The sequence below is a fragment of the Chryseobacterium glaciei genome, from assembly GCF_001648155.1.
In the GTDB taxonomy this organism is placed as follows: domain Bacteria; phylum Bacteroidota; class Bacteroidia; order Flavobacteriales; family Weeksellaceae; genus Chryseobacterium; species Chryseobacterium glaciei.
Genome location: NZ_CP015199.1, coordinates 2581273 through 2638943 on the forward strand (window position 1 = coordinate 2581273; position 57671 = coordinate 2638943).

Here is a 57671-nt window from a genome sequence, read left to right on the forward strand (position 1 = left end):
CTCGACTGTGTCCCTTGTCTTCTAGTTCTTTACAGGTATATTCGTAAACCTCTTGAAACATGACGTCAAGATTTTTTTTAGTGAATAAACTGAATTTGGTCATTTTCGGAGGATCGAGAAAAATATCGCATGATGGCGCTTTTGAGTAAACAGATTTTGCGATGGCTAAATGTAAAATTCGGTCAAATTCTTTCATTAAACTCATTTTATCGAGACTGTCATAACTAATTGAATTCACGTGAGATGCAATTAAAAAATCACATTTATCGATGATTGGTTCAATGGGAAGATTGTCCAGAACACCGCCATCAATATATATTTTCTCACCCACTCTTACCGGTGGAAGAACAAAAGGAACGCTTGATGAAGCTAAAAGAGGAGTAAAAAGTTCACCTTCCGAAAAGAAATCGACAATTCCGTGGGTCATTTCTGTAGCCGCAACATAGACCGGGATTTTCAGGATTTTAAAATCGTCTTCAGGGAAATAATCTTTTAATAATTTTAAAATAAAGTTTGAACTAAAAATACCGTTTTTGGAAAGTCTTAAATACGATCTTGAAAAAAATGTGGTATGTTTTACGATTTCCATCATTTCATCCGGAGATTTCCCGAAAGAATAGAACGCTGCAATGATAGATCCCGCACTTGTTCCGGAGATAATCTGTGGTTTCAAATTGTATTCTTCCAAAGCTTTCAGAACCGCGATATGAGCGATTCCGCGCATTCCTCCACCCGAAAGTGTCAGGCCGATGATTGGTTTCTTTTTTTTGGAAGAGAATAGACTCATTGAAAAATTTAATCTTTACTAATATACGTGAATTTTTGTTAGAAGAATATTAAGGTTCGTCGCAATCAGAATCGATTTTTATGAAAAGTGAATTAAATTCTTTATACATTTTCTCATCATGCAATGGACCGGAAACTTCATCGTTTGCGCAATTTCCCCAGCCAAAAACGACAAGGTCTAAAATAGCGTAATCTTTTTTATCAACAGAATTCAGGCGACTTTCAAACTCGTTCATAATTCTTTGTGGATCGCTGTTTCTCTTGCTCATTTCTTCACGGAGTTTTCGCCATTCTTCAAACATTTCGGTTTCGTTGGAGTTTAAAGCTTTTACAAAACGGTCACAATTTTTAGAATATTTTTTATTTAACAAAATAGATGGATCCGAAAATGCAATGATTTCCGTCTTTCTCATTTCATATTCCTGAAGCAAAGATTGATAGGTTTGTTTCTTTATATTCTGCCAATAAGATGTATTGACGATCTTTAAATTTTCAATTAAATTCTTCTTTTCAGCGAAATCTTTATCTAGTTTTTTAAGAATCTGATCCTTATCATTTCTTACTTGTTGCAGTGCTTCAAGCCTGAAAACCTGTGGAGTACTCAACATGACTGAGCCTAGCTGAAAGTAGAGTTTGTAAGTTCCTTCAAGTTCTTCTTTGGTATATTTATTTTCGTCAAAATATCCTTTATTTTCACATAATTCGGTTTGGAAATTAAAAATTCCCGGCTTGCTTTGTTCAGTTTTTAAAGTATCTTTCGATGTGTTTTCCGTAACAGCAACCGAATCTTTTAGATTGTTCTTATCTAAAGATTGCATCTCTTTTTTACAACTGAAAAATGAAAGAAAGACGATTGAAAGGATGAAAATTCTCATAAATAATTTTTAGAAAACTAAATTTTTAGGCATGTTGCGAAGAAGTTCTGTATTGATGATTTCAGCACAGATCGCAGGTTTTTCCCAATGACCGTTGTGCCCGCAATCAAGAACATAAGATTTTATATTGGTTCTGTCAGGAAGATTTTTAATTGTTTTATCTGTTTTTACGGCATTGTCGTGTTTTCCTGCTATTACTAAAATTTTAGCTTCAAGATTTTCTAACACATGTTTTTTATCGGTTCTTTCAACCATACCTTTTACACAGGCTAAAGCTCCTAAATTGTTTGTTGAAAGGGCAACTCTTAAAGCTGTTTCAATTTTTCCTTCCAGAATATCTCTTTCGTTTGGATTAAATAAATTAGGAATTCCGGCTCTTGCATAATGCGGAAAAGCGTCTTTGATGATTCTGTAGCTTTTTATGCGCTGTTGTTTCTTCTCTTCGTCATCCGGAAAATAGGTAGAGAAAAATAAGGTTAAACTTTTCAGTGTTTCAGGATATTTTTCAGCAAAAGCCAACGAAATGTAGCCACCCATTGAATGTCCCAATAAGTGAACTTTTTCTAATTTCCGATTATCTAAAACTTTTTTCACTTCATCAGCCATTAAATCAATGGTATGGATTTCTCCATAAATTTCAGATTTTCCGTGGCCGGGAAGGTCTATTTTCAATAATGAAAAATTTTCGGACAAATGAGGTTCCATATCGCTCCAAATAGAGCTGTTTTCCATGAAACCATGAAGTAATACCAATGTCTCTTTTCCGTTTCCTTTTTTCTCGAAGTGCAGCATGATTTCAAATATTAAAAGTGAATATCAATATAATCTACAAATCCCGAACCGTTTACCATATCCTGAAGTCTCCAGGTCTTTCCGCCGTCTTTGGACATGAATGTTTTTGTCCCTTTTCTGGTGTAAGGCTTTCCGTTGTTATCTGAGGAAATACTTTGAGTGATTTCTCCTGTAAAATTCAGATGTTTAGGAGAAACTACAACAGCTGATCCTTTAATGGTTACAGAAATTTCGCCAGATTTTATACTTCCGGAAACATCATAATCATCCCGACCCATTTTTTTAAAGTTTACAGAGCCTGTTTTTGTTGAAGAATTCTGACTTTGATAGGTGAATTTATGATCTCCGCTAAAATCTTTGAAATTATTTTCGCTGTTTTTGGCTTTAATGCTGTCATTTATTTTTGTTCGGGCAGCATTAATAGAATCAACGATTTTTGTGCTATCTGACTGATTTGCAGTAGATTGTGCGTCTTTTTTTGAACATGAAACAACTAAAGTTGTAATAGCAATTGCGGTTATTAGGTTTTTCATCAATATTTAAAATTATAGTCTCAAAATTAAATAAAAAAGAGCATTTTAAAAATGCCCTTTCGTATTATTTTGTTAATTCCTCGTAAACTTTCTTTTCCCAAGGTTTTATGTCTGTGATTCCGTATCGTTCTTTTTTAGAAATTGCAATATTATCTAAAACATCTACGAAATTCTTATAATTAGCATCGTCAGTAGGTTCAATAATAATTGTGAAATTTTCTTTAACTGGAGCATTTTGATAAGCTTCAGAAATAATCTTTGAAATTTTCACTCCGCTAAAATCTGTTTCTTTTAGGTTTTTTGCATTTAAATCTTCCTTATCTTGTTGATGGTAAAATACTCTGTCATCTTTTCCAAGAATAAACGTTACTTGATTTCTAACATCAATTACGTTTGTTGGTGGTAACGGACTTTTCGCAGGTAATCCCAGATCCATCACATTAGGTTTTGTAAAGTTGGTGGTAAACATAAAAAAGGTAATTAATAAAAACCCTAAATCTACCATTGGAGTCATGTCAACTCTGATCAATTTCTTCTTTTGCTTGCCTCCTTGTTTTTCTTGTGCAATTACTTCAGCCATAATTAATATTTTTTAATGTTAAACAGTTTGTGATAAAGAGTGAATAATTGTTCTTTATTTGAAAGATTCAATACAAAGTTTATACCTAAAATTAGAAAATGTTATAAATTTTCTAAAATCAATTGTTATTTAACATTAAAAAACCTCATGAGTTTTTAATTTCATAAGGTTTTAGGATATTTTAAGTGATTGTGCTTGATTGTTTAAAACAAAAAAACTCACACTTTTCAGTATGAGTTTTAAATAATATTTTGAATTGTTTATTTATTCTTTTTATAATAATTAACACCGCATTCCAAGAATTTTTTGAAATCTTCTTTCGGCATATATCCTGAAACAGGAGAATTAATAACTTTTCCGTCCGGAGTAATCAACACATAATGTGGTTGAGAATTATTATTAAAATTCACTTGTTGGAACAGGCTCCATCTGTCACCAATCGTTTTTACTTTCTTAACTTGTCCTTCACCAAGATCAATTTTAGTTTTTTGATCTTCAGGAAGTTCTTCTTTATCATCAACATATAATGAAGCCAGAACGATGTCGTTTTGAAGAATTGGTAAAATATCCGGTTCGCTCCAAACGAATTCTTCCATTTTTCTACAGTTTTCGCAACCGTAACCTGTGAAGTCAATTAGAACAGGTTTGTCTTCTTTTTTGGCTAATTCAATAGCTTTGAAGAAATCATGCTCAGGATGCATTCCCAGAATTCCATCTTTTTCGTCGTGGAAATAACTAACATTCAACGGAGGTAAAATTCCGCTTAATAATTGGAGTTTCGGACGCTCTGATGGCATCAATCCTTGAATCATATAAACAACAAAACCAATTCCCAATACTCCTAAAACTTTTCGTGCAATAGAAATTTTTGGTTTTTTATCATCATGTGGAAATCTTATTAATCCGAATAGATACAACGTTAATCCAATTCCGATAACGATCCAGATCACGATGAAAAGTTCTCTTTTTAATAAGAAAGTTTTAGAAACTAAATCTGCTTTTGATAAGAATTTCAATGCTAAAGCCAATTCTATAAATCCTAAAACGACTTTTACAGTATTCATCCATCCTCCCGATTTTGGAAGACTTTGTAATGCTTGCGGGAATAAAGCCAGCAATCCGAAAATAATTGCCCAAGCCAAACCAAAACCTGTTAAAGCCAAAGTTAAAAGCGTTGGAATATGTGATGAACCCGATAAAGATCCTCCCAATAAACTTCCTAAAATAGGACCTGTACAAGAGAAAGATACAATCACCAAAGTTAAAGCCATAAAGAAAATACCGATGATTCCACCAGCTTCTTCTGCTTTTGAAGATTTGTTTGCGATTGAACTTGGTAACGAGATGTCATAGTATCCGAAGAAACTTCCTGCGAAGAAAATAAATACGATAAAGAATACGATATTCAGCCAAATGCTTGTTGAGATTTCGTTGAAAACATTTCCTGCAATTCCGTCAATTAAATGAAAAGGAACACTTAATAAAACAAAAATAAGAAGAATGAAAAATCCGTAGATCAATGCATCTCTTTTCCCTTTTGCTTTATTTTTATTCCCTTTTGTAAAGAACGAAACCGTTAACGGAATCATTGGGAAAACACACGGTGTCAACAATGCAATCAGCCCTCCAATAAATCCTAGAAATAAATAAGTCCAATAATTTTCGCTGTCTTTAACGGCTGCTGTTCCACAATCTGTTAAAGGTTTTTGAAAATCAATAGATTCTATTTTTAATTGTTTTGGATCTAATTTTGAAACTCCTGCAACTACCGCTGTTTCTGTTTTTACAGGATTTTCCACTGCTGTTTCTACTGTTTTAACAGAATCTTTTGGAGTTTCTGCTTTTTCAGTGATAGCTTCTGCCGTTGCCCCTTTTGGAGTGATTTTTTGAGTGAATTCCAACGTATTCGGAGCCAAACAAACTCGGTCGTCACAAGTCTGATAGGTAATTTCTGCAACTACATCACCAGGTTTTGTTCCGTCTTTTAATTTAAATTTTTGCTTGAAACCTGCAGAATTGGAGTAGAAAATAATTTTCCCGCCAAAAGCTTCAGAAAATTCTTCATGTTTTTTACCTGTTTCGGTAAATTTTCCAATTAGTTCAATATTTTTTCCGGAAACTTTATATTCTGTCGGAATTCCTGTGTCTTCAGGAATGTCTTTAGAATAGATATGCCAACCGCTTTCCATTGTTGCATTCAACACGGCTTCATATTGGTTGTCTCCCAGTTCGTTAACCGTAAGTTTAAATTTTACAGGATTTTTGATTTGTGCATTAATTCCTGTCGCTAAAAACAGCAGTATTAATAAAAACCAGTTTTTAAATTTCATTTTTCTTTTATTAAAAGTTTTGAGAATGTTTTTTGTTTTCTCATCCCATGCATGTTGTCTGTTTTTAACCAAAAAAGGATTATTTTTTCTCCAAGTAAGGTTAAATTTTTTACTTCGCTAAAATAGCTAATTTTTACTCCTTAAAAAAACTCAGGAACTTTGTTTTTTCTACGAATCAATTTTACAAAAGATGCTCGTTGATATATTTTACCTTAGCAGTAATAGAGATACGTATTCTTTTGAATCAAAAATTTGCATAAAATACTTCTATTGATTTTCTCAATACGTTCAATTATACGATTTGAAAAATATCTTTATAATTGCTTCAAAATATCTTCTGCAGAGGCTCTTTCTTTATAATCAGGATTAAAATATCTCCAAGAGATCACTTTATTTTCATCAAGAATATACGTTGCAGAAACAGGTAGCCTTCCAGAATTATCAGATCTGCTTGTCGCAAAACCTTCTACTTTTGAAGTATAAGCGGCCAAAGTTTTACTATCGGGAGTATATAAAACGTCAAAAGCTTCAGCAATTTTATACCCTTCATCATATAAAACAGTGTATCCGGTTTTTGTTTTGGAAAGGGTTTTCTCTATAAATTCAGGTTTTTCAGGAGAGATAATAACCAGTCTTGCATTTTTAGCTTTTAATTCCGGGGCTAAATTTTGAAGAGACTCAATATATTTATTACAGTAAGGGCACCATTGTCCACGGATGAAAACTAAAATCAATTTTTCCTTTTCTTTCGCCGAGGAAAATGTCTTTCCTAAATGATCTTTTGCCGAAAAATCTGCAATTTTATCTCCAACCATTTTTCCTTTCACCATATCGAGTGTTTTAGGAGCCATGTTTGATGAAACTTTACTTAAAACTGAAGATCCAACTGTCGAAAACTGCTCTGCATCATAATATCCAAAATCATATTGAACTAATTTTCCCGTCGCGTCTAAAAATAAAAATGATGGAAAATTCACAATTTTAAATTCTTTTGCCAATGCTACACCTTCTTTTTCTGCGTCTATAGCAAGGTTTACAAAGTTTTTGTTGAATAATTCTCCAACTTTAGGATCTGTAAAAGTGTTTTTCTGCATCAATTTACATGGTCCGCACCAAGTTGTGTAGATGTCTATGAAAATAAGCTTGTTTTCTTTTTTTGCAATTTGTTTTGCAGCCTCAAGATCAATGCTTTGAAAATTGATCCCTTTCTTACTTTGTGCATTAGCGGAAATTCCGATCAATAAGCACAGACTTAATACAATTGTTTTAAACATAATATTGATATTTATTATTAAGTTCCAAAAACAAAAAAAAATCACCCGACTTTTGGGTGATTTTTTTATAATTGACTGTATTTCAGTGCTAAAAATTATCGTTATTTTTTATTTTTCGAATTTGTTCAACACATTTATGCTTCTGATTTTGTGCATTATGCTTGCTGGAATATTGGTATTTGGTCTGAATTTCTTCAATACTTTTATTTTTCATAAAAATATCCTGAATTAAGTTTTTGCAATGGGTAGAAATAGAATTAATGTAACCATTTAATTTATCCCAATAATCTCGTTCGTTCTCAATAGCTAAATTGATCTCTTCTTGGTGTGTAGCGTAATAATTTTCCGGAATCTCTATGAGAAACTCTTTATTTCTAAGCTTTTTCAGCCATAAATTTTTAGAAATCCCTGAAATGTAATAACCAAGACAAGTGTGTGCTTTGAAGTCGTCAGTAAATAGTTTTTCGTATAAAATAACCAACGCATCCTGAAAAATGTCTTCAGCATCTTCAAGATTTCCTCTATTATTAAGAACGAATTTTTTAGTATAAACAAAGTATTTTTGATATAAAATGGCGAAAGCTACATTGCTATTCTTTTTAAAATCTTCTATTGCTAGAGTATTTGTTGTTTTTCTGTCCATTTTATTTTCAATGTTTTTTTGGTGTGCTTACCTGTAGAAAATCTTCCGTCTTGTCGATAAGGTAATATTCCTAAAATCTGATCTTTAGAATCACATAATAACCAAATGTTTTCCTTTTCGAAAATAGATAGTTTTTCGTCTCGCAGGAATTTAGAAACTTTCTTTTTCCCTTTCATTCCGATCGGGAAAAATAAATCACCTTCTTTCTTTTTTCTTAGCTTTAAAGGAAGATGTATTTTTTCCATATCTAAAAGCCATTCTAATGATTCTGTAGTTGAAATCTTGAATTCCAGACTTTCGGGTAAAATTATTTCCAGATTTTCATTGATATTTAAAATAATTTCTTCTGGCTTTTCATTCAGAATATCAGAATTTAGGTTTGAAAAAATCAATTCATTGCGGTCGATTTTTAATTGATAATCTTTTGATAAAAAAGAGCTTCCGTTTTCAGCTTTAAAAATTTTCGAAATTTCCTCTTCTTGATTAAAACCATACTTTTTTAAAATCTCAAACTTTACAAAATTACTTTCCTGATTCAGCTTTTCTTTGGATAAGATTTTATGATCTTTGTTAAATATCGAAAGCTTATTTTCTATTTCTTTAATTTGATTCTGAACAAAATCTTTGGTCTGATTTAAATATGAAGAACTTTTTTTGAAGTTTTCCAGGAAATGTTCGTTTGTTTCCATAAGTTTGGGAACAATCTCGTTTCTGATTTTATTTCTTAAATAATCACTTTTTTTATTGGATAGATCTTCACGAAATTCAACATTATTTTCTTTTGTAAATTGGTAAATCTCTTCTTTTGAAAACTGCAGAAGTGGACGAAGAATATTATTGTCATTCGATGGAATTCCACTCAAACCATTAATTCCAGAAGCTTTTGATAAATTAATAATGAAAGTTTCCAATTGGTCATTCAAATGATGAGCAGTTACTAAAAACTCCAAATTTTCCTGTTGCTGAATTTTTTTAAAGAAATTATAACGCAATTCTCTCGCCCAAAGCTGAATAGAATTTTCAGGTTTTTGATCTTTCTCAGAAACTTCATACAAGTGAAACGGAATATGATTTTTCTTACAAAAATCCTGAACCACTTTTTGATCAAGATCAGAATCTTCTCCACGAAGTTTATAGTTAATATGTGCAACCTGAAACTTAATCTCAGAATCCAGAAACAAAGAAGCTAAAACCATAGAATCAGCACCACCGCTCACTGCCAATAAATAGGAATGATTTTCAGGTGATTCAATGAGATTTTTTAATTGATTTTTAAAACTTAAATAGTCCAACATCTGTGTTGAGAATTTCTTTTATACAAAGATAAACCATTAATTAAAATGAATTTTCCTAAATTTGATTCGTCTAAAAAAGATTATTTATGAAGATTATTAAAATTCTAGCAGTTTCTGCGATGGCGTTGGGGATGACATCTTGTATAAGCAAAAAGCAATACGATGCTCTAAGTTCAAACTACAAGCAATGTATTGAAAACATTGGCGAAAGACAAAGAGAGATCCAGGATCTGAAGTCTCAAAATTCTGCATTATCAGGAGAGAATAATTTACTAAAAAGTCAGCATGATGCTTTAAAATCATCATTAGATGCTTGTTTGTCTAATACAGGAAAAAGCTCTGCAAATATTGATAAATTGGTAAGCGAGATTAACTCTTCAAACTCTTATATTAAGCAGTTGATTTCTAATAATGCTAAAAATGACAGTTTAAATTTAGCTTTATCAAACAAACTGAAAAGATCTTTGGATAACGTAACAGACGATGATGTTCAGGTAAAAGTATTGAAAGGAGTTGTAATGATTTCGCTTTCAGATAAAATGCTATATAAAGTTGGTGATTACAATGTATTGCCTGCAGCTCAGGAAGTATTAGGAAAAGTTGCTAAAGTTATTAACGATTACGATAAATATTCAGTATTGATTGAAGGTAACACAGATAATTCTCCTTTAAGCTCTCCAAACTTACCAAGAGATAACTGGGATCTTTCTGCTTTGAGAGGTACATCAATTGCTAAAGTTTTACAGTCTCAATTCGGGGTTGATCCTGCAAGAATTACAGCAGGTGGACGTTCTGAGTACAATCCTAAAGCGACAAATATGAGCGTTTCTGGAAGAGGTGAAAACAGAAGAACGGAGATCATTATTATGCCTAAGCTTGATGAATTCATGAAATTGATGGATATTACTCCTAAGAAATAAGAATTTCAAATTCAAAAATAAAAAATAACTCCCGGAGAAATTCGGGAGTTATTTTTTTAATCAAATTAATTCTTCTTTTTTCAATAACGAAATAATTCTTTGAAAAAACGAATTGGACATTTCAGGTTTAGTTTTTTTTAAGGAAGAATCCGCCTTGCCCAAAGGCATTGCGGTCTTCTGATTCTTCGTGTTAATTAGTTTTCCCCCTACATTCATTTTATTTTTTCTTAGTGTTTTTACCCGTCTTTGCAAAGATATAGGAATAGCCATTCGAAAACATCCGTATTTTTACGGTAATTCGCATGGGGTTTTCCCTATTTTTCGGAGAATCTTTGTTTCAAAATTTATTCTTTTTCCTTATATTTAGTTAAATTTGACTCACAAAAATTGTAAGAATGAGCTTTTTTGAAGAAAAGAATGCTGAAATGGACAGGTATCTGGAGACACACGCATCTTCCGAACCTGAAATTCTGAAAAAACTGAGAAGAGAAACCTTTCAGAAAACCACACAGCCTCACATGATTTCGGGATATCAGCAAGGGAGACTTTTAACGATGATCTCTCAGATGATGCAGCCTAAAAATGTTCTCGAAATTGGGACTTTTACAGGATATGCTACTTTATGTTTGACTACAGGCCTGGCAAAAGACGGAAAAATAACAACTTTAGATGTAAATGAAGATCTTGCTTATTTACCCAGAAAATATTTTCAGGAAAGTGAATATTCTAATCAGATTAATTTTAAACTTCAGGATGCAAAAGAATTCTTAAGTGAAACTGATGAGGTTTTCGATCTTGTTTTTATTGATGCTGATAAAGAAAATTACGCTGAATATTTTAGACTAATTAAACCCAGAACAAAATCGGGTTCAGTAGTTTTGTTTGATAATGTTCTTTGGTACGGGAAAGTTTTGGAAGAAAATCCGAAGCAAAAATCAACCCAAGTTATCAAGGAATTAAATGATTTGATCGCAAAAGATGATGATTTTGAAAATCTTATTTTACCTTTGCGTGACGGAGTAAATTTCCTGAGAAGGAAATAATTAAAAGAGTAAAGAATTCTGAGATTTAGAAATGAGAAAACAGATGATTTTCTTAATTCCTAAATTTCTTAATCTCTAAATTTAAAAGATGGATAAAGGAATTTGTAATGTTACAGTAGCACCGGTGCGCGCAGAAAATTCTGACAAAGCAGAAATTGTTACGGAAATATTGTTTGGAGAAAGCGCAGATATTTTGGAAGTGAATAAAAACTGGACCAAGATAAAAATGCATTATGACGGCTATGAAGGATGGATGGATACCAAACAGATAAAACCTGTAACAGACGAAGAGTTGGCCAATAGAAAAGTTACGGTAGTCACGGAAGATTTTTCTTCTGTGCTTACAAATGATGGCAGAACTTTGCTTTCAATGGGCTCTGAAGTAGAATTTCAGACTGTAGCTTCAAGAAGAAGTCATGATCTCCGTGAAAGTGTTGCACTGACGGCAAAAGAATTCCTTAATGTGCCTTATTTATGGGGTGGCAAAAGCTTTTTTGCAGTAGACTGCTCCGGTTTTACACAATTGGTGTATAAAGTTCATAATATTAAACTGCCAAGAGATACGTATCAACAGGCGGAAGTAGGAGATGCGCTAACTTTCGTTGAAGAAAGTCAGCTTGGTGATCTTGCTTTTTTTGAAAATCCTGAGGGTAAAATTATTCATGTCGGGATTATGTTGGATAATCAAAAAATCATCCATGCATCAGGAAAAGTGAGAATTGATACGCTGGATTCTACAGGTATTTTCAATAAAGAACTGAATAAGCATACTCATAAATTAAGAGTGATTAAAAGTATCCTTTAATTGAATTTTCTATATAACATATTCATCAATCTTCTCATTTTCGGAATGAAGGTTTTTTCGTTGTTTAATGATAAAACTAAAAAAGGCGTTGAAGGAAGAAAACAATCATTACATATCATCAAATCCAGGCTTTCACTGTCTGATAAAGTAATCTGGATGCACGCTGCAAGCTTGGGCGAATATGAGCAGGGTTTGCCGGTTTTAGAAAAGTTAAAAGAGCAGTTTCCGACACATAAAATTCTTGTGACTTTTTTCTCGCCATCAGGGTATGAAAATGTGATTAAAAAGAAACATATTGCAGATGTTATTTGCTATTTACCTTTCGATAAAAAATCTACGGTAAAAGAATTTATTTCTCAATTTCAGACTGAACTATTTTTTACGGTGAAATACGATTATTGGTATAATCTTTTGTTAGAATTAAAAGCTCAAGGCACAAAAACTTATGTTATTTCTGCTTTATTTTATGAAAATCAATCTTTCTTTACATCGTATGGAAAGTGGTTTGTAAAGCAATTGCAAAATAATATCGATTGGTTTTTTCATCAGACAGAAATGTCTTTTGCTCTTGCTAAAAGCGTGGGATTAAATAATTCTTCAATTGCCGGAGATACAAGATTTGATCGCGTAAAACAATTGCGGGAAAGAGATAATCATGTAAAATTTATCAAAGAATTTATTGAGGATAAAAAAACGATTGTGTTCGGAAGCTCTTGGAAATCAGAGGAAAAGATCGCCGAAATTATTTTTAAAGCAAATTCAGATATTAAAATGATCATTGCTCCTCACGATTTGAAAAGGGTTGAAAATTTAAAACAAATTTTTCCTGATGCTTTATTATACAGCGAAGTTGAAAATCAATCATCATTGAGCAATCATCGTTTATTAATTATAGACAGCATCGGATTATTGTCAAAACTCTATTCTTACGCTGATATTGCCGTTGTAGGAGGAGGTTTTCATGATGCAGGTTTGCATAATATTTTAGAAGCAGCAACTTTCGGTATGCCTGTGATTTTTGGAAATCATTACAGAAAAAATCCTGAAGCAGATGATTTGATCAAAGCTAACGGTGGAAAATCTTTTGAAGAAGAAAATGTAGCAGCAGATTTTGCTTTATTTCTTATGAATAGCGATAATGAAGAAGTATTAAATGAAATGTCTGCTAATGCCAAAAAATTCGTTGATGAAAAGCCCAATTCAACAGAAATTATCCTAAAGAAAATATTATCTTAAAAATCCCTGACTTTTTATTTCTTTCATAATCTGGTCTAAATTGTCTGGAATATTTTCACATTTCAGCCAATTGAAATCTAAGCCATTATTTATACAAAGTTTTTGTAGATAAGTATTGCTGTTTATTTTTTTATGTAAATCGGCTAAAAGTTCATCAAATTCCATCCAGTAATCTTCATCTAATTTTTTGACTAAAATTAATGCTCGAAAAATTTTATTGATGATATAAAGATAGAGTTTGTAAACGTTGTCAAACCTTTGTCTGCCAAGATCTTCGTTGCTTTCTAAAATTTCATTGATCAATAATATATGAAGAGAAACTTCCCCGAATTTATCGGTGGTAATTTTAATATGCTCCGTTATTTCTGCACTTATTTTTCGAATAATGGTCTGGAAATATTTTTGATTTCCGATGTATTTTGATGCTAAAAGAACTTTTTCCTTTACATTTTCTTCCATTGCATCTCGCTTGTCATCGGTCGTTTCCGTGTCGATCAATTCGAAATAAAGTTTTTTAGACAAAAGTTTATCCTTTTTCAATAATCTGAAAATGAGACGGTCTTTTTCTACAGGAGAGAAATTGCTTAATGCAGCTTTAAATTCTTTTGAATATTCCATTAATTAAAGATTTTAGAATATTTTAAAAATCCGTTCAATGCCCAGTTTGCAGTGTAATACAATGATTTTACAGTAGAGAATCCCATGAAATCTTTATATACCAAATATTGATCTTTAATGATGTTTTGCTTCTTTCTGGAAACACTGTTTTCGCGCATTCTGTATTTTGCTAACGTCTTTTTTACGGGATACCCTTTTGGGATTTCTTTTAATAAATTCAGCCACATTACATGGTCTTCACGTTTGCTTTTTATTGGGAAGAAAAATTTTCCAACTCTTTTTGTATCGTAAATTGTGGAAACCGGAGCCAATCTGCAGGTTTTCAACAAGTTTGAAAAAGTTACGATCTTATCTGCAAGAAAATCCTTTAAAATAGGCTCCATTGTATGCTCATCACACCTTGAATAGTTACAGTAAACAAGTTCTACTTTATTTTCCTGCATATAATCGGTCATTGTTTCCAAATATTCAGGATACCAAAGATCATCAGAATCAAGGAAGGCAATGTATCTTCCCTGAGCTCTTTCAAGACTATTGTTTCTGGCATTTCCTGCGCCTCCGTTTTTTTCTAAAGCTACCAGTTTTATTCTCGGATCATTGTGTTTTTTGATGAGTTCTACGGTATTGTCTTTAGAAAGGTCGTCCGTGATTAGCCACTCCCAGTTTTCATAGGTTTGGTTAAGGACAGATTGTATCGTTTCTTCTATAAATTCTGCAGAATTATAGCAGGGAGTGATGATGGAAACAAGGTCTTTCATTCGTGCAAATATAAATAGATTTAAAGTCTTATGAGGGAATATTAAAAATTATAAAAATCGTTTTTCATACAAATGCCACGAGCTTACGCCGACACCTACTACAACCAGCATACAAATAAATGCCATGAAATATGGATTGTAATTCGCAAATAAACCTAAAGTCGCAAATACTCGGATAATAGGGAAGTGGAAGATGTAAATTCCATACGTGAAATCTCCGTATTTTCCGAAATTATTTAAAAATTTAAAAGAATAGGCAACGTAAAGAACGATGATGCTAATCATTATAGGTGAGAATAATTTAATTTTAAAAATCAAATCAATCCAAACCGTTAGAATAGCGATGATGAAAAGGATATTTTTATGTTTAATGAATTTTTCAAAATTAAAATAAACCAACATTCCGCCAATGAAATAACATAATGCTCCCGGAATTTGCCTTGAAATTTCTACTTTTCCTGTCATCTCAAAATAATTAAGATAAATTAATGAAAGAAAATAAAATACTACTAAACTGATGTTTCTGTATTTATTATCCTTTCCAAAAAACAAGAAAAGAACCGGAACTAAAAAGTAAAAACACATTTCAATTTTTAAGGTCCAAAGTGCACCGTTTACCGCTCCGTTACCGAAAACTCCGGGAAGATTGGGTGCCATAAAGTTCATGAATGCGGAATTCCAAAGAAGATATTTAAGTGTTTGTGGGCTGCTGAAATATTCTGAAAAAGAAACGGTACTTACCAGACTTAATAATATGGTGCATAAAACCACCACCAATAAATAGGCAGGAACAATTCTGTTCAATCTCTTTTTGACGTATTTTTTTAAGGTACTTGTTCTTTCATAGCTTCGCGCGATCAAAAAACCACTGACGATGAAAAATGCGAAAACACCAACTTCTACAGGGCTGTGCTTTAGAAACTCAAGGGTAGGGGATGCACTTAGATAGCCTAAATGCCCAATGAAAACAATAAAAGCGAGGAGAACACGGATGAAGTCAAAATTATTTTTCGCGATGTCTTGCATTTGTTTTTTCTGCAAAAATAACTTTTTTAATAAATATATGGGACTCTTGGATAGTTCAATATTTGTTAAATAGTGGTAATATTGCAGGTATAAGCCGTAATAATTTTAGAAATATAGGTTTTTGAAATAATTTTTCACAAAAAACTATTAAATAAATCAAAAAAATTATAATTTTAGCGCTTGAAAAATTTGATACATGAAGAAATTAGCATTACTATTTGCAGGTTTATCATTATTCGTAGCTACGGGATGTAATAATGATGACGATACTCCGGTTGAAGCTCCTCTTGTAGGGGTGTGGCAGCCACTAAAAGAAGTCATCACTACTATAGAAACGGGAGAACAGCCTATTTCAGATCTGATCACTTATACCGACTGTCAGAAACAATCCAGATGGAGATTTAATACTGAGGTAGTAGGAAAAAGAACTGAATGGAATGATACTGCTACACCAGGGCAGTGTGCTATTTCATCAGATCGTAATTTCAATTATACGTACGACAAAAGCGAAAAAACGATCCAGATAAAATATCAGGGAACAGTAGAACCATCTAACGGGAAAGTAATTACCCTTAATGAGACTACACTGAACCTCTCAATAAGAGAAGAAACTTCAGATCCTACCGTTTATAAGACCAGAACCTATACTTTTAAGAGAATTCCTCAATAATTAAAGTAATAGTATAAATAAAAAAGGTCTCATCTTCGGATGAGATTTTTTTGTTTGGGTATGAATTATAATTAATCGAAAATTAAAGTTCCATTTCTATTAAAATCATTATTTTTGTGAAATACTAGAATTGGAATTATAATAAATCTAACATCTAGAGTCTAACATCTAATATCAATAACAACGTGTTTTACGATCATCAGCAGATAGAAAAAAAGTGGCAGAAATACTGGGAAGACAATCAAACGTACAAAACTTCCAATAACACAGACAAACCAAAATTTTATGTTCTCGATATGTTTCCGTATCCATCGGGGGCGGGGCTTCATGTAGGTCACCCACTGGGATATATTGCGTCAGATATCTATGCGAGATATAAAAGACATCAAGGGTTTAATGTTCTCCACCCGGTTGGTTACGATAGTTTCGGACTGCCTGCTGAGCAATATGCAATTCAGACAGGGCAACACCCTGCAATCACTACAGAAAAAAATATCAACAGATACGAAGAGCAATTAAGAAAAATTGGTTTTTCATTCGACTGGAGCAGAGAAGTAAGAACCTCCGATGCTTCCTATTACAAATGGACACAATGGATTTTCATTGAATTGTTCCATTCTTGGTATAATAAAAATACAGACAAGGCAGAATCTATCGAAACGTTAATCAAACATTTTGAAGAAAAAGGATCATTAGATTTAAATGCCAATCAAAACGACGAATTAAATTTCACCGCAGAAGAATGGAAAGAAGCTTCTGAAATTGATAAAGAAGATATTTTATTAAATTACCGTTTATCTTTCAGAGCAGAAACTACTGTAAACTGGTGTCCTGCTTTAGGAACAGTATTGGCAAACGACGAAGTGAAAGACGGAAAATCCGAAAGAGGAGGTTTCCCGGTTTTCCAAAAGAAAATGATGCAGTGGAGTATGAGAATTTCTGCATATTCTGAAAGATTGTTGCAAGGTCTTAAAACTTTAGACTGGCCACAACCTTTGAAAGATGCCCAAGAATATTGGATCGGAAAATCTCAAGGCGCTCAGGTTAAATTTAATATTGATACTCACGACGAGATCGTTGAGGTGTTCACAACAAGACCTGATACTATTTTCGGAGCAACATTTATGGTGTTGGCGCCGGAAAATCCTTTAGTTGAAACAATTACTACTCCAGAACAAAAAACTGAGGTAGATACTTATATTGAAGAAACTTCCAAGAAAACTGAAAGAGACAGAATGTCTGACGTGAAAAACGTTTCAGGTGCTTTCACGGGAAGTTATGCAATCAATCCTTTCAGCAATGAAAAGATGGCGATCTATATTTCAGATTACGTATTGATGGGTTACGGAACGGGAGCTGTAATGGCTGTTCCTGCGCATGACGAGCGTGATCACAGATTTGCGAAGAAATTTAATTTAGAAATTAAAAAAGTTGTAGAAACTGAAGAAGACGTTCAGGAAAAATCTTTTGATTCTAAAACAAGCGTTTGTGTAAATTCAGATTTCTTGAATGGTTTAAGCTATGACGAAGCAAAAGCACTAATTATTGACGCCGTTGAGAAAAAAGGAATTGGTCACGGAACTACAAATTACAGACAGCGTGATGCAATTTTCTCAAGACAGCGTTATTGGGGTGAACCAGTTCCTATCTATTATAAGGATGGAATGCCTTACACGTTGCCAAACGCGGCATTGCCTTTAGCACTTCCTGAAGTTGAAAAATATTTACCAACAGAAGACGGAGATCCGCCATTAGGAAATTCAAAAACTTTTGCTTGGGATGAAGCGAACCAGAAAGTGGTTGCTACAGATTTAATTGATGACAAAACTATATTTCCATTAGAATTATCTACAATGCCGGGTTGGGCAGGAAGCTCATGGTATTTCCTTAGATATATGGATCCTAATAATGATGAGGTTTTTGCTAACAAAGAATTAACCGATTATTGGGGACAAGTAGATTTATACATCGGAGGTAGTGAGCACGCAACGGGTCACTTATTATATTCCCGTTTCTGGAATATGTTCTTAAAAGACAGAGGATATATTAATAATGATGAGCCTTTCCAAAAATTGATCAATCAAGGGATGATTTTGGGGATGAGTGCTTATATGGGACAGTGTATAGGTTTGGTATATAATAATGAAGTTGTTTTAAAATTGGACAAGCAAGTTTTTATATCTAAGAAAAGTATTAAAGTCAAAACTGAACTTTCTCCTGAAAGAACCGAAGAAGGGTGGAGGCAAGGTACATTAACAATGAATACAAGCGATAGGTTTCATGAAGTTAGATTTAAAAATGATTTGATACAAAAACTAAAAGAAACTAATTCTTTATATCAGAATATATCAAATGAACAATTTGATTTAGGATTCATGGAAATTCCAGTCGATGTTAAATATGTCGAGAATGATATTTTAGATATTAAAAAGTTAAATGAAGCAAATGATTTAAGATTTAGGGACTCTTCTTTTATATGTCTAGATGATGGAAGCTTTTATGTTAGACGCGAAGTAGAAAAAATGTCTAAATCTAAATACAATGTTGTAAATCCTGATGATATCTGTGACGAATACGGAGCAGACGGTTTAAGATTGTATGAAATGTTCTTAGGTCCATTAGAGCAATCCAAACCTTGGAATACGCAAGGTCTAAGCGGAGTTTATGGTTTCCTGAAAAAATTCTGGAACCTATATTTTAATGAAGGAGTTTTTGAAGTTTCTGACGAAGAACCTACAAAAGCAGAATATAAAGTGTTGCATACATTAATAAAGAAGGTGGTTTACGATATCGAAAACTTCTCTTTTAATACGTCTGTATCGTCATTTATGATTGCTGTAAATGAATTACAAAAAATAAAATGCAACAAACGCAATATTCTTGAGCCTTTAGCCGTTATCATCTCGCCGTATGCCCCTCACATCTGTGAAGAGCTTTGGAACTTATTGGGACATGATACTTCTATTGAATTCGAGAAATTCCCGGAACTGAACGAAACCTACTTAGTAGAAGACGAAATTGAATATCCGGTGAGCGTAAATGGTAAAATGAAATTTAAATTACCTCTACCTGCACAATTATCAGCTAAAGAAGTTGAGGATTTGGTGATGAAGGATGAGAAAATTCAACAAATTCTGGATGGTAAAGCACCGAAAAAAATCATTGTGGTGCATCACAGAATTGTGAATATTGTAATTTAAAAGAAATTTAACATTGGTAATTTAAAAAAAATGAGGGGTTAATTTTTTTAATATTTTAACATAAACGTTAAAATTGAGGAAAATAACTAAAAAATTGAAAAAAAATTATAATATCGAAATCGTATTAAAATTTCTTTATCAAAAAAAACAGAAATGTTTATTTAAGACTCTTGCATTTTAATTAATTTTGCCTTTAATTTACAAACTGTAAAATTTTAAAACAATATAATTTAGTTAAATATGGAAATGAATGTTTCAAAAAATGATGAGCAATTAGTTGCTAGAAAAGCAGGAGGTTTAAACCCAGCTGTTATTATTCCTATTTTATTCGTTATAGGAGTTTGTATCTATTTATTCGTTCTTGGGAGCCCAGGAAATTTTAAAGACGCAGATAAACTAGGTGGTGGTTCTGTAGCTTTCTCAAGTGTTGAAGGAAAAGACATTCATCCAGAGTCGTTTTTAGGTATTATCTACAAAGGAGGGGTTATCGTGCCAATCTTGATTACTTTCATGATCACTGTAATCGTTTTCTCTTTTGAAAGACATTTCGTACTTGGAAAAGCGGCTGGGAAAGGAAACCTAGACAACTTCGTAGTACAAGTAAGAAGCTTACTTAACCAAAACAAAGTTGACGAAGCTTTAGAAGAGTGTGACAGACAACAAGGATCTGTAGGTAACGTAGTGAAAGAAGGTCTTACTACTTACAAGGCACTTTCTCATGACACTACATTAAACAAAGAGCAGAAAATGGTAGCTCTTAACAAAGCAATCGAAGAGGCTACTACTCTTGAGATGCCAATGTTAGAGAAAAACATGATGATTCTTTCTACATTAGGTACTGTTGCAACTTTGATCGCACTATTAGGAACGGTAATCGGGATGATTAAAGCATTCTTCGCATTAGGTTCTGGTGGTGGTACTCCAGATGCAGCGGCACTTTCTACAGGTATCTCTGAAGCATTGATCAACACGGCTTTAGGTATTGGTACTTCAGCTATCGCTATTATTCTTTACAATTATTTTACATCTAGAATTGACGGATTAACTTACAAGATCGACGAGATTGCAATGAGTATCCAGCAGTCTTTCGCTGAGTTCAACTAAGAATTGAATCTTTAGCAAGGAATTTGCATACAATAACAGAAGTTTAATTAAAAATAATTCAAAACAATGGCGAGAGTCAAACCAAAAAGACATGGAGTAGTTACGGATATGACGGCAATGTGTGACGTTGCATTCCTACTGCTTACATTCTTTATATTGACCACTCAGTTTAAAAAACCTGACGTGGAGCAGATTAAACCGCCATCTTCAATATCAGAGAAGTTACTTCCTGATGCGAGTTTGATGACCATCAACGCTACTCCGGATGGGAAATTTTATTTCCAACCGGTAGAAAACGCATCAGAGAGACTACAGCTTTTAGATAAAATGGGTCAGAAGTATGGAATTACTTTTGACAATAACGAAAAAGCTGCATTTCAAAAAGTACAAGCGATTGGGGTTCCTATGAACCAACTTAAGAGCTATCTTGATATGTCAGATGAGGAGCAGAAAAGTTTCAAGAGTCCTAAAGGGATTCCTATGGACAGTACAAATAAGCAGTTAGTAGACTGGGTACAACAAAGTTTAAGCGTAAATCCTGATTACAAATTAGCAATCAAAGGAGACGTTACAACTGAGTATCCTAAAGTTAAAAGCCTATTTGAAGGTTTAAGAGATATTGATTTTCTTAAATTCTGGTTGATTACATCACAAGAAGGTAAACAATAATAATCATTAGAAATGGCAGAAGTACAAGTACAGGAAAAAGGCGGCAAAGGCGGCAAGGTACGTTCCAAGAAGCAGAATACCAGGGTAGATATGACTCCTATGGTGGACTTGGGTTTTCTATTGATCACCTTCTTTATGTTCACAACCACATTCTCTAAACCGAATGTAATGGATTTGGGTCTTCCGGCAAAACCGAAAGAGAATACACCCAAACCACCACCAACGGAAATTAAACTTTCTAACTCAATTTCTTTATTATTGGGTAAAGGCAATAAGATTTTTTGGCATCAGCAAGATAATACATCTTTAACTGATCAAAATCTTAATGAGACTACTTTTGATAGAGAAGGGATTAGAAAAGTAATTGAGCAAGCAAAAGCAAATGCGGCAGATAAAACAAAATTTACTGTTATTATCAAGCCTACTGACGATGCTGTATATAAAAACTTTGTAGATATTCTTGACGAGATGGCTATTACCAAAAGTGAGCAATACGGTGTTACCGATGTGAAACCTTGGGAGCAGGCTATTTATGACAGAAAAGTTGGAAATAAAGGAGCTGCGGCTGCACCGGCTACAAAGTAATTTAACCATAAAATTGTAAATCTATGGCAGATGAAAATGTATACAGTCAGAATCTTACTTTAGACGAGATTGTATTTGAAAATAGAAACAAGGCGTATGGTGCCTATGATCTTAGACATCAGTATCCAAGACTTCTAACAAAATCTTTTATTGTTGGAACGGCATTATTCCTAGTTGCGGCTTTGTCTCCGTTTATTTATCTTACAATTAAGAGACTTACTGAACCACCTAAACAAGAAGTTAAGGCAGATTTGGTTGAGATTCTTCAGGAAGATAAAATTATAGAGCAGCCAAAAGAAGAAGAACCACCTCCACCACCTCCACCAAAAGAAGAGGAAAAGATTGAGGTTATTCAGAACGTTGTACCAGAACCGGTAAGAGCTCCAAAAATTGAAACTCCACCGCCACCAATTTCTAAGCAATTAGAAACGACAACTGGTCTAAATAATCAGGAAGGTGTAAAAGCTCCGGCTTATACTCCACCTCCGCCGCCACCATCTACAGGTACAAGAACTTCAACAGCTGAAGTGAAGCCTCAGGTGAGCGATACTCAAGTATATACTGAGGTAGAGCAAACTGCAGAATTCCCAGGAGGTATCAACTCTTTCAGAAAGAAAGTAGGAGATAGCTTTGATGGTTCTGCGATGAACGGTGATGAAGGTACAGTAAAAACTGAAATTACTTTCGTAGTAGAAAGAGATGGAAGTATTACTGACGTAAAGGCTAATGGAGGAAATTCAGACTTCAATTCTGAAGCTGTAAGAACGATTAAGTCTATTAAGAATAAATGGAGTCCTGCAAAAATTAATGGTCAATCTGTACGTTACAGATTCAGATTACCTTTAACAATGAATTTTGAAGGATAATTTATCTTTAAATAATAATTAAAAAAGAGAAGCAATAGCTTCTCTTTTTATTTTTTTTGGTATTTTTGTTTTATGATGTTCAATTGGTTATCCCTGATTACAGGATTATTTTATATAGTGCTAGGAGGTGTAGTTATTTACTACAAATTCTTTTTCACAACTTTGGAGCCGGCGGTTGCTTATGCAATGGGTGGGCTTCTTATCCTTTACGGGATATTCAGAATATATAGAGCTGTTTCAAAAATTAAAGATTCTGGAAATGAAGAATAGTATTAAACTTATAATGCTATTTGTTTTTAGTGTTATTATTGTAAGCTGTAAAAAAGAAGATAAATCTCCGTCTTATCACAAAGGAGAGCTTACAATCCTTACGGACGAATCCTTTAAAAGTGTTACTGAAGCTTTAGCAGACGGATATATGATCAATTATCCTGAAACAAAAATTAAAGTGGTTACAAGAAAAGAAGATTTAGGTTTTCTTGATCTCTTACAAGGTAAGGCTAGAATTGCTGTGATGTCTAAAGAACTTTCTCCTGAAGAAGTTAAAGCTTTTGAAGAGCAGGTTGATATGAAGATCTTACCTGCAAAATTTGCTGCTGATGCTGTAGTTTTTGTTGTTCCTATAAATTCTCCAAAGACGAGTATTTCAATGGATGAAATTAAAAACGGACTTCAATCTGATAATAAAGAGTTTATTTTCGATGGAACAAATTCAAGTAATTTAAATTTCGTTGCTCAGAAGCTTAAAAAACAACCAAAAGACTTAAAATTCTCTGTAATTCCTGGAAGTCAGAATATTATTGAAGAATTAAATAAATACCCAAACAAAATAGGAGTTATCGGTCTGAATACTTTCAGTAGACCGTATGATAAAACCTCCGAAAAACTAAGAGAATTGGTAAAAGTTCTCCCTGTAGAAAATAATGGAAAATTGTATACCGCAAATTCTGATGGATTACGCGAAATGAAATATCCTTTTACAAGAGTTTTATACTTTTTAACAAACGAAGGAAACTTTAACATAGCCAATGGGTTCATAAGATATTCGTGTACTCAACTTGGCCAGATGATCGTGGAAAAGGAAGGATTACAACCCTACAATATTTACAAGAGAGAGGTTCAAATGCGTTAAAAAATATTAAATTAACGTTTCCCTTAAAATAATTACACTATTTTGGTCTGAAAATTGTGTAATGAATTAACTCAGTTTAGAATATATTAAAATGAAAGATATAATGATTATGAATGTAAAGAAGATTGCTTTTGGGGCAGCCGTGGTATTTTTTGCCAACTTTGCCTCTGCGCAAACAGTACAAGATGGTATTAACAGTATTGACAGTGATAAATTTGCTCAAGCAAAAACTAATTTCACTGACATGATTGCTAAAGCACCTACCGCTGAAAATTATTTCTACTTAGGAAATACATTTTTAAGACAAGGTGAACCGGATTTTGCAAAAGCAACAGAAAGCTTCAACAAAGGTCTTGCACTAGATACCAAAAGTTATTTGAATAAAATTGGTTTGGCTGCTGTAAAACTAGGGAAAGGCGATAAAGGAGCAATTGCTGAGATCCAGAAAATTGTAACTGATTCTAGAGAAAAAGACGCAGAAGTAATGTTCAGAGCTGCTGAAGCTTTAACATTATTTGAAAAAAATAACTCTCCGGATCTTGCTATTCAGTTTTTGAATAAAGCAATTGAAAGAGCTGCTAAAAAAGAAGTTCCGGCACATTATTACTATACATTGGGAGATGCTTACAGGTTGAAGAAAATCCCTGGTGATGCAATGTCAGCTTACGATAAAGCTTTGCCATTAGCGAAAAATAAAGCATCCGTTTATACAAGAATCGGAACTTTATGGATGGCTGCACAACAATGGAAACAAGCGAAAGAAAGTATAGATAAAGCAATTGCTACAGATGCTACCTATGCACCTGCTTACAAAGCTTTAGCTGCTTATGATATTAAATATCAGGAGAATGCGAAAGCAACTCAGGATTTGATCAACTATACAAAATATGCTGATGAAGATCCGTATACTCAGTTAGAAATTGCTAAACTTTATTTCACTAATGAAGATTATGCAAACTCTAAGATGATCTTAGACAAGATCTTTGACAAAGTTGATGATCCAATTAAATTTAAATTAAGAGCATATCAATTATATGCTGACGGAAAATATGCTGAAGCTAAGCAAAGCATGGATAGTTTCGTTTCTCAGGCTGAAAAGTCTAGAGTACAGCCTGCTGACCAAGGTTTACAAGGTCTAATTGCTGCTGGTTTGGCGAAAGACGAAAAAGATGCTGCTAAGAAAACAGCTTTAATGACTGAAGCTCAACAAAAAGTAGCAATTGCAAAAGGTGCAAAAGATGAAACATTGAAGTGGGATATGGAGCTTGCTAAAATCGCTGGAGGTGGTGCTGTATCACAAGGTTCTGCTGATATTGGACCTACAAACCCAACGATTGAAGGATTAAAACAAAAAGTTGCTGCTAATGCTCAGGATACAGATTCATTATTTAAGTTGGCAACAGCTTATCAAGATGCTAAAAACTGGAACGGAGCAATCCTTACATGGCAGAAAATGAGTACGCTTCTTCCTGATTGGGCACCTGCTTACTACAGTCAAGGATATTCTTATCAGCAAGCTGGAAATAACGACGCCGCAAAAATTGCTTATGAGAAATTTATCTCAACGGTAAAACCTGCAGACAAGGAAGCTAACAAGCAAACATTGGCTTATGCTTACTTTGCAGTAGCTTATATGAATAAAGATTCTGATCTTGCGAAAGCAAAAGATTATGTAGCGAAATCTTTACAATTAGATCCAACATACCAAGATGCTGTGAAGCTGAACGGAGAGATCAACAAGTAATTTAAAATTTAAATTATAGATATTAAAACTTCCCATTCGTAATGTTTGGGAAGTTTTTATTTTAAACCTTATATTTGAAAATATGAAACGTCAGGATTAAAATTTGAGTATAATTCTTGGGCGTTCAATCTTACAAATTAAAAAGAATAAATGAAAATAGATATACTTGCTTTTGGAGCACATCCTGATGATGTTGAATTGGGTTGCGGCGGAACAATTGCCAAATTAATTTCGGAAGGTAAAAAATGCGTTATCGTTGATTTAACGAAAGGCGAAATGGGAACCAGAGGTACGGATGAAACAAGAAGAATCGAGGCAGGAAATTCTGCGAAGATTCTTGGAGTTTCCGCGAGAGAAAATTTAGGAATGAAAGATGGCTTTCTTGTGAATTCTGAAGAATATCAATTAATGATCGTAAAAATGATTCGCAAATACCAGCCGGAAATCGTTTTAGCGAATGCGATTGATGATAGACATCCAGATCACGCAAAAGGAGCGAAATTAGTGTCAGATGCGTGCTTTTTATCTGGCTTAAGAAAAATTGAAACTTCGGAAAACGGAGAAAACCAAGAGGTGTGGAGACCGAAGCATATTTTCAATTATATTCAGTGGAAAAATATCAAACCGGAGTTCGTTATTGATATATCTGAACATCTTGATAAGAAGATTGAAGCTTGTATGGCCTTCAAAACTCAGTTTTATGACCCGAATTCTAAAGAGCCGGAGACTCCGATTACATCAAAGGACTTCTATGAGAGTTTAACATACCGTGCACAGGATTTAGGTAGGTTGTCGGGAGTTGCTTATGCTGAGGGATTTACGACTGAGAAGCTGATTGCGATGAAAAATTTTGAAGGAATTATTTTGTAATTAAAAAATCTTTCTTATATTTGCACCACCAAAAACGGTGATTGTAGCTCAGTTGGTTAGAGCGCCGGATTGTGGTTCCGGAGGTCGGGGGTTCGAGACCCCTCATTCACCCACATTTAAACACATTTTCTTCATTGAGAATGTGTTTTTTTTTATGTACTAATTTAAAGAAAGTCGAGAGTATAATATTCTAAAGGAGCTATTTCCCGCTTTCCATTTCAATCTTTTTTTTCAAAAAAGGATTTTCATTTCTATCGGGGCTAGGGTATTGGTCATTCTTACAGCAATACACCGAGATACAAATCAAACAAAAAATCCAAGTTTATTATTCTACAAGAGATAAATTATTTAAATCTGTGTCAGAATAATTTTATCCTAAAACTAGAGTTAATTATATTTTTTTCCTTTAAAATATGTTAATTCTATCCTAATACCTGCAAAACATCATGTATCACGGTAAAAAAAATTACTACATTTATGCATACCAACTTCAAATATGGAAATAAACGTTACAGTAAAGCAATTAGGTAAAAAGCATCCTATCCTTTCAGAGCAGAAACTTGAAATAGGTTTTAATGATAGCAACATCTCATTAGAAAATTTATTGAAATTAATTGTTCAGCAGCAGGTAGAAGTATTCAATGCGAAATCATTTGACCTAGAAGGAGAAGATAACACCAAAATTCCTTTAGATAATTATCTGGATATTCTTACAGATACCGGAAAGGCAGGTTTCGGAAATATTTATAATCAAAAGAAAGCTGACCTACAAAAAGCACAGGAAAATGCTATCCAGGCATTTGAAGACGGAATGTTTGCTGTTTTTTATAATGATGAGCAGCTTGAAGATCTCAAACAAATCATAGACCTAAGTTTACAACACACATTTGCTTTCATCAGACTTACGTTTCTTGCAGGAAGTTATTGGTAATTATAGACACTGAATCTCAAAATACATGGAAATCACAGAAAAATTAAAATCGAAAAAGGTCGTAAATTATTATAGAAATTTACGAAAAGAATTAAAAGAACAAATAGAAACAGGTCAGCAGTCAGAACTGCTTTCAAAACTGAATCTCACGAAAGAAGTTGCAGAGTTAGGTCTGTTGATTGTTGGTAAAACGAATTATTATGAAGCCCTTACTTTAGGCAGTAAGCGTGCTGAGGAAATTAAAGAACTTGTAAAGTCAGATATTTGGGAAGATAAAGAATATTATAAACTGTTGGTATATTTTTTCGGTGACAATGCTGATCTGGTAAAACACGCATGGAGTAGAATGCCTTATAAAATGTATCAGACAGGATATTATCGTCGCTCGTTTCGTGCTCCCAATAATCATAAATTTACCATTCTCAATCAGTTAAATCTAATCGGGAATCTTTTGCAGTTGGCAAGCACATATTCTTATGGTGATGGCGAGCAAAATTATAATCTTACGTTAGAAGAACAAATCATGTATGACCATGCGATATCGAATAATTCACATCAGTTTTACATTTGGTCAGCGGCAATAGATACAGGAAATAATGGTATTTATGAATTGATTGAAGATATTATTTTCAATAAACATACTGAAGGAAAAGTATCCCGTAATATTATCAAAGCATTATTGAATAGCGAGCAGCAACGTTGCTGGGAATTAGTTGAAAAACTTTTGCTTGCTTCACAACGTCAGGAAGGCTTGAGACAGACCGTTTTAGAAGCTTTAGATGAAACCAGTGTTGGTGCCTTGCAATATATGACCAACGTAATCGTAGAGCATAAGCTTACTCGTTTTTCATCCGTTGTTCGTTCGGTAGATACTTGGACCGGTTTAGGCTGGGACGGGGAGAAAGAATCTGTGGTGAGAGGTATTGTATCATTGGCTCATACGTATTTTAATGATCCCGAACAGATTCCTATTGCGATAAAAAGTAAGAATAATAACGAAGTCTACATGGCGCTTTGGGTGCAGGCTGTATGGGATGTAGAAAAAACGATTCCTTACCTACATCAGTTATTTGATAAGGGGAATGCGGAAAAGAAATGTTTAGCGATAAAGTTCGCTGGAGAAACGCAGGATCCTTACATCCAAATGCCGTTGTATTATAAAGCAATATTGGAAGGGGATGTGCAAGTGTTAGCATTTGCAGGAGAGCCGTTGTCGGATTTACTAAGTGCTAATAAAGAGTCGAAATTTTTTATTAACAATCCAGATTATCCGGATTTATTTGAGAAGCTGCATGAGCTCACCAAAAAAATAGATAGTAAGGAAAAGAAGTTCGAAGGAAAGATATTCTCTTGGCTTAATGCCACTTTCAATAAAAGTAATTTGTATGCTTCTATGTTTTATCTGGTCGGGGAGGATCGTGATAAATTAGCTATTGTTCTTTCTTATTTTGATCAGTTTGAACTTTCATTACGTGAATTGCTGACACGAAATATTTTAGGAGATCTCTACTGCTATTCTTATTCATATAATGCTCAAAAAAAGAAAAAAGCGGTAACTCCTTTCCAAAAAGAATTTGCATTTAAAATTTTAAAAGATAGAGGAGAATCTTTGGTTGCCTCAGGAATGAATGTTTTACAACAAGATCCTTTAAATAAAGAAGAAGTAATGACTTTCTTTGATTTGTTTAAAAGAAAAAGCGGAACACTTCGTCAAAAATTGGTAGAATTGATTGTAGCGCAAACAGATGAAGCTGCCACGCTGTTGGTTGCTGAATTAATGATTAAAGGTGATATCGAGCAACGTACCGCCTCATTGGATATCATGTTGCAGTTTCAAAAAAGCAAAAGAGTTCCTTTTCAAATTACTGAATGGACTCAGCAATATGCTGAAAAATCAAAAGTATCAGAAAGAGAACAGATTTTACTTAATCAGCTTAACCCTTCTGAGGATAAAGAAGTTCTTTGTGAAGAAAACGGATTCGGATTTTATGATCCTTCTATAATATCAAAATATGAACTGCCCAAAGTAGAAGCTGATTCTGTTTATTTGCAGGCTACTAAAAAAGATAAATACGGATTTACACAATCATTAGATCATATAAAAGGAGAATTAAAAAAATTAAGTAATCTATTCCTTCAGCATAAAGACCACGAATATGAAGTAGAAGACTGGAATGGTTCTGCAATGAAGGTTTTAATGGGTAATTCTTTCCGTCAAATAAAAAATAATATTGGCGGTTTTACACCTCAACAAATAGCTGAAAACTATCCGTTGCACGAAATATGGGAACAATGGTATCAGGATTCAGGATTGCAGCCGCAGGATTTATTTTTACTGACTTTCATAGATAATTGCGACAGAAAAGTATTCAGAGAGTTTTTAGAAGGTTATGTATTTTATCATAAAGATATCATAACTAATCCCATGAAAGGAGGCTATTATTGGGAGAACCCTATTAGCAGAATTCTGGAATCACTACAATCTAAATATGTATTTGAAGAAAGAACAAATTTCTTAATTGATGCCTGCAGTATATTGTTTGCGAATCTTCCCGACGATATCATCAATTATAAAGGGAAAGATGATAAAGATTACTATTATACTTTTAGAGGAAATGGATGGCAAAAATTAGGTTTTTTTGATGTTTTTTTAAGGTCAATCCCTTTACAGAACCTTACTGATGAACAACACACCAAGCAATGGAATTTATACCGATGGATGCAGTATAATGGGTTGCAGGAAAATATAAAAATAAGTGTTCCTCCTTTCCATGCGTTTTGTAAAGCTTATCAGTTGGGAATTATTACCAAAGGTGAGCTGTATGAAGGTATTTTCATGGGCGAATCTATTATACGAGATCTTACCACTACCAAATTTTACCATCACAGTGAGAAATATTTAGAAAAATACCCTTTCCTAAAACCTATTATAGATGAAATTCAAGCTAAATTTTTAGATATAGAACTTATCCGTGGAGATGCGGCTACAGAAGTTTCTCACTTTGTACAGGAGTTTCAGAATATCTATGGAACACAACGTTTGGTAGAGTTACTTAAAGGATTGGGGAAATCTAAATTATACGCCAATTATATCTACAACTACAGCGATGAGAGTATGACGAAGCAAAAGTTGTTCTCGTTTCTTTTATCTAATTGTCATCCTTTAGAAAGTGATACGCAGGAAGCGTTCAATGAAATGATGAAGAAGGAAAAGATTGCAGAGCTTCGTTTGATAGAGGCTGCGGTCTATGCACCGCAATGGCAAAAGTTCATCAGCAGTTATTTAGGTTGGAAAGGTTTGGATTCTGCGATTTGGTGGATGCATTCCCATACCAAAACCAGCAGCTATGAGGCACAAAATTCCGAATTGGAAAGTGAAGTTGCAAAATATTCATCTGTAGATGTTCAGGAATTTAAGGATGGAGCAGTAGATAAAGAATGGTTTACAAAAGCATATAAAGAATTAGGGAAGGTCCGTTGGGAAATGCTTTATGAGTCTGCAAAATATATTTCTGACGGAAATGGGCACAGGCGAGCAAGACTCTATTCTGATACGCTTACTGGCGATTTAAAAATAAAAGAAGTAACAGCAAAAGTTAAAGACAAACGCGATCAGGATTATCTTCGTGTGTATGGATTGGTACCATTGAGTAAAACGAATCCTGCAAAAGATGTATTGAGCCGTTATGAATATATACAGCAATTTAAAAAAGAAAGCAAAGAGTTTGGTTCAATGAAACAAGCCAGTGAAGCTTTGGCTATTCGGGTGGCGTTAGAAAATTTAGCAAGAAATGCAGGATATCCGGACCCGATAAGATTGACTTGGGCTATGGAAACCCAGCAAATTCAAAGTCTTTTATCTAAAGAAACACAAGTTACCATTGATGGCGTTACTGTAGGTTTAATCATTGAAGACGATGGAAAAGCTGAAATTGTAGTATTCAGAGATGATAAGCAATTGAAATCTATTCCGCCAAAGATTAAAAAAGATAAAGCCATTGTTGAATTGGGGAATAACCGAAAGATCATGCGTGAGCAATGGAACCGTTCCAGAAAAGGATTGGAGGAAGCCATGATAAGAGGTGATGAGTTCTTTTTTGCTGAAATTAAAAATCTTTTTGATCATCCGGTAATCAAGAAACATTTAGAGAAACTGTTATTTATTTCCAACGATAACACAATCGGATTCTTTAATAATGGTAGTTTGACTAATGCACAAGGCGAAATTCAGGAATTAAAAGAAGATGCAACCTTGCGTATTGCTCATTGTGTAGACTTGCATGAGCAGTCAGTTTGGAGTGATTATCAACATTATTGTTTTACAGAAAAATTAATACAGCCGTTTAAGCAAATCTTTAGAGAATTATATATACCAACACCGGATGAGCTGCAGGAAAAATCTGTATCTCGTCGTTATGCGGGACATCAGGTTCAGCCGAAGCAGGCATTAGCATTGCTAAAAACAAGAGGCTGGAAAGTAGACTATGAAGAAGGTTTACAAAAAGTATATCATAAAGAAGGTTTCCAGGTGAAGCTCTATGCAATGGCCAATTGGTTCTCGCCTGCTGAGGTAGAAAGTCCAACCTTGGAAACAATAGAATTTCATTCATTAAAAGACCATAAGAATATTCCTTTTGAAGATATTAATCCGAGATTATTTTCAGAAGTAATGCGGGATATAGATTTAGTAGTATCGGTAGCGCATGTAGGAGATGTAGATCCTGAAGCCAGCCATTCTTCTATTGAAATGCGAGCTGTCTTGATGAAAGAAACGGCCAGATTATTCAAGTTAGACAATGTAAGCATTGAAGGCTCACATGTTTTAGTTAAAGGTCAAATGGCAGAATATAGTGTGCATTTAGGAAGTGCTGTTGTTCATCAGGTTCCGGGTAAATATTTATCTATCCTTCCTGTTCATTCTCAGCAAAGAGGCAGATTGTTTTTACCTTTTGCCGATGATGACCCAAAATCTGCTGAGGTGATGTCTAAAGTATTATTATTAGCTAAGGATAATGAAATACAGGATCCAACGATACTTTCACAAATAAAAAGAGAGTATGTTTAGGATATAATCTTTTCTAAAATATAGATTCAAAAAAAGTACACTCTTGAAGTGTGCTTTTTTTGTACTATTATTATGTTTTTTGTGGGAATAAAAAAAGCATCCTTTTTCAGATGCTTGTGTTTTTAAGATATTGTTTTGGCTTAAACTTCTTCGTCAGAATCTATTGTGTAAGATTTGCTTTTGAAGTCCTTGTCATGCTTTTCTGATATTACATCCTCACCTTTTTCGTTAATGATGAAATCTGTGGATTCATTAAACATCTCCTGAAAACTTTTAAAATCCTCTTTGTAAAGATAAATTTTGTGTTTCTCGAATGTAGCCTCTCCATTCTCTCCGAAGTTCTTTTTGCTTTCGGTAATCGTAAGATAATAATCTCCTGCTTTCGTCTCGCGCACATCAAAGAAATAAGTTCTTCTTCCTGCTTTTAACACCTTCGTGAAAATTTCATTTTCATGGCGTTCCTTGTATTCACTCATTGTTAGATATTTTTTAATCTTGTTAAGAACAAATATAAAAGTTTTCTTTTAATCACAAAATTTTTTTTATGATTTATTTAACAATTCCGAACGAAATGGCTAAGCGGTTAAAGAATTGGTAATTTCGGTAAGATTAATAATTTTATCTGCTCTCTGAGCGCTAGACTCTCTGTGTGTGATAATTATGGATGTCGCGTTATGAATTTTTGTTTCTATATTTTCCAATATATTCTGCTCGGTTTCAGTGTCTAAAGCAGACAGTGAATCATCGAAAATTATGACATTTGGATCTTTAATTAAGGCTCTGGCAATGCAAATTCTCTGTTTCTGGCCTCCCGAAAGCATTACGCCACGCTCACCAACAAGTGTTTTATATTGATCTTTGAAGTTGATGATGTTTTTATCAACGTCTGCGATCTTAGCATATTCAACCACTTTATCGTGGGAAGGATTGTCTATTGCAAACCCAATATTAGTCTCGATAGAATCTGAGAACAAGTAACTTTCCTGCGGAATATAACCTATAAAATTTCTGTAATTATCGAGGTTATGCTCTTTAAGGTTTTTACCATCAATTAAAATTTCACCTTTTGTAGGATCAATTAATCGGCAAAGTAGCAAGGCAATTGTAGATTTCCCACTTCCTGTCTTCCCCATTATGGCAAGAGATTGTCCGGCATCTATTTTAAAACTTAAATTATCTAAAGCTTTAATTCCTGTATTTGGATAAACATAAGAAACATTTCTGAACTCAATATCTCCTTTAATAGGATTGTTATCGAAGTTTGTATTGATAACTTCTGATTTTTTATCTAAAAATTCGTTGATTCTCTGCATGGAAGCTTCCGCTCTTTGGTTCACCGAAGTCACCCAGCCGACCATTGAGAAAGGAAATATCAACGTGTTGATATACATGAAAAAATCAGCGATTTTACCGATACTTAATTGTCCGTCAATATATTTCTGTCCGCCAATTAAAATAATGGCAACATTCAATAATCCGATTACGAATAAAATAATGGTAAAGAAATATGCTTCAGTTTTAGCTAAATCTAAAGCTTTGTCTTGATAATCAGTAACTTTTACACTATAATTTTTCTTGATGTAATTTTCTTTCGCAAAAAACTTCACCACACGAATTCCAGAGAAACTATCCTGAACAAAAGTTGAGATCGCAGACTGACTTTTCTGCATGATCTTCGACTTTTTATTAATAATTGAGCTTACCTTGAAAATAGCAAATGATAAAATTGGAAGAGGCAGCAATGTCCATAAAGTCATTGATACATCTGTTTTCAGCATATAAATACTTGTGATAATTAATAATATAATTAAGTTCACAACGTACATCACGCCGGGACCCAAATACATTCTTACGGCTACAACGTCTTCACTTAAACGGTTCATTAAATCTCCGATAGTCGTTTGTTTGTAATCCGTTAAAGATAATTCCTGATAATGTCTGTAGATTTTATTTTTCAGCTCATATTCAATTCTTCTTGATGCAACAATAATAGTTTGTCTCATCATAAAGGTGAAAAATCCGGTAAGAAGCGAGCATCCGACAATAATGGCAACATAAATTAATATCTGCTTATTGAAACCGAAATTTCCGTTTTTTGTAAGTTCATCCACCGATTTTCCTACAAACTGTACTTTGTATATGTTGAAAAAATTACTGGTGATGATAAACAGTGACCCCCAAAACAATAATATTTTATGTTTCCAAAAATAAGGGTTTAGAGTTTTTAAAGCTTTCATAAAGTTTTGCAAAATTACAAAAATAGAAGCAGACTACGAATTTCATAAATTTTAAATTTCGTATCTTTGCAGCCATAAAAAGCTCTTTGAATGTTAGGACGACGACAAATCCGTGAAAAAGTAGTAGAAAGTGTGTATTCTTACTACCAAAATCCAATAAAATTTGATGTTTTAGAGAAAAACATGTTCTCTGGAATAGAAAAAATCTATTATCTGTATATCTATGAACTAAACTTTTTAGTGGCGTTGAAAGATCTTGCAGAACATCAGATCGAAATCGGTAAGAATAAATACATCAAAACCGATGCTAATACCAATCCTAATCAAAAATTCATCAGCAACCAAGTATTAATTAAGATTGAAGAAAATCCTGAGAGATTATTTTTTACTGGTCAGCACAAACAATTGAAGTGGGATCTTCATGATGATTTATTGGTAAGAACTTTCCAAAGGATTACTGCAGGAAAGCGTTATCAGGATTTCATGAAAGAAGATGGGTATTCTTTTGAGGAAGATCAAAAATTTATTGGAAAATTATTTTTAAGATACATCGCTGAAAATGAAGATTTTCATGAATATCTTGGGGATAAAGAATTAACTTGGTATGATGACATTCATATTGCTAATTCAATGGTTCAAAAAACGATTGGTTTTCTAAAAGAAGATGAAGATAGCAGAACTTTGATCAAAATGGTGAAAGATGATGAAGACAGAGAATTCGCAGGTAAATTGTTGAGAGACACACTGAACAACTGGGAAAGCAATGAGAAAAAGTTAGGTGAAAGATTGGATAACTGGGATTTGGATAGAGTTTCTTTAATGGACAAAGTTATTTTAACAACAGCAATTTCTGAGCTTGATAATTTTGCCCTCACCCCTTCAAGAGTAATTATTAATGAATATATTGAGATCGCTAAAGTATTTGCTACAGACAGATCAAATATCTTCATCAACGGAATTTTAGATAAATATTGTAAAGATCAAAATAGAATTTAATAAAATGAAAAAGACGTTATCAATTATCGCTTTGTCTATTATAGGCTTTGGTTTAGTTTCTTGTAAAAAAGAAAACAAAGAAGTTCAGGGATCAGATGCTGTAGCAGTAGATTCTAGCGCTGCAAACAATTTGCCGCCGACTGATTCTGCAGCAGCTCACGTAGGAGTTACAGGAGCTACTCCAGCAGTAGCAGTAACACCAGCTCCATCTAACCAGCCATTAACAACACTTGCTCTTTCTGAAAGTAGCTTCGATTTTGGAAAAATCAAAAAAGGAGATAAAGTAGAGCACGTATATGAAGTTACAAACACAGGAACTAATCCTTTGGTAATTTCTGAAGTAAAGCCAGGATGTGGATGTACAGTTCCTGATTTCACAAAAGAACCGATTATGCCAGGTAAAAAAGGAAAGATCACGTTGCATTTTGACTCTTCAAGCTTTGACGGAAACGTAAGTAAATATGCAGATGTTTTTGCTAATGTAGATAAGGCTCCAATTAAATTAACATTTACAGCTAATATTCAACCATAATATAATGAATACGTTAACAATCTTTTTACAGGCGCCCGCACAAGGAGGAAATTCTTCTATGATGCTAATCATGATGGGGGTGATGTTTGTAGGGTTTTATTTCTTAATGATAAGACCACAACAAGCGAAACAAAAGAAAGAAAAAACTTTTCAGGAAAACCTAAAAGTTGGGACTAGAGTAGTTCTTACTTCTGGTCTTCACGGAAGAATTGCTCAGGTTCAGGATGATGGTTTCGTTATTGAAACATTATCCGGAAAATTGAAATTCGAAAAAGCAGCTATTTCAAGAGAGTTTACAGAAACTCGTTTCGGAGATAAGGCAGTAAAAACAACTGATAAACTAGTTGAGAAAAAAGAAATCGAAACTACTGAAAATAAATAATTTTTAGTTTTTAAAATATTACGTTTCGGCGCGGTGAGCAAAGCTCACCGCGCCGATTCTTTTATACGCGTTCTGTCATTCAGAACGAAGCAAAGCGGAGTGAAGAATCTACCTTAATAATCTTAACAACTTAATTAAAACTTAATGGTTCAATTTAAAGTTTTCACATAGTTCTCCTTTGTCAAAACGATATTAATTGCGCTATTCGTAAAAACATTTGTGAAATTTGTGTTTAAATTTTAAAATAAAATATCTTTGCCCCATGAATCAAAACACAAACAAAACCGTTCTCATTCTAGGTGCCAACTCCGATGTTGCTAAACAATCTATTTTACAATATTTGTCAAAGGGATTTTCTATCATTGCAGCTTCTCGGAATACAAAATCACTTGAAGATTTTATAGCTTCCAATAATGTAGACCAATCAAAAATTACAGTTTTATATTTTGATGCAGCAGATTTTGATTCACACCAAAAATTCTATAACGAACTTTCAATAAAACCTCATATTGCAGTTTACGCCGCAGGCTTTTTGGTTGACAATGATAAAGCATTGAGAGATTTTAAAGGAACTCAACAAATGATGGTTACCAATTACATGGGAGCTGTTTCTATCTTAAATATTATTGCGATCGATGAAAGCAATAAAAATTTAGAAAGAATTATCGGATTGTCTTCACTTTCCGGAGTAAGAGGTCGAAAAAGTAATTTCGTTTACGGAAGCACAAAAGCTGCTTTTACAACGTATTTAGCTGGATTGAGACAGGAATTAGCTTTAAGAAATATTAAAGTCAATGCTTTGGTAATAGGTTATATCAGAACAAAAATCAATGATGGTCTACAATTGAATGAATCTTTAATCATGGAACCCGATTATGTAGCAAAACATATCGTCAATGCCGGAAATTCTTTTACCATTGTTCCGAATTTTAAATGGAAGATTATTTATTTGATTTTGAAAATGTTGCCGGAGAGTTTGGTAGCGAAACTTCCTTAATTATTTTAATCAAAAATTAAACGACTACAGATTTATTATTCAATTCGAAATCAATTAAAAATTCCAAATCAAGGTAATAATTTGTAGGAATATATTTATCAAAATAGACTTTTGTCGAGGTTTGCTTTTGAAAAATTTCTTTTAACGCAATCTTATCAATGTTTGTAAATGCTGTGAGGATTGGTAAAGATTTATCATAATATTGAATTGTAATTTTAGTTTTTACAAATTCAATATCACTTTTATTATAGAAAATGTTAGCATAATCATTTTGATTTTTTCCTACACCAAAAACATAGCTTTCTATCACAGCATGAGTTAAGTCTATTTTTTCACAAATCTTATGGCGTTTTATATCTTGAACAACAATATATTTATTGAAATTTTCCAGAGGAAATCCTTTTTCGCTTTCAATAATTGAACGAATATAAAGATAAATGGGAGCAACGATAAGAATTCCAATCACAAAATAACCGCCCTTAAAATCAAGAGTACTACTGTTTTTTGAATAACCAATTCCATAAAAAAGTATAAACAGTCCAATATACCAAAGGATGCCTATTGGGATTTGCCAGGTTTTCCATTTTGGTGTTTCTTTCATCATTAAATTCTTAAATATTTGTGTTTTAAATAAAAAAGCGGAGAAAAATCTCCGCTCTAAATTTATGCTTTTAAATTCAATTGTAATTCCAATTCATCGAGCTGTGCATCAGCAATTGCGGCAGGTGCATCGATCATCACATCACGCCCTGAGTTATTCTTAGGGAATGCGATATAATCTCTGATCACTTCATTTCCGTCAAGAATAGCAACCAAACGGTCAAACCCGAAAGCCAAACCACCGTGAGGCGGTGCTCCGTATTTGAAGGCGTTCATTAAGAATCCAAACTGAGCTTCTGCTTCTTCTTTCGAGAATCCTAACAAATCAAACATTTTAGATTGAAGATCTCTATCAAAAATTCTAATAGAACCTCCACCGATTTCATTTCCATTCAATACCATATCGTATGCGTTGGCTCTTGCTTTTCCTGGATCTGTTTCCAATAAGTGGATATCTTCCGGTTTTGGAGAGGTGAAAGGGTGGTGCATCGCGTGGTAACGTCCGCTTTCTTCGTCAAATTCCAATAACGGGAAGTCAACAACCCAAAGTGGTGCGAAAACGTCGCCTTTTCTTAATCCTAAACGGTTTCCAAGCTCCATTCTCAACGCAGAAAGTTGAGTTCTTACTTTGTACTCGTTTCCTGAAAGAATCAACATTAAATCTCCTTCTTTTGCTCCGAATTTCTCGATAATTTTCGCTAAATCTTCCTCATTATAGAATTTATTTACAGAAGAAGTTTTTACACCATCATTCTGGAATTTAGCCCAAACCATTCCTGAAGCTCCGATTTGTGGTCTTTTTACCCAGTCAACAAGCTCATCAATTTGTTTTCTTGTATAATCTGCACATCCTTCAACATTGATTCCGACAACCAATTCGGCATCATCAAATATTTTGAAATCTTTTCCTTTTACTAATTCATTCAATTCAACGAATTCCATTCCGAAACGGATATCCGGTTTGTCGTTTCCATATTTCTGCATTGCATCGGCGAACGTCATTCTTGGGAAAGTTCCGAATTCCTGACCTGTAATGTCTTTGATCAACGTTTTCGTCATTCCTTCAAAAACATTCATTACGTCTTCCTGTTCTACAAAAGCCATTTCGCAGTCGATTTGTGTAAATTCGGGCTGTCTGTCGGCTCTTAAATCCTCATCACGGAAACATTTAACGATCTGGAAATATTTATCCATTCCACCTACCATCAATAATTGTTTGAAAGTCTGTGGTGACTGTGGCAATGCATAAAACTGTCCCGGATTCATTCTGCTTGGTACAACGAAGTCTCTCGCTCCTTCCGGAGTAGATTTGATTAAAACCGGAGTTTCAACCTCGATAAATCCTTCGTCTGAAAGATAATTTCTAACCTTTTGCGCCATTTTGTGACGGAAGATCAATTTATCTCTTACCGGAGCTCTTCTGATGTCCAGATAACGGTATTTCATTCTTAATTCTTCACCACCGTCCGTTTCATCTTCAATCGTGAAAGGCGGAAGCTGAGATTCATTAAGCACTTCTAATTTTTCAACTAAAATTTCAATTTCTCCTGTTGGAATATTGGGGTTTTTGCTTACTCTTTCGATTACTTTTCCCGTAACCTGAATCACGAATTCACGTCCCAATTTTTTTGCATTTTCCATCAATTCGACTGAAGAACGGTCCTGATCGAAAACCAACTGAGTAATTCCGTAACGATCTCGAAGATCTATCCAAATCATAAATCCTTTATCACGAATGGTTTGTACCCATCCTGACAGTGTAACTTCTTCATTAAGATTTTTCAGAGATAATTCTCCGTTTGTGTGCGATCGAAACATAATTATTTGTTTAAAGTTCAATGTTTAAGACCCAAAGTTTTGAGCCTTTAATTTTCGTTTGCAAAGATAAGATTTTTGCAGGTTTTAAAAACAAAAAAACTCCCTTTCGGAAGTTTTTACATTGTATTTTGAATATTTCTATTTTAAAATTTCTGTAAGAGCAGGCTGTTTGTATTCTACAGAATAATCTTTAGCCGTTTGTCCTTTGTCATTTTTTAAAGTTTTTGTTGCTCCTTTTTTCAGCAATGCTTTTGCAAGATCTGCTCTTCCGTATTTTGCAGCGATCATCAATGGTGTTTGATTATCACACGCTTTATTAACGTCTACGTTGTTGGACAGTAAATAATTAAAAACATTTTTCTTATCATGTTTTACACTAAAAGAAAGCAGATTGTATGAAGTTTCTTTAGCTCCGAAACACTTGTTGTAATCTTCTTTGGCGAAGCTTTTTTTCAGTGTTTCTATATTGTCAGTCTGAAAAGCAACCTTTTGTTCCCTTGAAATCTGTTGTGCAAATAATAGGTTGGCAAATATCGAGATTCCGAATACTAATAAAGTAGAGATTATTTTTTTCATGAAATTTTTATTTTTTATGAATATACAAAGCTAATTCATTTTTTGATAAAATTATTTATTATCATGCCTAAAAAAGTGTGTTTTTTTCAAAATATCCCTTTTAATGATATCGGGAGTAATGTTTTGTTTAGAATTGTTTTATGTGAAAATGAAGAATTAACATAAAAAATAATACAGACTATTTTAATTAGTTTAAAATGTTCCGAATCTTAATTAAAGCCCTGATAGAATGAGTTTTCAAAGGCAATATTCATTAAATTTATAGACCCAAACACACAAATAATATTAATACGATGGAAAAAAATGATTACCTAAATCCGGAGCAGTGGGTAGACGAATTTTCAGATTTTCTGTTTGCTTTTGCTGTTAAAAGAGTGAATTGTAGAGAAGATGCCGAAGATATTATACAGGAAACTTTCCTTTCAGCATATAAAGGTCTTAAACAATTTGAAGGTAAAGCTTCTGTGAAAACCTGGCTCACAAGTATTTTAAAAAATAAAATCATAGATTATTACAGGCAAAAAAGTAATTCTAAAGGCTATGACGATTATTTTTCTGAAACAGAAGAGTCATTTGGGAATGCTTTTTTCAATGAAAATAATTACGGAAGGTGGAAACCTAAAATCCACAAAAATTATATTTCAGAAAATGCGGATCAATATATTTTAAGCAAAGAATTTCATGAAATTTTAGAATATTGTCTGCAAAAATTACCTCCAAAATTAAAACCCGTTTTTATTGCAAAATATATGATGGATGATGATGCTAAAAAAATTTGTAAGGAATTAAATATTACTTCGTCAAATTATTGGGTGCTTCTTTTTAGGTCTAAAACACTTTTAAGAAGCTGCCTCGAGAAAAAAGAAATAAAACCTTACGTATGAAATTTTTTAATAGACTTCTCAATAATTGTGAAGAAACGTCCCTCAATATTATTAAATCTGAAGAAACATCTTTGTCTTTTTCTGCTTGGCTGAAAATGAAATTTCATATTTTGTTTTGTAAATGTTGTCAGAATTTCAAAAAACAAACTAAAGTTATAGATGAAGCTCTTTATAAACATTTTGAGTCGGAAATGAATGAGGATGGAGAGCATTTATCCCAAGAATTAAAGGACAAAATAAAAGAAAGCTTAAAAAAATAATAAGTTTTTTGTAAGGAATCATATTTTTTACGTCTAAAATTTTAAAAGCTATAAAGATGAAATTTTTAATGCTCATTTTTTTCTTTTTAGGAAGTTTGACGTTTGCTCAAACCGGAAAAAATATTAACCGCAAAAAGGATATAACCAATTCGGGATATGATGTGGTGAGTTATTTTTCAGGAAAACCTCAGAGAGGATCTGCGGAATTTTCTGTACAATATCAAGGCGTAAGCTATTATTTTATAAACAAAGCAAATAAAACTGTATTTCAGCAAAATCCGGATAAATATATTCCTCAATATGGTGGCTACTGCGCTTATGCGATGGGTGATGAAGGTGAAAAAGTAACTATAAATCCCGAAACATATAAGATTGTTAATGGAAAACTATATCTTTTTTATAATAAATTTTTTAAAAATACATTGATCAGTTGGAATAAAGATGAAGTAAATCTTAATAGAAAAGCGGATAAAAACTGGCAAAATACAGTTCAAAAATAAGAAGATTGGAAAATGAAGTTTTATTTAAATTACGGTACAGATGGTACAGAGTAACGCATTGGGAATTTTGGCCGATGTGGACAATCTATCTACCTTGCATTTTTTATTATATCTGGATTAGTATTAAATGCAGATCGGTTGGTTTTTTCAAAGCAGTAAATCCGTCAATGATTCATGGTGGAATGACGCTTGAAGATAAAAACTATGTGAATCAACTTATTCCTCAAAAGTTTAGAGCAAAATCTTTTTTCGTTAAAGAAAATATTGAAGCGGAAAACGTTTTAGATATTATTAAACAAAATCATTTGAGTTATCCCGTTATTTTAAAACCCAATAACGGTTGTAGAGGACGAAATGTTGAGATAATTGAAAATGAAACTCATCTTCATAGTTATTTGAAAATTTTTGGGAACGAAGATCTTTTACTGGAAGAATATGTTGATTTACGAAAAGAAATAGGAGTGTTCTATATTAGATTTCCAAATTCTGAGAAAGGCTTCATCAGTGGAGTTGTTGAGAAAAAAGGAGTTGAAGTTGTCGGTGACGGAAAACAGACTTTAGCTGAGTTGATCAAATATAATTTCAGATATCATAAATTTTATCCACAGGTTTTTCAGAACACAACTTTTAATGAAAATTATATTCCGGAGAAAGATGAAAGAGTACTTCTCAGCAGTATCGGAAATCATGCAAGAGGAGCAACTTTTTACGATAGTTCTTATAAAATTTCAGATAAATTGGAGGATTTGTTTAATGAAATATGTTCAAGCATGGACGGATTTTACTACGGCCGATTTGATGTTAAGTTCAATTCCTGGCGAGACCTTGAAAACGGCGAAAATTTTAAAATAATTGAATTAAATGGTGCCGCTTCCGAGCCAACTTTTATTTACGACCCTGAAAATTTTTATCTTTTTGCTATTACAGAAATTATGAGACATTGGGATTATATGTATCAAATTGCAAAAATTAATAAAGAAAAAGGACATCGTTTTACAGGTAGAGAAGAATGTTGGAGTCTTTTCAAAGAATATAATCCTTTTTCGATTTAAGTTTTCGAAAAACTTTCCATATGCTAATTATTTATCATTTCTGAATCTATACTTTTGACGTAGATTTTACAGCTATGACAAAATATATAGATTTCATCAAAAAAGCATTCAGTAGCGAGAGTGTAGATTATACCAAAATCAGCATTAGAAGTGCGGTTCTTCTTTTGGCGATTCCGATGATGCTGGAAATGGCAATGGAATCTGTTTTTGCCTTGGTGGATCTGTATTTTGTAGGTCATCTTAAAGAAAGTGGATTTGCAATACAAACGGTTGGGCTCACAGAATCTGTACTTTCGATCATGTATTCTATCGCGATCGGAATGAGTATGGCTGCAACAGCATTGGTTGCAAGAAGAATTGGCGAGAAAAACCCTGAAAAAGCTTCCCAAAGCGCTGCGCAGGTAATTTTGGTGTCATTTGTCATTACTTTTATTTTAAGTTTAGTTGGAGTTATTTATGCTGAAGAAATTTTAATTCTGATGGGGTCAAAGCCTGAAGCAGCAGCTTATGGTAAAGATTTTACAAGAATTATGATGGGAAGCAGTGTGGTCATTATGCTTTTGTTTTTAATCAACGGAATTTTCCGAGGAGCAGGAAATGCAGCTATTGCGATGAAAAGTCTTTGGATTGCCAACATTGCCAATATTATTCTTTGTCCGGTTTTAATTAAAGGTTTTGGACCGATCCATGCAATGGGATTAACAGGTGCTGCCCTTGCTACTACGATAGGAAGAAGTATCGGAGTTATTTATCAATTATATCACCTTTTGGTTGCTGATACGGAGATTAGGATTAAATTAAATTATTTTAAACCTGATTTTAAACTAATTAAATCAACTGTAAAAATTGCAACGCCGGGAATTTTTCAATTTGTCATTGCATCTTGCAGTTGGATATTTTTAGCAAAATTAGTGGCAACGACTGGAGAAGAAAATGCTTCGGCAGGTTATCAGACGGCGCTTAGATTAATGATGTTTTTCATGCTTCCGGCTTGGGGATTGAGCAATGCTGCATCAACTTTGGTGGGTCAAAATATGGGTGCGAATGAAATGTTGAGAGCAGAACAATCTGTCATGAAAACCGTGAAATATAATGTCATTTTCATGGTTATTGTGAGTTTGCTTTTCTTCTTGTTGGGAGATTTTCTGGTAGGATTTTTCACAAAAGAAATAGAAATTAAAAATTATGCAACAAACGCTTTACACATCATGAGTGTAGGGTTTATTTTCTACGGAATCGGTATGGTGATGATTAATGCTTTTAATGGAGCGGGAGATACGTGGACACCGACCTGGATTAATTTTTTCGGATTTTGGATGTTCCAGATTCCGTTGGCGTATTTTCTTTCAGAACATTTGGGAATGGGGCCAAAAGGAGTTTTTATTTCTATTCCAACAGCAGAAACGTTAATAACAATCGTTGCTTTTATTTTGTTTAAAAAAGGAAAATGGAAGACAGTTAAAGTTTGATTGCATAGGCTGGAAGTCTGATGCTGGAAGATGGAAGTTACGATTGGGATGTAAATTTCATTTTTCAACCTTTAAGTCAAACATTATAAAATTTTTAACAAGTTAATTGGTTGAGTTTTAAATGTGAATGCTTAAATTCGTAGTAATCAACAAAATAATTCATTTATGGGAAAAGGAGACAAGAAATCAAGAAGAGGAAAAATCAATAACGGAAGTTATGGTAAAAGAAGGCTAAGAAAGGCTTCAAAACAGATTACACCTTCAGAAGAAAAATCTAAATAACAGCAATTTTTCTTAAAAATAAAAAAGACCAAAGATTTCTCTTCGGTCTTTTTTTGTATTCAAATTAAATTATTTATTTTCCGAAAAGGCCGCCAAGGATATCTCCCAATCCGCCACCGCCTTGTTGTTTCTGTTGGTTTCCACCACCTCCAAGAACGCTTCCTAAAATATCATTTAAAGGATTTCCTGAAGATTGAGATTGTCCGCCACCAAGAACACTTCCTAAAATGTCATTCAATGGACTTGAACCTTGAGTCTGAGCCTGATTTGAAGCATTTCCTAAAATACCTCCCAAAAGATCTCCCAAACCTCCTGCGCCAACATTGCTCTGTTGTTTCTCTTTTCCAATATAACCCATGATAACTGGAGCCAACATTGCCAAAATAGGTCCAATTTTATCAATCGAAATTCCTGTGTTCTGTGATAACTGGTTCTCTACATTTTGTTTGTCACCTCCGAAAATGTGACTTAGAATTGAACCTCCTTCTGCCTGTCTTGCTTCAAGCTGTGAAGAATCATTAAGAATACTTCCGTCGTGATCTTTGTCTAAAGCATTATTCAATGCTTCCGCTTCTTTAGCATCTTGAGATTTATTTCTAAGATACGAAATAACCAACGGCGCTGCTACAGCCAATAAAGCGATAATTTGGTTCTTGCTGATGCCAAATTTATTCTCAGCTTGTTGTGCAACTTCGTTGCCCGTGTTACCTGTAAGTAGGTCGATTAAACTCATGTTTGTGTTTGTTTTATTATTAAGTAAACCAAAGTTATCAAAAAATATTCCTCAATATTTTTTTTTAATCTAAAATTAATGTTAAAGTTTATGAATTTCTTTAAGTTGTTGATTTTTAGATTAAAAATTTACAATGATTTAGCTTAAAACTTTTTAATTTTTTAAAATAGGAACATTTGAACATGCTTCCCCAAACATCAAAGATTTTACAATTGGCTGTAATTGTTCTACCAGTTCTATATAAGCATTTTCGGGTATTTCTTTATCAGAACAACCTTTTACCAAAACCCTTTTTCCTCTCATTTCCTCGAAGTCGTAAGTCTGAACGGCGTTGTGCATTAAAATAACTTCAAGATCCTCATGATTTCCAAAAACAATCTTTTTTGCGACACCTGTAAGTTTCGCTGTTAATACAAAATACGCCCAAAGAGGAACGATTGCATCCGCTGAATTATAAATGTAAATATAAGTGTCCTCATATTCTTCTGTATTGATTAATGCAACTTTTTCACGAAAATCTTTTTCTTTCAATATCATTTCCATGAAAAGAAAATCTTTAAGATCAATGCCTTTTCTTACACCTTTCGGAACAAGGGTAGCAAGATCAAAATTTATAAGACCACTCTCTGCAACTTTATTTCTGATTTCAAATTCTTCTGACATTTTTTATCATTATCTTTGAACAAATTTACAAATTAAGATCTTACAAAGCTCTAATTTGTTCTCTATCCTTATCATAGAAACCTCCCATGATGACAAATTATTCAATTAAAAGGAGGTTCTTGATGGCCAAGAAAAATAAATAAAAAGGTTTCAGCAAAAATGAAATATTATATTATCGCAGGAGAGGCGTCCGGAGATTTACACGGAAGTAATTTAATGAAGTCTTTAAAAAAGAAAGATCCCAACGCAGAATTTCGTTTCTGGGGAGGTGATTTGATGAAAGAGCAGGGCGGAACATTGGTGAAACATTACCGTGATCTTGCATTCATGGGCTTTTTGGAGGTTGCGATGAACCTTAGAACGATCCTGAATAATATTAAAATTTGTAAAGAAGATATTAAAGCTCATCGCCCAGATGTTTTAATTTTAGTTGATTATCCCGGCTTTAATTTAAGAATAGCAAAATTTGCAAAGGAACTTGGAATCAAAGTTATCTATTATATTTCTCCACAGCTTTGGGCTTGGAAAGAGGGTAGAGTTGAGATCATCAAAAAATATGTTGATGAAATGATGGTGATTCTTCCATTCGAGGAAGATTTCTACAAAAAACATGGAGTTCATTCTCATTTTGTGGGACATCCGTTGTTGGATGCCATTTCGAGTTTAAAAGAAATTAGGACTGATGATTTCAAAAAAGAGCACGGCTTAAATGAAAAAGAAATCATCGCACTTTTACCGGGTTCTCGAAAACAGGAAGTTGAGAAAATGCTTGAAATAATGCTTTCCGTTCGACCTCATTTTAAAAATTATCAATTCGTAATTGCCGGTGCTCCAAGTCTTCCGAAAGAATTTTATCAAAAATATGTTGACGATAACGTTCATTTTGTTTCGAATAAAACATATGATTTATTAAGATGTTCAAAAGCCGCTTTGGTAACGTCCGGAACAGCAACTTTAGAAACCGCTTTGTTGAATGTTCCTGAAGTAGTTTGTTATCGCGGAAGTAAAATTTCTTACGCGATTGCAAAAAGATTGGTGAAAAATATCAAGTATATTTCTTTGGTTAATTTGATTATGGATAGGGAAGTCGTAAAAGAATTAATTCAAAACGATTTGAATACTAAAAGTCTTGTTGAAGAATTAAACAAAGTTTTGGAAGGGGAGAAAAGAACCCAACTTTTAAAAGATTACGAATTATTAAGAGAAAAGCTTGGCGGAAGCGGAGCAAGCGATCACGCAGCAGATGTGATTTTAAAAGTTTAAAATATTGAATTATTCATATAAATCGTAGAAATTTTTTCTGCGATTTTTCTTTTATAAAACGAATGTAGGCTCGTTTTGCAAATTCTCAAATATTGATGTGTTATTTTTATTTCAAATAAATATTTTTGAAAAACACAATTTTTTTGATTGAATAAACAACCGCTCTTGATTCTGGTGATCTGTTTTATTCTTGGGATTTTTCTCCAAGATCGATTTCCTTTGGATGAAACTGCCGTTTTTTTAATAATAGGTATTTGCTTACTTATTTTAATTTCTACCTTTTTTAAATCTTATTTTTTATTTAAGCTAAAGCCTTATGCATTGGGTTTGATGTTTTTTGGAGTCGGGATTTCTCTTCATTTTTTTAACGGATTTTCTTCTGAAAAAACGATTAATTCTCAAAATGAAACCATCGTTTTTAAGATTTCTAAAAAACTAAATTCTACAGAGAAATATAAAAAATATGAAGTAGTTGCTCAATTGCAAAAAGAAGATTTCAATTCTATTTTATTTATTCCAAGAATTAATGAAGAGCTTGATTTTAAGCATTATTACAAAGCTAAAGTATATGTAACTCAGCCAGAATCTCCTCAATATAATTTTCAGTTTGACTACGCCAAATATTTACAGCGAAAAAATATTGACCGTCAATGTTATTTATCTGATGAATTTTCTTCTGCTGTAAGAAATGATTTAAGCTGGAATGAAAAAATCCTCCAGAAAAGGCTTGAAGTTCTCCAAAATATTGATCAATCTAAAATGTCACCGCAAAGCCGGGAGTTTTTAAAAGGAATTATTTTAGCAGACCGAACAGAAATTGATTCGGAAGTTGCTCAAGATTTTAATAAATCAGGATTGGTGCATTTTCTGGCGATTTCCGGAACTCATATTGTTGTGATTTTCGGATTATTCTACTTTTTATGTATGTATTTTCTTCCTTTAAAATGGAGGAAATACGTAATTATTTTAAGTTTGATATTTATCTGGTTATTTGCCGCTTTCATCGGATTTGGAAATTCCGTTTTGCGTTCCTGTATTATGTTGACTGTGTATTTTATTTATGTTTTACTTCAAAGAAAACCGGATTTATTGCATTCTTTGGCGTTGTCAGCTTTTATTATTTTGATCTTAGATACCCAACAGATTTTTGATGTGGGATTTCAATTGAGTTTTACGGCTGTTCTTGGAATTTTTTGGTTAAATCAACCGATTTTAAAATATTTCCCAAAACAGGATAATTACTTGAAAAAAATACTTTTCAATACGATTTCAATTTCTGTTTCAGCACAATTGGCAACGCTTCCGTTGGTATTGTATTATTTTCATCAGTTTTCATTCATTTCAATTCTAGCGAATTTTATTATTGTCCCTTTTTCTGAGGTTATTATTGTCTTTTCTTTTTTTATGACAGCTTTAATTGCTTTTAAAATTGATTTTGGTTTGATCAATATTGTATATGATTTTACCATTAAAATTTTGTTGAAAAGTATCCATTGGTTCGCTGATTTTGATTCATTATTTTTTGAAAATATCCCAATGAATTTGGTTGAGGTTTTTTCACTTTTTGTAATAGTTTATTTGCTGAGGTTTGCCATTTTAAAATTCAATTATAAAAATTCAGGAAGATTGATAATAGCAGTTTTTGCATTTTTAATGGTACGAATAAGTTGTAATACAATTGAATATCAAAAAGAAGAAATCCTGCTTCATGATTTTTATAAACATAAAGTATTTTCTGTGAAAAAGGGAAATGAAGTTTGTTTTTGGGTTGAAAATAATTCAAATGTTGATAAGATTACTAAATATATCATCAATCCATACAAATCTTCAAGGAGATTACGCGCTACTGAAGTAAAATTTTTCCCAACTTTAACACAAAAGGTGGTATACAAGGGTAAAGTTTACAATATAAATTAATTGTTGCCTTTTTTTGTTTTTCCTTTATTTATAATGCTTTATAGGCTTATTTAGAAAGATTACAAACTGACTAATAGTGAGATTTCTCACTTTTGAGTATAGTTAACATTTCTTAATTTTGTAGAAATTCAAATTTAAACTTATATGGCAGGTTTAACGAGTTCTACAATAGGTAGAAAATATGCTATGGCATTATCAGCTATGTTTTTGCTGATTTTTCTTATACTGCATTTAACGACAAACTTATTATCCGTTATCAATCGCGATGCTTTCAATACGGCATCAGATTTCATGGGGTATAATCCTTTTGTTCAGTTCCTCATGCAACCTGTTCTGGGTTTTGCAGTTCTTTTCCATTTTATTCTGGGATTTGTATTAGAGGTTAAGAATAACAAAGCGCGTCCTATAAAATACGCTGCAAACAACGCTTCTGTGAATTCTTCATGGATGTCTAGAAATATGATTATTTCTGGTGCTGTTGTTTTAGCATTTTTAGGATTGCACTTATATGATTTCTGGTTACATGAAATTAATTACAAGTATGTTGAAGGACTAGCTCCTGATGCAGAACGTTTTTGGCCGGAATTGCACGAAAAGTTTGCTGATATCTGGAGAGTGGCAATCTATGTAATTGCTTTTGTTTTATTGGGATTACACTTAGCTCACGGTTTTCAGTCTTCTTTCCAATCAATTGGTGCAAGACATCCGAAATACACTCCGGTAATTAAAGCTTTAGGAAAATGGTATTCAATCCTTATTCCTGCAGGATTTATTTTTATTGCGATTTTTCATTTTATAACTCAATAATATCAATATACTAATATGAGTAAATTAGATTCAAGAATTCCAGATGGTCCTCTAAAGGATAAATGGAAAAATCATAAAGACCATATGAACCTTGTTGCACCAAACAACAGAGATAAGATTGATATTATTGTTGTAGGTACAGGTTTGGCAGGAGGTTCTGCAGCTGCTACTTTGGCAGAGCAGGGATATAATGTAAAAGCATTTTGTTATCAGGATTCTCCAAGAAGAGCGCACTCTATTGCTGCTCAAGGGGGGATCAACGCTGCTAAAAATTACCAAGGTGATGGTGACTCTACGTATAGACTATTCTACGATACAATCAAAGGAGGTGACTATAGAGCAAGAGAAGCAAACGTATACAGATTAGCGGAAGTTTCTGCTAATATTATTGACCAATGTGTTTCCCAAGGGGTTCCTTTTGGAAGAGATTACGGCGGTCAGTTAGATAACCGTTCATTTGGTGGAGTTCAGGTTAAAAGAACTTTCTACGCAAAAGGACAAACAGGTCAGCAGTTATTGTTAGGTGCTTATTCTTCTTTAAGCCGTCAAATCGGTAAGGGTAGAGTAAAAATGTATAACCGTCACGAAATGCTGGATTTAGTAATTGTAGACGGAAAAGCAAGAGGAATTATCGCAAGAAACCTAGTAACTGGTGAAGTTGAAAGACATTCTGCTCACGCTGTAGTTATTGCTTCTGGAGGATACGGAAACGTATATTTCCTTTCTACAAACGCAATGGGTTCAAACGTTTCTGCAGCTTGGAAAATTCACAAGAAAGGAGCATATTTTGCAAACCCTTGTTATGTACAGATTCACCCGACTTGTATTCCAGTTCACGGAACACAGCAGTCTAAACTTACTTTGATGTCTGAATCATTAAGAAACTCAGGAAGAATCTGGGTTCCTAAAAAGATTGAAGATTCAGTAGCGATCAGAGAAGGTAAATTAAGAGCTGAAAGTATTAAAGAAGAAGATAGAGATTATTATTTAGAGAGAAGATATCCTGCATTCGGAAACTTAGTTCCTCGTGACGTTGCGTCTAGAGCTGGTAAAGAAAGATGTGATGCTGGTTTCGGAATCGAAAATAACGATACTAAAGAAGGTGTTTACTTAGATTTCTCTACAGAGATTATCAAAAAAGGTAAAGAATCTGCTATTGAAAAGCACATTCATAATCCTAGTGATCAGCAAATTTACGACCTTGGAAAAGCTTGGATTGAAGAAAAATACGGTAACTTATTCGTAATGTACGAAAAGATTACTGCTGATGATCCTTACAAAACTCCAATGAAGATTTATCCTGCGGTTCACTACACAATGGGTGGTGTTTGGGTTGATTATAACCTTCAGTCTACAATCCCTGGATGTTTCGTAATTGGTGAAGCTAACTTCTCAGATCACGGAGCAAACAGACTTGGGGCTTCTGCATTGATGCAGGGTCTTGCAGACGGATATTTCGTACTTCCTTATACAATTGCAGATTACCTTTCTGCAGATATTAGGACAGGAACTATTCCTACAGATTCGGCTGATTTCGTTGAAGCTGAAAAAGGAATTAAAGATAAAATAGATTTCTTCTTAAATAATAAAGGAACTCATTCTGTAGACCACTTCCATAAGCAATTAGGAAACATTATGTGGAATAAAGTAGGTATGGGAAGAACGCCTGAAGGATTAAGAGAAGCGATCAAAGAAATTGAAGAAGTGAAAAATGATTTCTGGAAAAACGTAAAAGTTCCGGGAGACGTTGAAGGTATGAACACTGAGCTTGAAAAAGCATTCAGAGTAGCAGACTTTATTGAGCTTGGACAATTAATGGCTATTGATGCATTACACAGAAACGAATCTTGTGGTGGACATTTCAGAGAAGATCATGCGACTCCGGAAGGTGAAGCAGAAAGAGATGACGTCAACTTCAAATATGTAGGAGCTTGGGAATATCAGGGTGATGATATCAAGCAGGAAGTTCTGCACAAAGAAGATCTTATCTATGACAATATTGAAGTTAAAGCGAGAAGTTACAAATAATCTCCAACCTATAAATATAAAATTATGAGTGCAAAAAAAGGCCTTCATCTTACGCTGAAAATTTGGAGACAAAAAAATAGTAAAACTAAAGGTCAGTTTGAGACCTATAAAATATCGGATGTTTCTACAGATTCTTCATTCTTAGAAATGTTAGACATCCTTAATGAAAATATTATTAACGAGGGAAAAGAACCTATCGCTTTCGATCACGACTGTCGTGAAGGAATTTGTGGTATGTGTTCTCTTTACATCAATGGTAGAGCCCACGGTCCCGATACAGGTATTACAACTTGTCAGTTGCACATGAGAATGTTCAAAGACGGTGAAACCATCGTTATCGAACCTTGGAGAAGTGCTGCTTTCCCGGTTATTAAAGATTTAATGGTAGACAGAAGTGCATTCGACAGAGTAATGGCTGCGGGCGGTTTCATTTCTGTAAATACCTCAGGAAATACATTAGATGCTAATGCTATTCCGGTTCCTAAAGAAGATGCAGACAAAGCAATGGATGCTGCGGCTTGTATCGGATGTGGAGCTTGTGTGGCTACTTGTAAAAACGGATCTGCAATGTTATTTGTCGGAGCTAAAGTTTCTCAGTTTGCTTTATTACCGCAAGGTAGAGTAGAAGCTAAACGTAGAGTTCTTAACATGGTTCAGGCGATGGATGAGGAAGGATTCGGTAACTGTTCAAACACCGGAGCGTGTGAAGTAGAGTGTCCTAAAGGAATTTCTCTTGAAAACATCGCTAGAATGAACAGAGAATATATGGCTGCTCTGGTAGACCAAGGATAGAATTGATTTAAATACATAAAAAAAGATCGTCTCCTTAGTGGTAGACGATCTTTTTAGTTAAATCTTTCATAAAAAATGCTTTAAAATTGTATTAAGTATATTGAAAAACTTATTTTTGTTAAATTATAAAATTCAAAATGAAAAAATATCTTTTATTGTTTATCATCGCAGTGTTTGTGATGTCTTGCTCTAAAAAAGTTGAAGTAAAAGGGAAAATCACTGGAGGATCTCCATTAGAAAGAATAGAATTTATCGAAGCTTCTGGTGTTGCAACATTGCCGTTAGCAAACATCGGAGTGAAGAATGATGGTACTTTCGAAGGAAATTTTGAAGCTCCTAAAAGCGGAATGTATGTGATTTCTTATGGAGGTAAGCAAAACTTGGTTTACCTAAAAGCTGGTCAGGCTCTTAATATTTCTGGAAACGGACAAACTTTCCCTTCAGAATATGTGATCACTGGTGATGCTAAAAAGAATAATGATTTCTTTACTGCAGCTCAAAAATATCTTACTAATTATGCTCAGACAGTTAACATGAACGAGCTAATGACGAAAGATGAGCCAACTTTCATCAAAGGAATTCAAAAAGTTGAAGCAGATATTAACAAAAATATCGACGAAAACGTTAAAAAATTCAATCCGGATAACGAAGTTGTGAACTGGAAAAAGAATGATATCGCAAGTACTTTGCTTTCTATTATGTCTCAGTATGATCTAAGCCATAAGCAAATGGGTAATCCTTCTTTTAAAGTGACTAAAGCTTTCACGGATTATGAAAATAAACTTCAGGCTAATAAGGATGAAATGGTAAAAGACAATCCTGCTTACAGAAGCTACCTTTTATCTAAAATGAGTCCTGATTTCCAAAAGTATGCGGAAGCAAAAGGCAAAGGAAAAACTGACGTTACTACTTCGGAATTATTCAATCAATATTTGAAAGATAAAAAAGATATTTCACAAATTACTAAAGATTATCTTTTAGCGTTTGTAATGGCCCAGTCTGATATTCACCCGAATACTCCTGAGAAAACATCTGATAAAATCAAGAAAATAATTGACGAAGATATTAAAGATGCTACAATTAAAGCAGATTTAAAGAAAATTCAGTTTGCGATCAACGGATTCAAAATTGGTGATGTAGCTCCAGAAGGTGCATTGGCAAAACAAGACGGTAAAGCTTATAAACTTTCTGAAAACAAAGGAAAACCATATATGTTAGCATTCTATGCTTCTTGGAATCCTTACATCGGAGAAGCTACTGTTCCTGTATTGAAAGAAGTTGCCAACTTCTACAAATCTAAAATGAATTTCGTATTCGTGAATGTAGATGATACTAAAGATCAGTTTGTAAAAACAAGCAATTCTTTATTAAAAGGAATTACAGGAATAAATGTTTATGCTGACGGAGGATTAAATTCTGATATAGCTAAAAAATATGGAGTTTACGGATTCAAACTACCTTGCTTCATCATCATCGATAAAGATGGAAAAATCGCTAGCAAACCATTCTTCAATCTTGGAGATCCGGAATTGGTAACAGTTTTAGATAAGCAAACAGGGCTTTCAGCTCCGAAAGTAGATCCAAACATACAATTGCAACAAGGTATGGGTATAGATCCTTCTGCTCAACAACAGCAGGCTCCACAACCAGCAAATCCGCAGCCGGTTCCTACAAAATAATAAAACTTTAACATAGATAAAAACCTTGTCCTTCGGATAAGGTTTTTTTTATTGTATTTTTGCAAAATGAAATCGCAAGGTTTCATTTTATTATATTAGAAAAAATAGAAAATAGGGAATGAGAAAGAAGAAAGACGTTATTCTTGAAAATATTAAATTGTTTGGCGCAGGAGCCAAAGGTATCGCAATCGGAAAAACGGAAGAAGGAAAGACTGTATTGGTTTCTGGAGGGGTTCCGGGAGATACTGTTAATGCAAGAGTTAAGAAATCAAAATCAAAATATTTTGAAGCTGAAACTGTTCAGGTAATAGCAAAATCTCCGTTTAGAGTAGAACCAAGATGTATTCATTTCGGAACTTGTGGAGGTTGCAAATGGCAGAATATGAGCTATGAAAAACAGCTTGATTTTAAACAAGAAGAAGTATACAATAATATAAAGAGAATTGGCGGTATTGATGATTTTGAAACCGTTCCAATTTTAGGTGCTGAAGAACAATATTTCTACAGAAATAAAATGGAGTTTTCTTTCTCTAATGCAAAATGGCTTACTCAGTATGAAATAAGTTCTGAAGAAAATTTCGGAAACAGAGATGCGCTTGGTTTCCATATTCCGGGAATGTGGAGCAAGATTTTAGACCTTAAAGAATGCTTTCTTCAGGAAGATCCTTCAAATGCGATTCGTTTGGCAGTGAAAAATTTCAGTGTTGAAAATGGGTTGGATTTCTTTGATGTTAGAAATCAGGAAGGCTTTTTAAGAACGTTAATGATGAGACAAAACTCTAAAGGTGAATGGATGGTTTTATTCCAGCTTTATAGAGAAGAGAAAGCGAATAGAGAGGCGCTTTTCCAATATTTATTAGAGAAATTCCCGCAGATAAAGACGTTGGTGTATGCTATTAATCCAAAACAAAACGATTCAATCTACGATTTAAATGTAAATGTTTATTTCGGAGAAGGATTTTTAATGGAAGAAATGGATGGACTGAAGTTCAAAATAGGACCAAAATCATTCTTTCAAACAAACTATAAACAAGCTTTAGAACTTTACAGAAAAACGTTAGAGTTTGCGGATTTAAAAGGGGATGAAGTTGTTTACGATTTATATACAGGAACAGGAACAATCGCTCAATATGTTGCCAGAAACGCAAAACATGTGATCGGAATTGAATCTGTTCAGGAAGCAATCGATGCAGCCATCGAACATGCTGAATTAAACGGTCTTACCAACACAACATTCTATTGTGGAGACATGAAAAATGTCTTCAACGATGAATTTTTGGAAAATCATCCAAAGGCAGATGTATTAATTACGGATCCACCAAGAGACGGGATGCACCAAAAAGTGGTTGAACAGATCTTGAAATTGGCTCCGGAGAAAGTAGTTTATGTAAGCTGTAACTCTGCAACTCAGGCAAGAGATTTAGCTTTAATGAAAGATCATTATACTTTGGTTAAAATTTTACCGGTAGATATGTTCCCACAAACACACCATGTGGAGAATATTGCATTGTTGATTAAAAAATAATTTATTTACATTTGAAGATCAAAATATTAATATGAAACGTCAGTTCCATCTGACCAAATTAAAAAATATAAACGACAGATGAAGTATTTTAAATTGCTCATACTGACCTGCTTTTTAGGTATGCTTTTCTCGTGTGGAGGCGATGACGATATCTGCGAAAGCGGTGAAGGTACTCCAAGAATGAAAATTGGTTTTAAAAGTTTTGAAACCGGTAAGCCTGGAACTATAGATACATTATATGTAGCAGTAGATTATGGCTCTGGTACTAAGGTTGAATTGGGGAAAACTGCGGCTGTGGCATCTAGATTAATACCTTTGCGTGTTGATGATGCTCCTTACACAGATATTTATGTCAAAACAAGACTAAAGGGTACCGAATCTAAGGTTAGAATAAACTATACAACAAAAGCGGTATATGTTTCTCCAGGTTGTGGTATTAAAAAAACATATGAAAATTTAACGACAGAATTAATTACTCCTACAGTTGTAAAGAAAGTAGAGGTAGACTTAAATCAAATAGAGAATGAAGACAAAACTAATATTTTCCTTCTTTTTTAGTATACTAAGTTTGTTGAGCTTTGCTCAAGAAAATAAAGAGGTGAAAAAAGAAAAATGGACGTATAAACCCAATTTTATGGTTGGTTTTGATCTTCTAAATGCAGGAAGTTCTTTCTTTTCAGATAGAAAAATGTATCAGGGATTTATATCATCTAAAATTAAAAATGATCTGCACGCTGTTATCGATGCTGGTTTTGATTCAAATATCTATCAGAAAAACGGATATGATGTAAAAGCAAATGGTCCATTTGTTAAACTTGGAGTTTTCTACATGTTGGCTAAAGATGCAGAAAATGAATTCAACGGATTTTATGTAGGTGGTAAAGCTGCCGGATCATTTTATACCCAAGAATATATGGCAATTCCTGTCCGTGGATTTGGTGGTAGCACATCTTCTGTTGCTTTTCCATCTTCTACACAATCTTCATATTGGCTTGAGGGCATGATTGGCGGGAGAGTTCAGTTATTTGAATCTAATTTTTATATAGATGTAAATCTTCAGCCAAAATACATGGTATTTACAACAAAACAGGACGAAATTCAGCCAATGATCGTTCCTGGTTTTGGGAAAAGCTCATCTAAATTTGCAATGGGATTTGCTTGGAATATTGCTTATAAGTTTTAAAAAATATAAGAGAGCTAACTTTTAAAGTAAAATAATTCTTTTTTATTTAATCTCTTTATAGTGAAAAAAATACATATTAGTTTATGTATTTTTTTTGTTTGTATATCATTTAGAATGTTAAACATTAAAATTTATAAATGAATAGA

54 protein-coding genes and 1 tRNA gene (1 of these 55 running past the window's edge) are annotated in these 57671 nt (G+C 33.5%); 36 read left to right on the forward strand and 19 right to left on the reverse strand.

Translation table 11 applies throughout. The features are described from left to right. The 9 genes from A0O34_RS11530 to tilS all read right to left on the reverse strand — a co-directional run. Nucleotides 1-787, reverse strand: partial view of a patatin-like phospholipase family protein gene (locus tag A0O34_RS11530; protein WP_066754759.1) — the 5' portion only. The gene continues 8 nt to the left of window position 1, outside the view; the window shows 787 of its 795 coding nt (coding positions 1-787); its start codon is at nucleotides 785-787; the stop codon falls past the left edge of the window. 49 nt (nucleotides 788-836) lie between these two features. After that, nucleotides 837-1661 carry a hypothetical protein gene (locus A0O34_RS11535; RefSeq protein WP_066754761.1) on the reverse strand — a complete coding sequence of 275 codons (825 nt, stop codon included), beginning with the start codon at nucleotides 1659-1661 and terminating at the stop codon, nucleotides 837-839. Between the two features lie 9 nt (nucleotides 1662-1670). Next, complete coding sequence (locus A0O34_RS11540) at nucleotides 1671-2453, reverse strand: alpha/beta fold hydrolase (protein WP_066754763.1); 783 nt, start codon at nucleotides 2451-2453, stop codon at nucleotides 1671-1673. An 11-nt stretch (nucleotides 2454-2464) separates the two neighbouring features. Then, nucleotides 2465-2986: a hypothetical protein gene (locus A0O34_RS11545; RefSeq protein WP_066754764.1), complete on the reverse strand. Its 522-nt coding sequence runs from the start codon at nucleotides 2984-2986 to the stop codon at nucleotides 2465-2467. 64 nt (nucleotides 2987-3050) lie between these two features. After that, a complete protein-coding gene (locus A0O34_RS11550; protein ID WP_066754765.1) occupies nucleotides 3051-3566 on the reverse strand; it encodes an ExbD/TolR family protein in 516 nt (171 codons plus the stop codon). 260 nt (nucleotides 3567-3826) lie between these two features. Further along, nucleotides 3827-5896 (reverse strand): protein-disulfide reductase DsbD family protein, encoded by a 2070-nt coding sequence (locus A0O34_RS11555; RefSeq protein WP_066759670.1) that lies wholly within the window; start codon nucleotides 5894-5896, stop codon nucleotides 3827-3829. Nucleotides 5897-6210: 314 nt separating this feature from the next. Beyond that, nucleotides 6211-7170, reverse strand: coding sequence for a redoxin domain-containing protein (locus A0O34_RS11560; RefSeq protein ID WP_066754766.1), 960 nt, complete (start codon nucleotides 7168-7170; stop codon nucleotides 6211-6213). 88 nt (nucleotides 7171-7258) lie between these two features. After that, entirely contained in the window at nucleotides 7259-7813 is a 555-nt protein-coding gene (locus A0O34_RS11565; protein ID WP_066754767.1) for an RNA polymerase sigma factor, read from the reverse strand. Beyond that, nucleotides 7786-9108, reverse strand: a complete 1323-nt coding sequence (gene tilS, locus A0O34_RS11570) for a tRNA lysidine(34) synthetase TilS (protein WP_066754769.1) — start codon at nucleotides 9106-9108, stop codon at nucleotides 7786-7788. Before tilS ends, A0O34_RS11565 begins: the two co-directional genes overlap by 28 nt. Before the next feature lie 86 nt (nucleotides 9109-9194). On the opposite strand from tilS, the gene A0O34_RS11575 reads away from it, so the two are divergent. The 4 genes from A0O34_RS11575 (at nucleotide 9195) to A0O34_RS11590 (ending at nucleotide 13112) form a co-directional block, all read left to right on the forward strand. Then, on the forward strand, nucleotides 9195-10028 hold the full coding sequence (locus A0O34_RS11575; protein WP_066754771.1) for an OmpA family protein: 834 nt from the start codon (nucleotides 9195-9197) through the stop codon (nucleotides 10026-10028). Between the two features lie 395 nt (nucleotides 10029-10423). Further along, nucleotides 10424-11071 (forward strand): O-methyltransferase, encoded by a 648-nt coding sequence (locus A0O34_RS11580; RefSeq protein WP_066754772.1) that lies wholly within the window; start codon nucleotides 10424-10426, stop codon nucleotides 11069-11071. A gap of 88 nt (nucleotides 11072-11159) precedes the next feature. Next, a complete protein-coding gene (locus tag A0O34_RS11585) occupies nucleotides 11160-11876 on the forward strand; it encodes a C40 family peptidase (RefSeq protein ID WP_066754774.1) in 717 nt (238 codons plus the stop codon). Beyond that, nucleotides 11877-13112: a 3-deoxy-D-manno-octulosonic acid transferase gene (locus tag A0O34_RS11590; RefSeq protein WP_082891148.1), complete on the forward strand. Its 1236-nt coding sequence runs from the start codon at nucleotides 11877-11879 to the stop codon at nucleotides 13110-13112. Here A0O34_RS11590 and A0O34_RS11595 read toward each other — a convergent pair. The 3 genes from A0O34_RS11595 to A0O34_RS11605 are packed head-to-tail and all read right to left on the reverse strand — an operon-like array spanning nucleotide 13104 to nucleotide 15529. After that, nucleotides 13104-13730: a deoxyuridine 5'-triphosphate nucleotidohydrolase gene (locus A0O34_RS11595; RefSeq protein WP_066754778.1), complete on the reverse strand. Its 627-nt coding sequence runs from the start codon at nucleotides 13728-13730 to the stop codon at nucleotides 13104-13106. The two genes, A0O34_RS11590 and A0O34_RS11595, sit on opposite strands and share 9 nt — an antisense overlap. Then, nucleotides 13730-14488 (reverse strand): glycosyltransferase family 2 protein, encoded by a 759-nt coding sequence (locus tag A0O34_RS11600; protein WP_066754779.1) that lies wholly within the window; start codon nucleotides 14486-14488, stop codon nucleotides 13730-13732. The genes A0O34_RS11595 and A0O34_RS11600 overlap by 1 nt, the downstream gene beginning before the upstream one ends. 48 nt (nucleotides 14489-14536) lie before the next feature. Continuing rightward, nucleotides 14537-15529 (reverse strand): acyltransferase family protein, encoded by a 993-nt coding sequence (locus tag A0O34_RS11605; RefSeq protein WP_157886006.1) that lies wholly within the window; start codon nucleotides 15527-15529, stop codon nucleotides 14537-14539. 181 nt (nucleotides 15530-15710) lie between these two features. Here A0O34_RS11605 and A0O34_RS11610 point away from each other — a divergent pair, with 181 nt between their 5' ends. The 13 genes from A0O34_RS11610 (at nucleotide 15711) to A0O34_RS11670 (ending at nucleotide 32350) form a co-directional block, all read left to right on the forward strand. Next, entirely contained in the window at nucleotides 15711-16184 is a 474-nt protein-coding gene (locus A0O34_RS11610; protein WP_066754786.1) for a lipocalin-like domain-containing protein, read from the forward strand. A 185-nt stretch (nucleotides 16185-16369) separates the two neighbouring features. Beyond that, nucleotides 16370-19384 carry a leucine--tRNA ligase gene (locus tag A0O34_RS11615; RefSeq protein WP_066754788.1) on the forward strand — a complete coding sequence of 1005 codons (3015 nt, stop codon included), beginning with the start codon at nucleotides 16370-16372 and terminating at the stop codon, nucleotides 19382-19384. Nucleotides 19385-19624: 240 nt separating this feature from the next. Continuing rightward, on the forward strand, nucleotides 19625-20488 hold the full coding sequence (locus A0O34_RS11620; protein ID WP_066754790.1) for a MotA/TolQ/ExbB proton channel family protein: 864 nt from the start codon (nucleotides 19625-19627) through the stop codon (nucleotides 20486-20488). 66 nt (nucleotides 20489-20554) lie between these two features. Beyond that, complete coding sequence (locus A0O34_RS11625; RefSeq protein ID WP_066754792.1) at nucleotides 20555-21157, forward strand: ExbD/TolR family protein; 603 nt, start codon at nucleotides 20555-20557, stop codon at nucleotides 21155-21157. A gap of 12 nt (nucleotides 21158-21169) precedes the next feature. Then, nucleotides 21170-21742, forward strand: a complete 573-nt coding sequence (locus tag A0O34_RS11630) for an ExbD/TolR family protein (RefSeq protein WP_066754793.1) — start codon at nucleotides 21170-21172, stop codon at nucleotides 21740-21742. Between the two features lie 23 nt (nucleotides 21743-21765). Beyond that, nucleotides 21766-22608 (forward strand): energy transducer TonB, encoded by an 843-nt coding sequence (locus tag A0O34_RS11635; protein WP_066754795.1) that lies wholly within the window; start codon nucleotides 21766-21768, stop codon nucleotides 22606-22608. 72 nt (nucleotides 22609-22680) lie between these two features. Then, the gene (locus A0O34_RS11640) at nucleotides 22681-22878 is read left to right on the forward strand and encodes a C4-dicarboxylate ABC transporter (RefSeq protein ID WP_185097261.1); all 198 of its coding nucleotides are present in this window, start codon (nucleotides 22681-22683) and stop codon (nucleotides 22876-22878) included. After that, a complete protein-coding gene (locus tag A0O34_RS11645) occupies nucleotides 22868-23740 on the forward strand; it encodes a PstS family phosphate ABC transporter substrate-binding protein (RefSeq protein WP_066754799.1) in 873 nt (290 codons plus the stop codon). Before A0O34_RS11640 ends, A0O34_RS11645 begins: the two co-directional genes overlap by 11 nt. A gap of 91 nt (nucleotides 23741-23831) precedes the next feature. Then, a complete protein-coding gene (locus A0O34_RS11650) occupies nucleotides 23832-25484 on the forward strand; it encodes a tetratricopeptide repeat protein (RefSeq protein ID WP_066754800.1) in 1653 nt (550 codons plus the stop codon). Between the two features lie 150 nt (nucleotides 25485-25634). Next, nucleotides 25635-26354, forward strand: a complete 720-nt coding sequence (gene bshB1 / locus A0O34_RS11655; RefSeq protein WP_066754802.1) for a bacillithiol biosynthesis deacetylase BshB1 — start codon at nucleotides 25635-25637, stop codon at nucleotides 26352-26354. A gap of 36 nt (nucleotides 26355-26390) precedes the next feature. Continuing rightward, nucleotides 26391-26466: transfer RNA gene (locus A0O34_RS11660), tRNA-His, on the forward strand. Between the two features lie 384 nt (nucleotides 26467-26850). After that, on the forward strand, nucleotides 26851-27285 hold the full coding sequence (locus tag A0O34_RS11665; RefSeq protein ID WP_066754804.1) for a hypothetical protein: 435 nt from the start codon (nucleotides 26851-26853) through the stop codon (nucleotides 27283-27285). Between the two features lie 25 nt (nucleotides 27286-27310). Next, a complete protein-coding gene (locus A0O34_RS11670) occupies nucleotides 27311-32350 on the forward strand; it encodes a DUF4132 domain-containing protein (RefSeq protein ID WP_066754806.1) in 5040 nt (1679 codons plus the stop codon). 140 nt (nucleotides 32351-32490) lie between these two features. On the opposite strand, the gene A0O34_RS11675 is transcribed toward A0O34_RS11670, so the two are convergent. Further along, nucleotides 32491-32826 (reverse strand): DUF3276 family protein, encoded by a 336-nt coding sequence (locus tag A0O34_RS11675; RefSeq protein ID WP_066754807.1) that lies wholly within the window; start codon nucleotides 32824-32826, stop codon nucleotides 32491-32493. Between the two features lie 99 nt (nucleotides 32827-32925). Beyond that, entirely contained in the window at nucleotides 32926-34587 is a 1662-nt protein-coding gene (locus A0O34_RS11680) for an ABC transporter ATP-binding protein (protein WP_066754809.1), read from the reverse strand. A gap of 90 nt (nucleotides 34588-34677) precedes the next feature. Here A0O34_RS11680 and A0O34_RS11685 point away from each other — a divergent pair, with 90 nt between their 5' ends. From A0O34_RS11685 to A0O34_RS11700, 4 genes are all read left to right on the forward strand, one after another. Further along, nucleotides 34678-35583 (forward strand): transcription antitermination protein NusB, encoded by a 906-nt coding sequence (locus A0O34_RS11685; protein WP_066754811.1) that lies wholly within the window; start codon nucleotides 34678-34680, stop codon nucleotides 35581-35583. 4 nt (nucleotides 35584-35587) lie between these two features. Beyond that, nucleotides 35588-36115, forward strand: a complete 528-nt coding sequence (locus A0O34_RS11690; RefSeq protein ID WP_066754812.1) for a DUF1573 domain-containing protein — start codon at nucleotides 35588-35590, stop codon at nucleotides 36113-36115. A gap of 4 nt (nucleotides 36116-36119) precedes the next feature. Beyond that, nucleotides 36120-36497, forward strand: a complete 378-nt coding sequence (yajC, locus tag A0O34_RS11695) for a preprotein translocase subunit YajC (RefSeq protein ID WP_066754816.1) — start codon at nucleotides 36120-36122, stop codon at nucleotides 36495-36497. 262 nt (nucleotides 36498-36759) lie between these two features. Next, nucleotides 36760-37494 (forward strand): SDR family NAD(P)-dependent oxidoreductase, encoded by a 735-nt coding sequence (locus A0O34_RS11700; protein ID WP_066754818.1) that lies wholly within the window; start codon nucleotides 36760-36762, stop codon nucleotides 37492-37494. Nucleotides 37495-37510: 16 nt separating this feature from the next. Here A0O34_RS11700 and A0O34_RS11705 read toward each other — a convergent pair whose 3' ends face one another. The 3 genes from A0O34_RS11705 to A0O34_RS11715 form a co-directional block, all read right to left on the reverse strand. Next, complete coding sequence (locus A0O34_RS11705; RefSeq protein ID WP_066754819.1) at nucleotides 37511-38098, reverse strand: hypothetical protein; 588 nt, start codon at nucleotides 38096-38098, stop codon at nucleotides 37511-37513. A gap of 59 nt (nucleotides 38099-38157) precedes the next feature. Further along, nucleotides 38158-39912: an aspartate--tRNA ligase gene (gene aspS, locus A0O34_RS11710; RefSeq protein WP_066754821.1), complete on the reverse strand. Its 1755-nt coding sequence runs from the start codon at nucleotides 39910-39912 to the stop codon at nucleotides 38158-38160. A 138-nt stretch (nucleotides 39913-40050) separates the two neighbouring features. Then, nucleotides 40051-40488, reverse strand: a complete 438-nt coding sequence (locus tag A0O34_RS11715) for an ankyrin repeat domain-containing protein (RefSeq protein ID WP_066754822.1) — start codon at nucleotides 40486-40488, stop codon at nucleotides 40051-40053. A gap of 293 nt (nucleotides 40489-40781) precedes the next feature. On the opposite strand from A0O34_RS11715, the gene A0O34_RS11720 reads away from it, so the two are divergent. From A0O34_RS11720 to A0O34_RS11745, 6 genes are all read left to right on the forward strand, one after another. Continuing rightward, entirely contained in the window at nucleotides 40782-41372 is a 591-nt protein-coding gene (locus tag A0O34_RS11720) for a sigma-70 family RNA polymerase sigma factor (RefSeq protein ID WP_066754824.1), read from the forward strand. Then, nucleotides 41369-41632 (forward strand): hypothetical protein, encoded by a 264-nt coding sequence (locus A0O34_RS11725; RefSeq protein ID WP_066754826.1) that lies wholly within the window; start codon nucleotides 41369-41371, stop codon nucleotides 41630-41632. Before A0O34_RS11720 ends, A0O34_RS11725 begins: the two co-directional genes overlap by 4 nt. A 56-nt stretch (nucleotides 41633-41688) precedes the next feature. Beyond that, entirely contained in the window at nucleotides 41689-42132 is a 444-nt protein-coding gene (locus A0O34_RS11730; RefSeq protein ID WP_066754827.1) for a YHS domain-containing (seleno)protein, read from the forward strand. Between the two features lie 5 nt (nucleotides 42133-42137). After that, nucleotides 42138-43184, forward strand: coding sequence for an ATP-grasp domain-containing protein (locus A0O34_RS11735; RefSeq protein ID WP_157886007.1), 1047 nt, complete (start codon nucleotides 42138-42140; stop codon nucleotides 43182-43184). Between the two features lie 74 nt (nucleotides 43185-43258). Continuing rightward, the gene (locus tag A0O34_RS11740; protein ID WP_066754831.1) at nucleotides 43259-44653 is read left to right on the forward strand and encodes an MATE family efflux transporter; all 1395 of its coding nucleotides are present in this window, start codon (nucleotides 43259-43261) and stop codon (nucleotides 44651-44653) included. 165 nt (nucleotides 44654-44818) lie between these two features. Then, nucleotides 44819-44935 carry a 30S ribosomal protein THX gene (locus A0O34_RS11745; protein ID WP_066754832.1) on the forward strand — a complete coding sequence of 39 codons (117 nt, stop codon included), beginning with the start codon at nucleotides 44819-44821 and terminating at the stop codon, nucleotides 44933-44935. Nucleotides 44936-45008: 73 nt separating this feature from the next. Here A0O34_RS11745 and A0O34_RS11750 read toward each other — a convergent pair whose 3' ends face one another. Together A0O34_RS11750 and A0O34_RS11755 are read right to left on the reverse strand one after the other, a co-directional pair. Beyond that, entirely contained in the window at nucleotides 45009-45668 is a 660-nt protein-coding gene (locus A0O34_RS11750; protein WP_066754834.1) for a DUF937 domain-containing protein, read from the reverse strand. A 153-nt stretch (nucleotides 45669-45821) separates the two neighbouring features. Continuing rightward, the gene (locus A0O34_RS11755; RefSeq protein ID WP_066754836.1) at nucleotides 45822-46331 is read right to left on the reverse strand and encodes a DUF2480 family protein; all 510 of its coding nucleotides are present in this window, start codon (nucleotides 46329-46331) and stop codon (nucleotides 45822-45824) included. A gap of 159 nt (nucleotides 46332-46490) precedes the next feature. Here A0O34_RS11755 and lpxB point away from each other — a divergent pair, with 159 nt between their 5' ends. The 9 genes from lpxB (at nucleotide 46491) to A0O34_RS11800 (ending at nucleotide 57525) form a co-directional block, all read left to right on the forward strand. Beyond that, the gene (lpxB, locus tag A0O34_RS11760) at nucleotides 46491-47594 is read left to right on the forward strand and encodes a lipid-A-disaccharide synthase (RefSeq protein WP_066754838.1); all 1104 of its coding nucleotides are present in this window, start codon (nucleotides 46491-46493) and stop codon (nucleotides 47592-47594) included. 147 nt (nucleotides 47595-47741) lie between these two features. Further along, on the forward strand, nucleotides 47742-49511 hold the full coding sequence (locus A0O34_RS11765) for a ComEC/Rec2 family competence protein (protein ID WP_066754840.1): 1770 nt from the start codon (nucleotides 47742-47744) through the stop codon (nucleotides 49509-49511). Nucleotides 49512-49655: 144 nt separating this feature from the next. Further along, entirely contained in the window at nucleotides 49656-50318 is a 663-nt protein-coding gene (locus tag A0O34_RS11770) for a succinate dehydrogenase cytochrome b subunit (RefSeq protein ID WP_066754841.1), read from the forward strand. A gap of 15 nt (nucleotides 50319-50333) precedes the next feature. After that, the gene (locus A0O34_RS11775) at nucleotides 50334-52346 is read left to right on the forward strand and encodes a fumarate reductase/succinate dehydrogenase flavoprotein subunit (protein ID WP_066754843.1); all 2013 of its coding nucleotides are present in this window, start codon (nucleotides 50334-50336) and stop codon (nucleotides 52344-52346) included. A gap of 24 nt (nucleotides 52347-52370) precedes the next feature. After that, on the forward strand, nucleotides 52371-53138 hold the full coding sequence (locus tag A0O34_RS11780) for a succinate dehydrogenase/fumarate reductase iron-sulfur subunit (RefSeq protein WP_066754845.1): 768 nt from the start codon (nucleotides 52371-52373) through the stop codon (nucleotides 53136-53138). A gap of 137 nt (nucleotides 53139-53275) precedes the next feature. Next, nucleotides 53276-54817, forward strand: coding sequence for a TlpA family protein disulfide reductase (locus A0O34_RS11785; RefSeq protein WP_066754846.1), 1542 nt, complete (start codon nucleotides 53276-53278; stop codon nucleotides 54815-54817). Between the two features lie 118 nt (nucleotides 54818-54935). Further along, nucleotides 54936-56342 carry a 23S rRNA (uracil(1939)-C(5))-methyltransferase RlmD gene (gene rlmD / locus A0O34_RS11790; protein WP_066754848.1) on the forward strand — a complete coding sequence of 469 codons (1407 nt, stop codon included), beginning with the start codon at nucleotides 54936-54938 and terminating at the stop codon, nucleotides 56340-56342. Between the two features lie 93 nt (nucleotides 56343-56435). Next, nucleotides 56436-56900: a DUF6452 family protein gene (locus A0O34_RS11795; RefSeq protein ID WP_228394284.1), complete on the forward strand. Its 465-nt coding sequence runs from the start codon at nucleotides 56436-56438 to the stop codon at nucleotides 56898-56900. Beyond that, a complete protein-coding gene (locus tag A0O34_RS11800; RefSeq protein ID WP_066754852.1) occupies nucleotides 56866-57525 on the forward strand; it encodes a DUF6048 family protein in 660 nt (219 codons plus the stop codon). The genes A0O34_RS11795 and A0O34_RS11800 overlap by 35 nt, the downstream gene beginning before the upstream one ends. The last annotated feature ends 146 nt before the right edge of the window (nucleotides 57526-57671 follow it).

Excerpts from the sequence above, each read along its gene's own strand:
- A0O34_RS11770 (WP_066754841.1), top strand. The coding sequence starts at position 49,656 with ATGGCAGGTTTAACGAGTTCTACAATAGGTAGAAAATATGCTATGGCA.
- A0O34_RS11785 (WP_066754846.1), top strand. The coding sequence starts at position 53,276 with ATGAAAAAATATCTTTTATTGTTTATCATCGCAGTGTTTGTGATGTCT.
- A0O34_RS11740 (WP_066754831.1), top strand. The coding sequence starts at position 43,259 with ATGACAAAATATATAGATTTCATCAAAAAAGCATTCAGTAGCGAGAGT.
- A0O34_RS11680 (WP_066754809.1), bottom strand. The coding sequence starts at position 34,587 with ATGAAAGCTTTAAAAACTCTAAACCCTTATTTTTGGAAACATAAAATA.
- A0O34_RS11540 (WP_066754763.1), bottom strand. The coding sequence starts at position 2,453 with ATGCTGCACTTCGAGAAAAAAGGAAACGGAAAAGAGACATTGGTATTA.
- A0O34_RS11775 (WP_066754843.1), top strand. The coding sequence starts at position 50,334 with ATGAGTAAATTAGATTCAAGAATTCCAGATGGTCCTCTAAAGGATAAA.
- A0O34_RS11640 (WP_185097261.1), top strand. The coding sequence starts at position 22,681 with ATGATGTTCAATTGGTTATCCCTGATTACAGGATTATTTTATATAGTG.
- A0O34_RS11600 (WP_066754779.1), bottom strand. The coding sequence starts at position 14,488 with ATGAAAGACCTTGTTTCCATCATCACTCCCTGCTATAATTCTGCAGAA.
- aspS (WP_066754821.1), bottom strand. The coding sequence starts at position 39,912 with ATGTTTCGATCGCACACAAACGGAGAATTATCTCTGAAAAATCTTAAT.
- A0O34_RS11750 (WP_066754834.1), bottom strand. The coding sequence starts at position 45,668 with ATGAGTTTAATCGACCTACTTACAGGTAACACGGGCAACGAAGTTGCA.
- A0O34_RS11650 (WP_066754800.1), top strand. The coding sequence starts at position 23,832 with ATGAAAGATATAATGATTATGAATGTAAAGAAGATTGCTTTTGGGGCA.
- rlmD (WP_066754848.1), top strand. The coding sequence starts at position 54,936 with ATGAGAAAGAAGAAAGACGTTATTCTTGAAAATATTAAATTGTTTGGC.
- A0O34_RS11665 (WP_066754804.1), top strand. The coding sequence starts at position 26,851 with ATGGAAATAAACGTTACAGTAAAGCAATTAGGTAAAAAGCATCCTATC.
- A0O34_RS11715 (WP_066754822.1), bottom strand. The coding sequence starts at position 40,488 with ATGAAAAAAATAATCTCTACTTTATTAGTATTCGGAATCTCGATATTT.
- A0O34_RS11585 (WP_066754774.1), top strand. The coding sequence starts at position 11,160 with ATGGATAAAGGAATTTGTAATGTTACAGTAGCACCGGTGCGCGCAGAA.
- A0O34_RS11755 (WP_066754836.1), bottom strand. The coding sequence starts at position 46,331 with ATGTCAGAAGAATTTGAAATCAGAAATAAAGTTGCAGAGAGTGGTCTT.
- A0O34_RS11580 (WP_066754772.1), top strand. The coding sequence starts at position 10,424 with ATGAGCTTTTTTGAAGAAAAGAATGCTGAAATGGACAGGTATCTGGAG.
- A0O34_RS11610 (WP_066754786.1), top strand. The coding sequence starts at position 15,711 with ATGAAGAAATTAGCATTACTATTTGCAGGTTTATCATTATTCGTAGCT.
- A0O34_RS11635 (WP_066754795.1), top strand. The coding sequence starts at position 21,766 with ATGGCAGATGAAAATGTATACAGTCAGAATCTTACTTTAGACGAGATT.
- A0O34_RS11555 (WP_066759670.1), bottom strand. The coding sequence starts at position 5,896 with ATGAAATTTAAAAACTGGTTTTTATTAATACTGCTGTTTTTAGCGACA.
- A0O34_RS11535 (WP_066754761.1), bottom strand. The coding sequence starts at position 1,661 with ATGAGAATTTTCATCCTTTCAATCGTCTTTCTTTCATTTTTCAGTTGT.
- A0O34_RS11725 (WP_066754826.1), top strand. The coding sequence starts at position 41,369 with ATGAAATTTTTTAATAGACTTCTCAATAATTGTGAAGAAACGTCCCTC.
- A0O34_RS11720 (WP_066754824.1), top strand. The coding sequence starts at position 40,782 with ATGGAAAAAAATGATTACCTAAATCCGGAGCAGTGGGTAGACGAATTT.
- A0O34_RS11545 (WP_066754764.1), bottom strand. The coding sequence starts at position 2,986 with ATGAAAAACCTAATAACCGCAATTGCTATTACAACTTTAGTTGTTTCA.
- A0O34_RS11780 (WP_066754845.1), top strand. The coding sequence starts at position 52,371 with ATGAGTGCAAAAAAAGGCCTTCATCTTACGCTGAAAATTTGGAGACAA.
- A0O34_RS11690 (WP_066754812.1), top strand. The coding sequence starts at position 35,588 with ATGAAAAAGACGTTATCAATTATCGCTTTGTCTATTATAGGCTTTGGT.
- A0O34_RS11745 (WP_066754832.1), top strand. The coding sequence starts at position 44,819 with ATGGGAAAAGGAGACAAGAAATCAAGAAGAGGAAAAATCAATAACGGA.
- A0O34_RS11560 (WP_066754766.1), bottom strand. The coding sequence starts at position 7,170 with ATGTTTAAAACAATTGTATTAAGTCTGTGCTTATTGATCGGAATTTCC.
- A0O34_RS11685 (WP_066754811.1), top strand. The coding sequence starts at position 34,678 with ATGTTAGGACGACGACAAATCCGTGAAAAAGTAGTAGAAAGTGTGTAT.
- A0O34_RS11575 (WP_066754771.1), top strand. The coding sequence starts at position 9,195 with ATGAAGATTATTAAAATTCTAGCAGTTTCTGCGATGGCGTTGGGGATG.
- A0O34_RS11625 (WP_066754792.1), top strand. The coding sequence starts at position 20,555 with ATGGCGAGAGTCAAACCAAAAAGACATGGAGTAGTTACGGATATGACG.
- A0O34_RS11670 (WP_066754806.1), top strand. The coding sequence starts at position 27,311 with ATGGAAATCACAGAAAAATTAAAATCGAAAAAGGTCGTAAATTATTAT.
- A0O34_RS11630 (WP_066754793.1), top strand. The coding sequence starts at position 21,170 with ATGGCAGAAGTACAAGTACAGGAAAAAGGCGGCAAAGGCGGCAAGGTA.
- A0O34_RS11620 (WP_066754790.1), top strand. The coding sequence starts at position 19,625 with ATGGAAATGAATGTTTCAAAAAATGATGAGCAATTAGTTGCTAGAAAA.
- A0O34_RS11550 (WP_066754765.1), bottom strand. The coding sequence starts at position 3,566 with ATGGCTGAAGTAATTGCACAAGAAAAACAAGGAGGCAAGCAAAAGAAG.
- tilS (WP_066754769.1), bottom strand. The coding sequence starts at position 9,108 with ATGTTGGACTATTTAAGTTTTAAAAATCAATTAAAAAATCTCATTGAA.
- lpxB (WP_066754838.1), top strand. The coding sequence starts at position 46,491 with ATGAAATATTATATTATCGCAGGAGAGGCGTCCGGAGATTTACACGGA.
- A0O34_RS11700 (WP_066754818.1), top strand. The coding sequence starts at position 36,760 with ATGAATCAAAACACAAACAAAACCGTTCTCATTCTAGGTGCCAACTCC.
- A0O34_RS11565 (WP_066754767.1), bottom strand. The coding sequence starts at position 7,813 with ATGGACAGAAAAACAACAAATACTCTAGCAATAGAAGATTTTAAAAAG.
- A0O34_RS11800 (WP_066754852.1), top strand. The coding sequence starts at position 56,866 with ATGAAGACAAAACTAATATTTTCCTTCTTTTTTAGTATACTAAGTTTG.
- A0O34_RS11675 (WP_066754807.1), bottom strand. The coding sequence starts at position 32,826 with ATGAGTGAATACAAGGAACGCCATGAAAATGAAATTTTCACGAAGGTG.
- A0O34_RS11730 (WP_066754827.1), top strand. The coding sequence starts at position 41,689 with ATGAAATTTTTAATGCTCATTTTTTTCTTTTTAGGAAGTTTGACGTTT.
- bshB1 (WP_066754802.1), top strand. The coding sequence starts at position 25,635 with ATGAAAATAGATATACTTGCTTTTGGAGCACATCCTGATGATGTTGAA.
- A0O34_RS11705 (WP_066754819.1), bottom strand. The coding sequence starts at position 38,098 with ATGATGAAAGAAACACCAAAATGGAAAACCTGGCAAATCCCAATAGGC.
- A0O34_RS11645 (WP_066754799.1), top strand. The coding sequence starts at position 22,868 with ATGAAGAATAGTATTAAACTTATAATGCTATTTGTTTTTAGTGTTATT.
- A0O34_RS11595 (WP_066754778.1), bottom strand. The coding sequence starts at position 13,730 with ATGGAATATTCAAAAGAATTTAAAGCTGCATTAAGCAATTTCTCTCCT.
- yajC (WP_066754816.1), top strand. The coding sequence starts at position 36,120 with ATGAATACGTTAACAATCTTTTTACAGGCGCCCGCACAAGGAGGAAAT.